This window comes from Novosphingobium sp. JCM 18896, from assembly GCF_025938095.1.
In the GTDB taxonomy this organism is placed as follows: domain Bacteria; phylum Pseudomonadota; class Alphaproteobacteria; order Sphingomonadales; family Sphingomonadaceae; genus Novosphingobium.
Window position 1 is genome coordinate 1 of the sequence record NZ_JAPCZF010000014.1, and the last position, 57,671, is coordinate 57,671.

At 60.8% G+C, this 57,671-nt stretch carries 48 protein-coding genes and 5 pseudogenes (1 of these 53 running past the window's edge); 17 read left to right on the forward strand and 36 right to left on the reverse strand.

The window, feature by feature from the left end; translation table 11 throughout:
* A partial coding sequence (locus OLX23_RS25100; RefSeq protein WP_264448101.1) for an IS3 family transposase occupies positions 1-577 on the forward strand: 577 nt, incomplete at its 5' end.
* Here OLX23_RS25100 and OLX23_RS25105 read toward each other — a convergent pair.
* Genes OLX23_RS25105 through OLX23_RS25120 form a run of 4 tightly spaced genes read right to left on the reverse strand, consistent with a single transcriptional unit; the run spans position 541 to position 5,824 of the window.
* Positions 541-1,965: a hypothetical protein gene (locus tag OLX23_RS25105; RefSeq protein ID WP_264448102.1), complete on the reverse strand. Its 1,425-nt coding sequence runs from the start codon at positions 1,963-1,965 to the stop codon at positions 541-543. The two genes, OLX23_RS25100 and OLX23_RS25105, sit on opposite strands and share 37 nt — an antisense overlap.
* Entirely contained in the window at positions 1,917-2,804 is an 888-nt protein-coding gene (locus OLX23_RS25110) for a TniB family NTP-binding protein (RefSeq protein WP_264448103.1), read from the reverse strand. Before OLX23_RS25110 ends, OLX23_RS25105 begins: the two co-directional genes overlap by 49 nt.
* Before the next feature lie 10 nt (positions 2,805-2,814).
* A complete protein-coding gene (locus OLX23_RS25115) occupies positions 2,815-5,010 on the reverse strand; it encodes a transposase family protein (protein WP_264448104.1) in 2,196 nt (731 codons plus the stop codon).
* Complete coding sequence (locus tag OLX23_RS25120; RefSeq protein WP_264448105.1) at positions 5,003-5,824, reverse strand: hypothetical protein; 822 nt, start codon at positions 5,822-5,824, stop codon at positions 5,003-5,005. The genes OLX23_RS25115 and OLX23_RS25120 overlap by 8 nt, the downstream gene beginning before the upstream one ends.
* 315 nt (positions 5,825-6,139) lie before the next feature.
* On the opposite strand from OLX23_RS25120, the gene OLX23_RS25125 reads away from it, so the two are divergent.
* Positions 6,140-7,363 carry a hypothetical protein gene (locus tag OLX23_RS25125; RefSeq protein ID WP_264448106.1) on the forward strand — a complete coding sequence of 408 codons (1,224 nt, stop codon included), beginning with the start codon at positions 6,140-6,142 and terminating at the stop codon, positions 7,361-7,363.
* On the opposite strand, the gene OLX23_RS25130 is transcribed toward OLX23_RS25125, so the two are convergent.
* Positions 7,360-7,731, reverse strand: coding sequence for a hypothetical protein (locus OLX23_RS25130; RefSeq protein ID WP_264448107.1), 372 nt, complete (start codon positions 7,729-7,731; stop codon positions 7,360-7,362). The genes OLX23_RS25125 and OLX23_RS25130 overlap by 4 nt on opposite strands.
* Positions 7,732-8,037: 306 nt before the next feature.
* Here OLX23_RS25130 and OLX23_RS25135 point away from each other — a divergent pair, with 306 nt between their 5' ends.
* Positions 8,038-8,265 carry a hypothetical protein gene (locus OLX23_RS25135; RefSeq protein WP_264448108.1) on the forward strand — a complete coding sequence of 76 codons (228 nt, stop codon included), beginning with the start codon at positions 8,038-8,040 and terminating at the stop codon, positions 8,263-8,265.
* Positions 8,266-8,335: 70 nt separating this feature from the next.
* On the forward strand, positions 8,336-12,601 hold the full coding sequence (locus OLX23_RS25140; protein ID WP_264448109.1) for an RHS repeat-associated core domain-containing protein: 4,266 nt from the start codon (positions 8,336-8,338) through the stop codon (positions 12,599-12,601).
* A 441-nt stretch (positions 12,602-13,042) separates the two neighbouring features.
* On the opposite strand, the gene OLX23_RS25145 is transcribed toward OLX23_RS25140, so the two are convergent.
* Positions 13,043-13,609, reverse strand: a complete 567-nt coding sequence (locus OLX23_RS25145) for a hypothetical protein (protein ID WP_264448110.1) — start codon at positions 13,607-13,609, stop codon at positions 13,043-13,045.
* 145 nt (positions 13,610-13,754) lie between these two features.
* Between OLX23_RS25145 and OLX23_RS25150 the strand changes: the two genes are divergently transcribed.
* Positions 13,755-14,204 carry a hypothetical protein gene (locus OLX23_RS25150; protein WP_264448111.1) on the forward strand — a complete coding sequence of 150 codons (450 nt, stop codon included), beginning with the start codon at positions 13,755-13,757 and terminating at the stop codon, positions 14,202-14,204.
* A 426-nt stretch (positions 14,205-14,630) separates the two neighbouring features.
* Here OLX23_RS25150 and OLX23_RS25155 read toward each other — a convergent pair.
* Positions 14,631-15,539, reverse strand: a pseudogene (locus OLX23_RS25155) (IS3 family transposase); the annotation flags it as partial.
* Positions 15,540-15,611: 72 nt separating this feature from the next.
* Here OLX23_RS25155 and OLX23_RS25160 point away from each other — a divergent pair.
* A complete protein-coding gene (locus OLX23_RS25160) occupies positions 15,612-16,640 on the forward strand; it encodes an IS110 family transposase (protein WP_264448112.1) in 1,029 nt (342 codons plus the stop codon).
* 237 nt (positions 16,641-16,877) lie between these two features.
* Here OLX23_RS25160 and OLX23_RS25165 read toward each other — a convergent pair.
* A pseudogene (locus OLX23_RS25165) lies at positions 16,878-17,141 on the reverse strand (transposase); the annotation flags it as partial.
* Positions 17,142-17,407: 266 nt separating this feature from the next.
* Between OLX23_RS25165 and OLX23_RS25895 the strand changes: the two are divergent.
* The 3 genes and pseudogenes from OLX23_RS25895 (at position 17,408) to OLX23_RS25175 (ending at position 19,265) form a co-directional block, all read left to right on the forward strand.
* On the forward strand, positions 17,408-17,881 hold the full coding sequence (locus tag OLX23_RS25895) for a helix-turn-helix domain-containing protein (RefSeq protein ID WP_413629941.1): 474 nt from the start codon (positions 17,408-17,410) through the stop codon (positions 17,879-17,881).
* Position 17,882: 1 nt separating this feature from the next.
* Positions 17,883-18,170, forward strand: a pseudogene (locus OLX23_RS25900) (DUF4019 domain-containing protein); the annotation flags it as partial.
* A 156-nt stretch (positions 18,171-18,326) separates the two neighbouring features.
* A complete protein-coding gene (locus OLX23_RS25175) occupies positions 18,327-19,265 on the forward strand; it encodes an SDR family NAD(P)-dependent oxidoreductase (protein ID WP_264448113.1) in 939 nt (312 codons plus the stop codon).
* A 916-nt stretch (positions 19,266-20,181) separates the two neighbouring features.
* On the opposite strand, the gene OLX23_RS25180 is transcribed toward OLX23_RS25175, so the two are convergent.
* Positions 20,182-20,415 (reverse strand): hypothetical protein, encoded by a 234-nt coding sequence (locus OLX23_RS25180; protein WP_264448114.1) that lies wholly within the window; start codon positions 20,413-20,415, stop codon positions 20,182-20,184.
* Between the two features lie 143 nt (positions 20,416-20,558).
* On the reverse strand, positions 20,559-20,993 hold the full coding sequence (locus OLX23_RS25185; protein ID WP_264448115.1) for a response regulator: 435 nt from the start codon (positions 20,991-20,993) through the stop codon (positions 20,559-20,561).
* A 146-nt stretch (positions 20,994-21,139) separates the two neighbouring features.
* On the opposite strand from OLX23_RS25185, the gene OLX23_RS25190 reads away from it, so the two are divergent.
* Positions 21,140-22,069, forward strand: a complete 930-nt coding sequence (locus OLX23_RS25190; protein ID WP_264448117.1) for a LysR family transcriptional regulator — start codon at positions 21,140-21,142, stop codon at positions 22,067-22,069.
* A gap of 479 nt (positions 22,070-22,548) precedes the next feature.
* On the opposite strand, the gene OLX23_RS25195 is transcribed toward OLX23_RS25190, so the two are convergent.
* Positions 22,549-23,517, reverse strand: coding sequence for a 5'/3'-nucleotidase SurE (locus tag OLX23_RS25195; RefSeq protein WP_264448118.1), 969 nt, complete (start codon positions 23,515-23,517; stop codon positions 22,549-22,551).
* 89 nt (positions 23,518-23,606) lie between these two features.
* Positions 23,607-26,282 (reverse strand): TonB-dependent receptor domain-containing protein, encoded by a 2,676-nt coding sequence (locus OLX23_RS25200; protein ID WP_264448119.1) that lies wholly within the window; start codon positions 26,280-26,282, stop codon positions 23,607-23,609.
* 363 nt (positions 26,283-26,645) lie between these two features.
* On the opposite strand from OLX23_RS25200, the gene OLX23_RS25205 reads away from it, so the two are divergent.
* Positions 26,646-27,614 carry a TauD/TfdA dioxygenase family protein gene (locus OLX23_RS25205; protein ID WP_264448120.1) on the forward strand — a complete coding sequence of 323 codons (969 nt, stop codon included), beginning with the start codon at positions 26,646-26,648 and terminating at the stop codon, positions 27,612-27,614.
* A gap of 282 nt (positions 27,615-27,896) precedes the next feature.
* On the opposite strand, the gene OLX23_RS25210 is transcribed toward OLX23_RS25205, so the two are convergent.
* A complete protein-coding gene (locus OLX23_RS25210; protein WP_264448121.1) occupies positions 27,897-28,820 on the reverse strand; it encodes a hypothetical protein in 924 nt (307 codons plus the stop codon).
* Between the two features lie 310 nt (positions 28,821-29,130).
* Between OLX23_RS25210 and OLX23_RS25215 the strand changes: the two are divergent.
* Positions 29,131-29,457 (forward strand): annotated as a pseudogene (locus tag OLX23_RS25215) (phage baseplate assembly protein V); the annotation flags it as partial.
* A 2-nt stretch (positions 29,458-29,459) separates the two neighbouring features.
* Here OLX23_RS25215 and OLX23_RS25220 read toward each other — a convergent pair.
* Positions 29,460-30,338, reverse strand: coding sequence for a hypothetical protein (locus OLX23_RS25220; RefSeq protein WP_264448122.1), 879 nt, complete (start codon positions 30,336-30,338; stop codon positions 29,460-29,462).
* Positions 30,339-30,634: 296 nt separating this feature from the next.
* Here OLX23_RS25220 and OLX23_RS25225 point away from each other — a divergent pair, with 296 nt between their 5' ends.
* On the forward strand, positions 30,635-31,408 hold the full coding sequence (locus tag OLX23_RS25225; RefSeq protein WP_264448123.1) for a methyltransferase domain-containing protein: 774 nt from the start codon (positions 30,635-30,637) through the stop codon (positions 31,406-31,408).
* A gap of 216 nt (positions 31,409-31,624) precedes the next feature.
* Here OLX23_RS25225 and OLX23_RS25230 read toward each other — a convergent pair whose 3' ends face one another.
* Genes OLX23_RS25230 through OLX23_RS25245 form a run of 4 tightly spaced genes read right to left on the reverse strand, consistent with a single transcriptional unit; the run spans position 31,625 to position 35,406 of the window.
* A complete protein-coding gene (locus tag OLX23_RS25230) occupies positions 31,625-32,842 on the reverse strand; it encodes a multidrug effflux MFS transporter (protein WP_264448124.1) in 1,218 nt (405 codons plus the stop codon).
* Positions 32,843-32,892: 50 nt separating this feature from the next.
* Complete coding sequence (locus tag OLX23_RS25235; protein WP_264448125.1) at positions 32,893-33,393, reverse strand: DUF1993 family protein; 501 nt, start codon at positions 33,391-33,393, stop codon at positions 32,893-32,895.
* A 16-nt stretch (positions 33,394-33,409) separates the two neighbouring features.
* Positions 33,410-34,390, reverse strand: coding sequence for an LLM class flavin-dependent oxidoreductase (locus tag OLX23_RS25240; protein ID WP_264448126.1), 981 nt, complete (start codon positions 34,388-34,390; stop codon positions 33,410-33,412).
* On the reverse strand, positions 34,387-35,406 hold the full coding sequence (locus OLX23_RS25245; protein ID WP_264448127.1) for a zinc-dependent alcohol dehydrogenase family protein: 1,020 nt from the start codon (positions 35,404-35,406) through the stop codon (positions 34,387-34,389). The genes OLX23_RS25240 and OLX23_RS25245 overlap by 4 nt, the downstream gene beginning before the upstream one ends.
* A gap of 170 nt (positions 35,407-35,576) precedes the next feature.
* Here OLX23_RS25245 and OLX23_RS25250 point away from each other — a divergent pair, with 170 nt between their 5' ends.
* On the forward strand, positions 35,577-35,951 hold the full coding sequence (locus tag OLX23_RS25250) for a winged helix-turn-helix transcriptional regulator (protein ID WP_264448128.1): 375 nt from the start codon (positions 35,577-35,579) through the stop codon (positions 35,949-35,951).
* Positions 35,952-36,173: 222 nt separating this feature from the next.
* On the opposite strand, the gene OLX23_RS25255 is transcribed toward OLX23_RS25250, so the two are convergent.
* Entirely contained in the window at positions 36,174-37,124 is a 951-nt protein-coding gene (locus tag OLX23_RS25255; RefSeq protein ID WP_264448129.1) for an SMP-30/gluconolactonase/LRE family protein, read from the reverse strand.
* Between the two features lie 331 nt (positions 37,125-37,455).
* Here OLX23_RS25255 and OLX23_RS25260 point away from each other — a divergent pair, with 331 nt between their 5' ends.
* Positions 37,456-38,088 carry a tyrosine-type recombinase/integrase gene (locus OLX23_RS25260; RefSeq protein WP_264448130.1) on the forward strand — a complete coding sequence of 211 codons (633 nt, stop codon included), beginning with the start codon at positions 37,456-37,458 and terminating at the stop codon, positions 38,086-38,088.
* Positions 38,089-38,848: 760 nt separating this feature from the next.
* On the opposite strand, the pseudogene OLX23_RS25265 reads toward OLX23_RS25260, so the two are convergent.
* Positions 38,849-39,731: pseudogene (locus OLX23_RS25265) on the reverse strand (bestrophin family protein).
* Between the two features lie 107 nt (positions 39,732-39,838).
* Positions 39,839-40,267, reverse strand: a complete 429-nt coding sequence (gene fliE / locus OLX23_RS25270; protein WP_264448131.1) for a flagellar hook-basal body complex protein FliE — start codon at positions 40,265-40,267, stop codon at positions 39,839-39,841.
* A gap of 458 nt (positions 40,268-40,725) precedes the next feature.
* Between fliE and OLX23_RS25275 the strand changes: the two genes are divergently transcribed.
* Positions 40,726-40,947 carry a hypothetical protein gene (locus OLX23_RS25275; protein WP_264448132.1) on the forward strand — a complete coding sequence of 74 codons (222 nt, stop codon included), beginning with the start codon at positions 40,726-40,728 and terminating at the stop codon, positions 40,945-40,947.
* Between the two features lie 180 nt (positions 40,948-41,127).
* Here the strand turns inward: OLX23_RS25275 and OLX23_RS25280 are convergent, their stop codons facing one another.
* The 12 genes from OLX23_RS25280 to OLX23_RS25335 all read right to left on the reverse strand — a co-directional run bounded on the left by OLX23_RS25280 (position 41,128) and on the right by OLX23_RS25335 (position 54,508).
* Positions 41,128-41,571: a hypothetical protein gene (locus tag OLX23_RS25280; RefSeq protein ID WP_264448133.1), complete on the reverse strand. Its 444-nt coding sequence runs from the start codon at positions 41,569-41,571 to the stop codon at positions 41,128-41,130.
* Positions 41,572-41,633: 62 nt separating this feature from the next.
* Positions 41,634-42,953 (reverse strand): NRAMP family divalent metal transporter, encoded by a 1,320-nt coding sequence (locus tag OLX23_RS25285; protein ID WP_264448134.1) that lies wholly within the window; start codon positions 42,951-42,953, stop codon positions 41,634-41,636.
* A complete protein-coding gene (locus OLX23_RS25290) occupies positions 42,950-43,747 on the reverse strand; it encodes an HAD-IIB family hydrolase (RefSeq protein ID WP_264448135.1) in 798 nt (265 codons plus the stop codon). Before OLX23_RS25290 ends, OLX23_RS25285 begins: the two co-directional genes overlap by 4 nt.
* On the reverse strand, positions 43,744-46,293 hold the full coding sequence (locus tag OLX23_RS25295) for a heavy metal translocating P-type ATPase (protein WP_264448136.1): 2,550 nt from the start codon (positions 46,291-46,293) through the stop codon (positions 43,744-43,746). The genes OLX23_RS25290 and OLX23_RS25295 overlap by 4 nt, the downstream gene beginning before the upstream one ends.
* Positions 46,290-46,898, reverse strand: a complete 609-nt coding sequence (locus OLX23_RS25300; RefSeq protein WP_264448137.1) for a cation transporter — start codon at positions 46,896-46,898, stop codon at positions 46,290-46,292. Before OLX23_RS25300 ends, OLX23_RS25295 begins: the two co-directional genes overlap by 4 nt.
* On the reverse strand, positions 46,891-47,325 hold the full coding sequence (locus OLX23_RS25305; RefSeq protein ID WP_264448138.1) for a hypothetical protein: 435 nt from the start codon (positions 47,323-47,325) through the stop codon (positions 46,891-46,893). Before OLX23_RS25305 ends, OLX23_RS25300 begins: the two co-directional genes overlap by 8 nt.
* Positions 47,326-47,432: 107 nt before the next feature.
* Complete coding sequence (locus OLX23_RS25310) at positions 47,433-47,744, reverse strand: zf-TFIIB domain-containing protein (protein ID WP_264448139.1); 312 nt, start codon at positions 47,742-47,744, stop codon at positions 47,433-47,435.
* A 95-nt stretch (positions 47,745-47,839) separates the two neighbouring features.
* On the reverse strand, positions 47,840-48,298 hold the full coding sequence (locus tag OLX23_RS25315; protein ID WP_264448140.1) for an SRPBCC family protein: 459 nt from the start codon (positions 48,296-48,298) through the stop codon (positions 47,840-47,842).
* A gap of 70 nt (positions 48,299-48,368) precedes the next feature.
* Positions 48,369-51,611 (reverse strand): efflux RND transporter permease subunit, encoded by a 3,243-nt coding sequence (locus OLX23_RS25320; protein WP_264448141.1) that lies wholly within the window; start codon positions 51,609-51,611, stop codon positions 48,369-48,371.
* Between the two features lie 3 nt (positions 51,612-51,614).
* Positions 51,615-52,778, reverse strand: coding sequence for an efflux RND transporter periplasmic adaptor subunit (locus tag OLX23_RS25325; protein ID WP_264448142.1), 1,164 nt, complete (start codon positions 52,776-52,778; stop codon positions 51,615-51,617).
* 3 nt (positions 52,779-52,781) lie between these two features.
* On the reverse strand, positions 52,782-54,083 hold the full coding sequence (locus tag OLX23_RS25330; RefSeq protein ID WP_264448143.1) for a TolC family protein: 1,302 nt from the start codon (positions 54,081-54,083) through the stop codon (positions 52,782-52,784).
* 65 nt (positions 54,084-54,148) lie between these two features.
* Entirely contained in the window at positions 54,149-54,508 is a 360-nt protein-coding gene (locus OLX23_RS25335) for a hypothetical protein (protein ID WP_264448144.1), read from the reverse strand.
* A gap of 224 nt (positions 54,509-54,732) precedes the next feature.
* On the opposite strand from OLX23_RS25335, the gene OLX23_RS25340 reads away from it, so the two are divergent.
* On the forward strand, positions 54,733-55,131 hold the full coding sequence (locus OLX23_RS25340) for a MerR family transcriptional regulator (RefSeq protein ID WP_264448145.1): 399 nt from the start codon (positions 54,733-54,735) through the stop codon (positions 55,129-55,131).
* Here the strand turns inward: OLX23_RS25340 and OLX23_RS25345 are convergent.
* The 3 genes in view from OLX23_RS25345 to OLX23_RS25355 are tightly spaced (each overlapping or abutting the next) and all read right to left on the reverse strand, a layout consistent with a single transcriptional unit that may run on beyond the window.
* Positions 55,128-55,262: a copper resistance protein B gene (locus tag OLX23_RS25345; protein ID WP_413629942.1), complete on the reverse strand. Its 135-nt coding sequence runs from the start codon at positions 55,260-55,262 to the stop codon at positions 55,128-55,130. The two genes, OLX23_RS25340 and OLX23_RS25345, sit on opposite strands and share 4 nt — an antisense overlap.
* The gene (locus tag OLX23_RS25800) at positions 55,198-56,103 is read right to left on the reverse strand and encodes a copper resistance protein B (protein ID WP_413629939.1); all 906 of its coding nucleotides are present in this window, start codon (positions 56,101-56,103) and stop codon (positions 55,198-55,200) included. Before OLX23_RS25800 ends, OLX23_RS25345 begins: the two co-directional genes overlap by 65 nt.
* A protein-coding gene (locus OLX23_RS25355) for a copper resistance system multicopper oxidase (RefSeq protein WP_264448147.1) crosses the window boundary here: on the reverse strand, positions 56,100-57,671 show its 3' portion. It continues 228 nt past the right edge of the window; only the last 1,572 of its 1,800 coding nucleotides appear in the window; the start codon falls outside the window, past its right edge; it ends in the stop codon at positions 56,100-56,102. The genes OLX23_RS25800 and OLX23_RS25355 overlap by 4 nt, the downstream gene beginning before the upstream one ends.

The following is a 57,671-nucleotide window of genomic DNA, read 5'->3' on the forward strand; positions in this document are numbered from 1 at the left end:
CGACAAAGCCGCGCCTTGCCCGCTCGACCAGGTGAACCGGCAGTTTCATGCGCCGGCGCCGAACATGCTTTGGGTCTCGGACTTCACCTACGTCGCGACGTGGGCTGGGTTTGTCTACGTGGCCTTCGTGATCGACGTCTATGCCCGCTATATCGTGGGCTGGCGGGTGAGCAGGACGGCGCATGCCAGCTTCGTGCTGGATGCCCTCGAGCAGGCCATCCATGATCGGCGGCCTGTCCATCGCGGCGGCCTTATCCACCACAGCGACCGCGGCAGCCAATACGTCTCGATCAAGTATACTGAGCGCCTTGCCGAAGCTGGGATCGAGCCATCGGTGGGCAGCGTAGGCGACAGCTACGACAACGCTTTGGCCGAGACGATCAACGGCCTCTACAAGGCCGAGGTGATCCACAGGCGAGGCCCCTGGCGATCCTTCGAGGCCGTTGAATATGCCACGCTCGAATGGGTGGACTGGTTCAACAACCGCCGGCTCCTCGCTCCCATTGGCAATATACCACCCGCCGAAGCGGAGGAGCGCTACTACGCCATGCTGGACGATACCCCCATCGCCGCATAATTTAAGCCGAATGGCCTCCGGCAAGCCCGGGGCGGTTCAGACCGTAGGTTCCGGATAAAATCTTCGGCTTTCGATCTGCGTAGAACAACACTCCCGTAGAGCGCATCGATCGCCGAGTTTTGGCGGCGCTCCAGGTGCCCACCGTCGATCAGTTCATCAACTGCGTGAAGCGAAAGCCCCGTGATGTGCATGAACTCCTGGACTGGCATGCGATCGGCCAGATCCATGCGCGTCTGCTCGCACGAGCTCATGGTCAGCAGCGCGCGGGACGTCCGACCGCGTGTGACAGACTCCGCCTGGACGATGCCGGCTCGGCGCAGAACAATGACTTCGCTAGGTGCAAGCCCCAGGTGCTCGCCTGCTTGGCGAACCGAAAGCCCGTTGATTCTACGTAGATCTGCCTTCAGTTCCGCCTTCGTGCCAAGAGCGCATCCCCGGTCCCTGGCAAGATCATGGAGAAGCAGAGACCTGACAGCAGGCAGGGTAGTGCCCTGCTGCGCAAAGCGGCGCAGGCGACTGGAAAGAGTTGGGCCAATCCCGTTGCTGCGCGCGTTGTCGGCCTCGAGTTCGGCGATCACACTGCCCGGCCAGCCCATTATCACCTCTACCGCCGGGCCGATCGCCTCGATACGGCTCATGCCTGGATTGAGCGCATCCGCGAGGCCGAGGACAAGTTCAAAGACCTCGCCCTGGCTGAGAACCTGCAGTTTTTCCGGCAATCGGCTCGCGGCTTCCACCTGTCGTTCCGCTAGCGGATGCACGAGCCCCGTCCAGAACGTCAGCGCCTCGTGGAGGTGCTCTGGTATCCTGGCCGTTTCGTAGTGTCGTTGGTCCGCGCCGCAGTGGTGGCAGTGGGAAACGTGATCGAGATTTGGCCAAGTCAGAGGCTTGCCGCAAGCAAGGCAGCGATCTGTGAGCGCAGTCCACGTTTCCGGGCAGAAGCCGATGGCCTCGACCAAGGCAAGCGCGCGAACGTGGTTGCTGTTGCGCATCGCGGCCGGGGATAAACGCCGCCGGCTGGCCAGAAGGTGAGATCGTCGCAGCGTCACCTCATTGAAGGAAACGAATTTCAGCCGTCGCGGCGAGGCATGCACGCGTTGATAGGTCAACGCCGCGAAATCCTCAGACGGCTGCGACAGGAGGTGGGCAAGCCGATCGCTGTCATGCCTTTCGACAAACGGTACCCGCTCAAGACTGGGCGGGCACCCTGCGAGCTCAAGCAACCCCGCCGGGTGGGCGCAGTACTGGCTTGCACACTCACTGACGTAGCCCATCAAAGCCTCGTCCGGCAGCGGGCCGCGAAATTGCATGGGGAGTTGGGCTAACACGGCCGCCTCCATCAGGGCGCGAGGGGGTTGGTTTTCACAAACCCCATCGGTATTGCCCAACGCGCGATCGCTTCCGAAATGTGCTCGGCCCCGATTTTCGCGGCACTCTGCGACAGCGCAATGCGCAGCGCTTCGCGAATGATGTTGCAGGCCGTGCCAAGGACCCCGCCACTAGCTGCGCACAGCGCCGCTGGCAGAACACCCTTGTCCAGGTTCGCCTTTTTTTCGACAACGCCATTGGCGACCATTATCTTGTCCAGCTGCCCGAAGAACACGGCTGCATATCCAAGGTCAATTGGATTGGCCGGATCCAGCTTGGGAAGCGTCGCAGGGCACAGCATTCGGTTTCGAAGCTGAGCGTTCGAGAACAGGGCTGCCGCACTCTCATCTCCGGCAAAGACGATTGGCGCCACACCTTCATTCAGCATTCGCTTGAACGCTTCTGACACGCGCCACGCAACGTTCTGAGTATTGTACTTCAGGATATGTGCGGTCTCATCGATGATGATGAGCTCCACGCCCCGCTCTTGGAGAATGCCGCACATACGCCGAAACCGCTGCCCTTCATCCTTGACCCGCGCCAGGGGATCTCCCAGCTCGAAGCGCATTTGGTCGTACATCTGGTTGGGCGTGGTCGCCGTAGCCAGCTCCATGTAAAATACAGGTACTTTGCCGGCGCCGACCGCCGCGTTGGCCTTGTCGGCGTACATCTTGAGAACCGTAGATTTTCCGGAGTAGCTCGGGGCCAGGAGCTGTAATCCACGTTGCGGCTGCCCGGCCGTGAGCCGGCCGATATTGCGCATGTTGTCGAGGACGCCATGAATGGCCGCCTCTCGGGGGTTTGGCACGTGCAGGAGCTCAAACTGAGCGACCTTGCTTTCGACGACGCTGCTTTCCATGGCCGCCTCCTCAGTTTGCCGCCCAGGATGACGCGGCGGCGGCCAGCATGTCCTCACTCATCGCCACCAGTGGCGTGCGCGTAGAGCTTTGCTTTCGCGCGACAGGAGGGCGTCGACGTGCATTCGCTTTGCGCGCCGTCTTGCCGCGCTGCGGAGAATGCTGGGGTACGCCACGATCGGCACGTTCCGTGGCAGCTGGTGCAACCTCGATCTCGATGACCCTGAGATCGTCATCCACATCGGCTGCAATCATCGGGCTCTCCGAGGATCTGTCTGCGAGGAAGGCATCTTCGAGCCGCTTTTGATGCCGCTTCGCTTTCAGCGTGATTTCCGGGCACGCCTCTTCGATGCTCTGCGCGAGGGCCAGCCTCATGCCGCGTCGGCTCTCTGTCGAGCAGAAGCTGTTTCCGCGCGCCACAGCGAATTTGCGGATCTCTTTGTGCTGCCAGAGCGACGTCCCATCGGCATAAGAGGGATCGGTGCATTTCAGCTCGTAATACTGCTTGTCGTGCTGATTGAAGACGTAGATCGAACCGATGTTCTCAGGGTTCACCTTGATCTTCACCTCGCACGTTACAGAACCTTTGCGCTTGCCGCGCTTGGTACGCTCCTGGGCGGCCATAGCGTCAAGAAGGATAGGCACGTTCTTCTCACAGCAATACTGGAGATTAAAAAGTCGCACTCCACTCCGATCGAGCGTGCGCATGAACACCATGCCCGCCATGTGATCGAGCACGGAGGGGTCTGCGAGAGTACGAACGCGGCTGCCTTGGTCGATCCAGAACTGGATCGGCGAAATCCCGAGCGAACTGTGGATTTGGTAGTGGTAGACGTTGATGGCTTCCTCAAGCAGCATCTCGAGCTCTTCGATGGTCAGGACGGCTGTGTCCGCAGGGTCATACCCCATCTCGCGCATCAGAGAGGCCGGCAGCGGCACGCTCCCAGGGAGGCGATGGAACAATAGCTTATTGATCGTCCTGAACAGGCGTTCGATTATCCCTTTCGCCTGTGGTTCGCCTGCACCCGCATAGACGACCTCGACGCCCAAATCGGCCAGGGCATCTCGGTGACTGACACCGATCGTCTCGATCGCACGGTCATAAACCAGGGTCGATACGAGCCCATAAATCGCGGCCCCGTCGGGCCGGTCAGGAAACCTTTTGCGGAGATGGTATTTCGGACGAACTGCCCGTTTTAGCAGCTGGGAAGCGGTGTGGAGCGACGGCTTCTCGAAAGTGATGTAATGGGCAAGGATGCAGCGTGAGGCGACATCCACCATGATCGCCAGGATGGGCCGGCCAAGCAGGGCTCGATGCTTCGCGCTGAGGACGACCATATTGTCCACGACCGTATGATCGACGATACCGGTATCTAGAATTTGGGTGGCATTCAATCGTCGATCGAAGGGCGTGCGGTACTTCGTCCGGAAGGCCTTGTCGCCAAACTTCTGCTTGTAAAGTTCAGCCGTTTCCGACTTGCGGATTCGCTGGCGAATGGTCTCGGCAGAAGGTCTTTTGAGCTGGTCGTCAGCCCGCGCAGCCCGGTTGTGGCCATCGACAAAGTCTTGAACTTCATCGATCACCTGCCCCTCCGTCATGTCCCGGTTCAGCCAAAAGCGGTCACGAGACTCCGAGAGCTTTGCTTCTGTACGCGGATCGAACGAGCGCCTCCGCGGCACACGGCCTGACATGTTGACCATCACTGCCAGTGGGCGATCACCGGCAGTACCACGGCCTGCCAGCCACCGCCTTATCGTCGACGGATGCGGCACCTTTTCGAGACCCGCGGCGAGGAGTTCGCTGCAAAGCTCCTCTCCGAACGCCCTCAAGGCGGAGTCCGATTTCTTCACGGGGTTCTCGTCATACCGACGCAGGATGAGCTGACGCGCCACGGCCTCTCTATCGAGGCGCTGGATCTCGGCTAGATCCACATCGACAGGCCTGCTCACGGGCTTGCGGCCCTGATCCATGAAAATCGGCTTCATACGCCCAGTGGAAAGCAGGAATTCGAGATCGCGCGGCAGCGGTAGACGCTGCTCTCCCGTTTCAGGATCGGTGAACAGGTATGGCGTACCCAGGTTGGAGTCCATGAAGTTATAGGCACCGCTTCCCGGCATAACCGAGTAAAATGCGTGCATTTGCTCATCCAAGATGACGGGTGCGCTCGTGGTGAAGTCCATCTGCGTGAAGAATTCGGCCTTAGTCATTAGGCTTCTCCCAGAAATTGAGGATCTTCATTCCGGCGGCTCGCGGTGCCACCAGATAGACGGGAGAAACTGGACTGATCCGTCTCTTCATATTGAAGCGCACGAGCCGGCGGACGGCCATCGCTAGGATCATGGATTCGGCAGTTTCGGCAGGAATATTCACGGCCCGAGACAAGCGCTCAATGAGCGAGCAGAGCAGCATCACGTTGCCGCCCTCCGTCAGGGCGTCTCGAACGATGATCTCGTGAACATGATCGAACCGGACGAACTGGTTTCGAAATAGCGACTGCTGATTGATCAACTCCTCGGCGTTGCTGGTCATCATGCTTGTCGTTTTCAGCTGAAATTGCCAGCCCAATGCCCGATAAATCTCAAGCGGAATCACATTCTTCTGCTCGTGAGACCGATCATATACGTTGGGGTGGATATGCTTACCCTCGTAGATCCAGATTTGATGATCGATTTCAGCAATGGCGTCAGGAAAACGGACCTGCGGCTTTCCATTCTCGCGCCATCGGATCGCGCAAGGCTGCACCAAGAAACCCTGACAGTTAAACTGGTAGTCAAGGTGACGGACGAGCGCGCGCTCGCCGACCGACGACCACGGCATGCCGCGTCCCATCTTCACGCTCGGATGCACTCCCGAGACAATCCTGCCACCGTGGGTGATGACATGCCGCACAGGCAGGCCGTCAGGATGAAACTCTACATCGACGCGACCCACACACGGGTGCTGGATGCTTATCTTCTGTTGCAGGATTGGATCCGACGCTGAGCCTCCTGCCTGGAATGCCGAGTTGGGAATATACTTCATTTGAGTACCTCGCTGCGTGTGGCGGCGGCGCTAAATGGAGAAATTTTTCGACATGGCAATGGGTGTTAATCGAAAATAATCGGAATTTGATCTAAAAATTTCGGACGTTAACTAATTATAAACCATCTAACTCGATGGCGATGCTGTGTTTTCGTGGAAAGTGCAGGCGTCGGATCTTTTTTTCGCTTGGCACCTTTTTTCGAGATGATTTGCAGATTTCGGACACTATATGGAGCGCGCTCGACCGCTCTTGCCCTTGTGAGATCCCTCACGAGGAGGCGATTCGACAGGTTATGACTCATAGGTGTGGGAACGATGGCGGCACTTGCCAGCCTCGAAGAGATTTGGCCCGGGCAGTTGCCGGAGGCGGAGCGACTGATATTTGTCCAACTGACCGAAGAGCGTCAGATTCTGGCGCTCGAACGGCTCCGAGCGGTTATGGATGTGGAAAACGGCTGCGAGGCGGCGGCCGACTTGATGGCGCGCCTCTCACTGGGCCGATCACAAGTCTACAAGCTGTTGCAGGATTGGAGGAGCAGTCGCAGCCTCGCGTCTTTGGTGCCTCATGCGGGTCCTTCAAAGATTCGGGCTTCGCGCCTCAACGAGCGCGTCATTCAACTGGTACGCCAAGTCGTACGAGAGCACGTGGGGAGGCAGTCGCCTGAATCGGAAACGACGGTAATACGCGATGTGCAAGCACGAGCAGCGCAAGAAGACCTGCCGGTGCCCGCGGACGCGACGCTCCGCCGTTTGATCGCGATCTGGACCCTGAATGATCCCAAACTTTCGCTGTCCCCGTTATCCCGAGGACAAAAGGGTGCGTTGCGCCCCTCGGAGGCGACGACTGAGGACGATGAAACAAAGGAACTGTTGTTCCCTGACGTTTTTGGCGGCCGCCTGCTTGTCGACCACACGACGCCCGATTTGATCGTGGCGACCAATGCCCCCTTCAAGCCAACTGCAAGTTTCGTTGTTGACGATGCCAGCCGCCTCATCCTCGCCCACCGCCTCATCGATCGCATTCCCGAACCCGAGGATTTTCTGACCATTCTTGCGTTCGCGTCCGATGGATATCGACGGCTCCGCTCCAAGGGCATTCTGGCAGTACACGGGCTGCACCCCGTGTTGACGATGCGCAACGGCCTCTCCGCCCAGTGGAATCAGCTTCGCGCAGTAGCGCAACGCTCCCGCTTCAAGTTCGATATCCGCCGAGCCCCGCAGCCCGTGTTCGGTCACGTCCTGCGACGCAGCATGATAAGGGAGATCGGCGGAATTGCGCTTTTACCTGGCCTCACCAAAGAGGAGCCGGTCTGTCGGCTGCGTAACAACGACGTAAGAACGCCTCGCGTCAGTTGGCCCGACGCAATGCTGATGCTGGACAACGCCGTCATGGAGCACAACCGCCAGCGTTTGCGGGTGGTTTCGATGGAGGCCCTGTCGGGGACGGCGCGGAACTCGAACCTTCGTCTCAATACCGAGCGTCGCGACTGGCTCGAATTTGGATTAGCGGAATTTCGGGACGCCTGGGCCAGCCACTAACTTGGCGCAACGGCATACCAACGACGCCGAACGCTTTTGGCCGTGCCGCTTGCACGGCTACGATGAAGAGCGCCCCTGACGGTCTGAGCCACTATCGGTTGTTTCTTCGATAGGATGTGTACGATCTCCTCGACGGTCGTGCCATTCTCACCTGAGATCTGCAGCAGTCGCCTAACCTCCCGTGCCACGGGTATCCGTTTTGCTCCGCTCGAGAGCGGCTCGATTTGCGCGCTTGACCGGAAAACGGCGCTAGCGACGGCATGATCGTTCAGCGTAATCATTTGGTCTATCGTATTCGAAAGTTCCGTTATCTTCGCCTTGATTTCAGCCAGCGACAATGCATTCAGTTTACAAAGTCCAATGTCCATTGAATTTTCCTTTCAATTCAAACATATGATTCATTCCGTTCCGGCTTTTCGATCCCCACCCTTTGGAACAGCGTTGACACGCTGACGCTGGGCCGGCGCATGCGACCACCTCCCCGACAGTGGAGATTTTTTTGTTCAGCGAGCGAGCGGGCAAAGCCGATGACAGTACGCGCTTCTCTTGCATCCAATGTCGAACGAACGGTGCTTGCCAACCTCGGTGCAAGAGGCTCACGCTGCGATCGTCGTCATAGGCGAGGCAACCAATGGCGCTGACTTGAAGCCCTTTTGGCCATTGAAAGGGAAATCATGCTGACAATGAACCCTAAATTGCTCTTGCTTGCCGTCGGCGGCGCGGCCCTAGCGCCGGTTCACGCCGCGCACGCCACTGAAACCATCACGTACACCTATGACGTGCATGGACGTGTAGTCGGCGTTGTGCATTCGGGGACGGTGAACAACGGCGTAAATGTGTCTTACAGCTACGACGCCGCAGATAACCGGACAGCTGTGGTCACCTCAGGGTCCGCGAACTGACCGAGGCAATACGCCACCAACTGACGCCGGCGTAAATCTAGCACTGACAGGGGTTTTTATGGCTTCCCGAATGAAGCGCGCTTCGTCGCGCCTGTTGTACATGGCCAGCGCCCTGGCCTCTGCGTCTGCCCAGGCTCAGACCGGCAATCCCCCCAGTCTCCCTGAGCGCTCAGATATCGACGAGCGCGGGGTGAACCTGCTGAACGGCAATGTCTCGATCTCGGATCCCCAGGTCTCCATTGGCACCGCGGACAATGGCCTCGAATACGTCCGACATTGGTCCGGCCAGTATATCTGGCGTCATAATCTGATGATCTCCCTCAAGCCGGATCTAGAAAATCATTTGACCATCGACTTGGGCAACAAAAGCGTCGGGTTCACCTATTCGTCGGGACCTGGTTACACACCTGACCTGGCAAATGGAGCGACCTTACAAGAGGAGGAAATGAGTTATAGGTTCACCGACTCCGACGGAACGGTGATTGTATTCGAGAAGGATTCTGCCACAGGTTCGATCGCGTACTATGGTGTCGCCAGCGCATTGGCGACCAGCATCGCGAGGCCGAACGGCTACAAGGTCAACCTCTACTACAAAAAGCTTCAGATTCCGGGATCCTTCACAAGGATCGCGCGACTTCAGTCCGCGAGGTCCGCGACCGGATTCCAGCTCAAATACACCTATGCCACCGATACGCTGACCTCGGCAAACTTCGCTGATTGGCGCAGGATCACCAACGTGCGCGCGATCAACGGTGGCACGGATTACTGCGACCCGACCGCGGACACCTGTTCGGGTTTCACGCAGCCCTGGCCAAACCTGTCTTATGGGCTGTCGATCTCGGGCTCTGATACGATCGAATCCGTTACTGATCCTGAAGGCCGGGTCAGGCGCTACATCACCGACGTCAATGGCAGGCTGACGGGCGTTCGGCGGCCATCGTCGCCGACAAGCAACAGCGTGACCTACGGTTACGACGGTAACGCCCGCGTCTCAAGCGTGGCCGTGGCTGGTGTCGGGACTTGGACATACAACTTTGCCGCGGCCGGTAACACGATGACGGCGTCCGTTACGACCCCAACCATCCCGACACCCAGAGTCGTCGTGTCGGACATGCAAATCCAACGGCCGACCAGCATCTCGAACGAAAACGGCCAGACCACTTCGTTCGAGTATTATCCCAACGGGCTCCTAAAGAAAGCCACTCTGCCCGAGGGCAACTACACGTCGTATACCTATGACGACCGTGCGAATGTCACCTCGACGATCCGAACCGCAAAGGGTGGATCCGGGCTTGGCGCGCTCACGACCAGCGCGACCTATCCGGGGACGTGTGGCAATCCTGCGACCTGCAACAGGCCTGCGACGATGACGGACACCGCTGGTAACGTCACGAACTACTACTACAATGCAAACGGGACGATCGATTATCTTCAGTTGCCCGCGCCCGCTCCCGGCGCGCCGCGTCCGGAGACCCACTACACCTACTGGACCGGGCAGGCCTGGTTCAAGGTCAACTCAAACACGGTCACTCTGGCGCCGGACGCCGTTACCCTGCTTTGGAAGGTCACGTCCTGCATCACCGCGTCGTGGCCCTGCGCGACCTCGGATCAGGTCGAGACCGATCTGGGTTACGCGGGCGGCCCATCTGCAACCAACATGCTTTTGACCTCGAACACGGTGCGGCGCGGCGACAATTCGCTCAGCGCAACGACCAGTTATGGCAACGACCTGATCGGCAATGTCGTAAGTGTGACTAAGCCATTGGGCCAGCAGACGCTGATGGCCTATGCGGCAGACCGGCAACTCATAGGGGTTCGTTCGCCGGCGCCCAGTGGCTCGCCTACCGGACAACGTCGCGCGCTGGTGCTGCATTATAACGGTGACGGTCAGGTCGACTCTCGTGGTATCGGCCCTGTCAACTGGGACGGCTCGGGCTTCTCGCCGATCCAGTACACCTTTCCTGCCTACGACATCGCCGGGCGGCTGACATCGGAGTTCGTCACCGATGGGACCGCGACGACGACGTTCTCACTGAAGCAGTGGAGCTATAACGGCGCTGGACGACTCGACTGCCAGACGGTGCGAATGAATCCGGCGAGTTTCTCGTCCTCCCCCGGCGCATGCTCGCTAGGCTCGGCCGGCAGCTTCGGACCGGATCGCATTACAAAGTACATTTGGGAATATGCGGGGGCGTTGGACCGCGCGATAACGGGCTTCGGCACCGCTTCGCAACGCGACGAGGTTGCCTACACCCGCAGTCTCAACGACCAGATACGCACAATGACCGACGGCAAGGGTAACGTGACGCGCTATGCCTACGATGGGCACGATCGTCTGCTAAGGGAATGCTACGCCACCACGGCCACGGCTTGCGACAATGGGACGGCGGCCGATCTGGTGCAATTGACCTACGACGGCGTGGGACGGCTCACCAACCGCAGCCTCCGTGGACATTCGCTAGCGATCACAATCGGCTATGCCTACGATAACCTGTGGCGCGTAAAGTCGGTCGATTATCCCGGATCGAGCATATATGATTCCGATGTGACCTACAGCTACGACAATTTGGGCCGGTTGCTGTCGGCGGTCGATACGAACACGCACGCCGCGACCTTCGGTTACGACGCGCTCGGCCGTGTGACGAGCCAGGGTGACAGCATTTCGACGCGCACAATGCTGTACGACGCCAACGGCCGGCGTACGCGGCTGACTTGGCCTGACGGCCGCTACGTTACGTACCAGTATAATGACACAGACGAGATGACCGCCATTCTCGAAAACGGTTCGACCACACTAGCCTCATTTGGCTATGATGCCATCGGGCGGCGCTCGAGTCTGACACGCGGGAACGGCGTCGTGACGACTTACGACTACGACGCGGCCTCACGCCTCACCTGCCTTCGGCAAGATCTCTCGGGCGGCGGAACGCTTGCGTGCTCTTCGGGATCGGTTACGGCCTCAGGATACGACCAGGCAACGAACTTCGCTTACAATCCGGCAAGTCAGATCATCAGCCGGACCGCCGCCAACGACGTCTATGCCTGGACCGCGCATTCGAACTTCAACCACACGTACAGTGCAAATGCGCTCAACCAGTATACGACGGCGGGACCGGTGGTGCCGACCTATGACGTGAAGGGCAACCTGGCAAGCGCGGGCGGGACGGCGAGTTACAACCACTCCACGAAGAACGAGCTGGTCTATCGCAACGATACAAACGTGGGTTTCTATCCCGATCCGCTGGGCCAGATCGACGTCGTTTTGAACGCGCCAGGCGGCGAATATGGCTTCCAATATGTTGATGGGCAAATATCGACAGAGTTCAGCACCGGAAGTGGAACGCCGATCCTACGGCGCTATGTGTTTGGTCCGAATGTCGACGAGCCGATCGTGCAGTACGAAGGCTCCGATTTCTCAAACAAACGTTACTTCGTCGCGGACGAGCGTGGATCGGTGGTTTCGATAACCAACGGTGGTGGAGCGCCGATGACGACAAATAGCTACGACGAGTTCGGCATCCCCGGAGCTGCCAATAGCGGCCGCTTTCAGTTCACCGGCCAAGCGTGGCTCGCGGAACTTGGGATGTATACCTACAAGGCGCGCATCTATCTGCCTAAGCTTGGGCGCTTCCTTGAAACCGATCCGGCAGGCTATCCAGACGGACCCAACTGGTACAATTATGTCAATGCCGATCCAGTCAATCGAACGGATCCGATGGGACTCTGCGTTACAGTGGGTGACTACCCTCCTCTAAACTGCCCGTCAGGCGGCGGCACAAGTCGTGGTGCGGGCGGATGGTCGGGAGGGGGCGGCCTGAGCTTTCCTATCAACCCTAATATAATAGACGAGTATGCACTTTCTGTCGCAGCGACTGCAAGCATAGTGCCAAAGAGGGAGCAATCGCCTTGTGAGCAGGCGTTGGCTCAGCCTGGAAAGATTCAATATTTTGGCAATACAGGAAGTTTGGTTCTACTTGGAGGATTGGCCGTAAGTTGGGGGCAATGGCGAAATCTAAAAACTGGTTCACATGGTAACTACAGAACAGTAGGAGGTGGGCTTGGGCTGGGCCTCGGTGTCACACGTGACCTTGGCTATGCCCGGTCGCTAGCGGACTTCGTGGGCTATGGCGAAACGGCCGGGGTTGGCGGTTCACTAGGACCAGTGGGTGGCAGCTACTCCTGGACACAGAGTGCCGCAGGTGAGGTGGTCGCGGAGGGCGGCTCGGTGGGATACTCCCCTCCCGGCCCCACGATAGGCCAAGGAAACCTGGGCGTTTCGGCGACCGCTACCGCCGGCGAGACTACAATTAGCAGGTGCTATTTCCATGGTCAGTAGGCGACTAAAAAAGCTTCTTCTCGCGTCATCCCTCATGGTGAGCGCGTGTTCGAATTTTGAAGACCCTCAAGAACTAAAGGTTGATACATATGTCGGATGCTATGGGGATGGCAATTATTCAATAACCATTGAACCGACCATCCTTAAAATTGACACCAATTCTTTTGATTTCAAAATTGAACGAAAAAAAATCGGCGTAGGCCTGAGTTCCCCATTTATTCTAATTCGGGATGGCAATAAACTATTTGCAAGACAGTCAGATACTCATTTCTATAGATTCATTTCCGATGAGGGAGGGCGCACGCTAATTATAACAGATCAAAATAGTTATGTTTATAATTTCAAGCAGAATTACTGCCACTAAATTGACACTCTCCTCGCCCACTCGCCTTACTCTAGGTCAGATGAAAGGAGCGAGCGGGAAGAAAAACTTGAGATTTATTAAGGCGAGATTTTTGGCGGCAAGACATCGATTTGATGGACGTTGCCCCAGTTGAACGCCGGACGGCCGCGATGCACGTCTGTGTCGAATACACCCTCCTGGAAGAACCAACCCTCCAACGGAACGACAGGGTCTGCCGAGATCCTGGGGCGAAAGCGAATACCGAGTTCTAACCTGCTGGGGTTTTCAATCGGCATTGCGATTGTCTCGTGCCAGATACAGTCCTGACCATATTCTTCGAAGATGGTAGAGGCGAAACAGGCTAGGTTGATCATCACTTCACGCAGATCCAATGGGCCCTGCCGGATGTTCGTCATCGCCCTTCGGCGACCCGGGTGATCTAGAGCGACGATACGAAGATGGCGGAAATCCCTCGGCACCGTGAGGCCGATCAAGGAATTTAGCATCTCGCCCCTGCTCAGATGGCCGAGACCGCAGAGGCGACGGACGAATTGATCCACTTCGGCTTGATCCCAAGGCCCCGCGATCGCTGCGCCTTTGGCGAGTAATTGGCCCGGGTAGCTGATGAGGCTGGCGCGGTCTGGCAAGGTCACATGCTCATTCATAAGTTTTTCCGTTGCTTAGAATCTGACAGCGTTAGGTCAGTCCATTCCAATCCAGATCGCAGGCCGAGGCGCGCCTGCCGACGCTGACGTCAACCTCTCGTTGACAGACCTCTTGCTAGGTGACTTCGAAAGGGGATTCATCACCATGCAATTCGGACAACCGATCGCCGTTCACGTCTATCAAGGCGCAGTCTTGCCACCGCATAGTACTCTGCTGGCAGAGTATTTGTGTGACGGGTCAAGTTGCCCAAATCCGGGAGTGACGAAGCTGGTTCTGCATGATGAGGCGCGGTTCATTGAGCTTGACCAACGTGATGGCACCAATCATCGCGCCATCTACAGCGCCGTTTCAGAGGCTCTCAAAGACGCCAGCAAAAGGAACGCCACCGACGTCCATATCTCCCTTGTATCTAGATTCGTCTGGGGCCAGATCACCGGTAATCAAGGGGTCAAAAAGCTTGAGAGCGAGTTGGTCAAAGTGGTGCGGCTAGCGAGCCGCTTTCGCAGCGTGACTTGGCATCTGGTCGAACCGCCGTTCACGGTTTCGACCGGCACGGTAGCCACGCTGCGCGCGCTGAGGCGAATCGCTCCTTGATACGTTGAGCGCGCTCAATCTCGCGGCGCGGCAACGGGGGCTGAACAGCGATCACCAATCGGTTACGATCGGCATCCTACACCATGCCGCACGGAAGCCTCGTAAAAATCGTAAACGAGCTCGGACGTGAAGCACCGTCGCTCATGGAAAGATTTCTTGGTAGAAGATCGAGGAGGTCACGATCTCGAGCGACGCGAAGAGGGCGTTCCGCTTCCGCAACTCGCAATTGGAAATATGGCCGCGGCACAGCTGCTCAGCGTCGGATGCGCGGTCGCATTCTTTCTCCTGCTGGCGTTGTGCCGGATTGTATGAGAGCCGTTGGCCCCGCAGGATATGATTATCACGCTTCGCAGGGTGTCATAAATCGACGTGACAGGCTCACTCTTACGTCGATGTTCTCTGGTCTGAGCCCCGACGTTCCTCCACCTATGAGTAGAGCCGGAGGCCCGATTGATGCCCATGCGTGGGCGTGATGACAACCGGGTTGGGGGTTAACCCCCAACCCGGTTTGCCGATTGATTGGGCGGCCATCTCAGCCGGGGTCATGTTCCCCAGGCTCGAGTGGGGCCGGTGATGGTTGTAGTCGTGTCGCCAGGCGGCGAGCACCGACCGGGCCTGGGCCAGGCTGGTGAAGATGGTCTCGTTCAAGCATTCGTCTCGCAGGCGCGCATTGAAGCTCTCGATGAACCCGTTCTGCTGTGGCTTGCCCGGCGCGATATAATGCCACTCGACATCGCGCTCCTTCGACCAGCGCAGGATCGCCATGCTGGTAAACTCGGTGCCGTTGTCGCTGACGATCATCGCCGGGCGCGATCGTTCGGCCATCGACCAGTCCAGCTCCCGCGCCACGCGCACGCCCGAGATCGAGGTGTCGGCGATGAGCCGGACGCACTCGCGGGTGAAGTCGTCGACCACCGCGAAGATCCGGAACCGCCGACCGCAGGCGAACGCATCAGATACGAAGTCCAGCGACCAGCGCTGGTTGCGGCCCTGCGGGATCGTCATTGGCGCACGCGTGCCCAGCGCCCGTTTGCGGCCGCCGCGGCGACGCACCTGCAGTCGCTCCTCGCGATACAGCCGCCGGAACTTCTTGTGGTTGATCCTCACGCCCTCCCGGCCCAGCAACCAGTGGAGGCGGCGATAGCCGAACCTGCGACGCTCGGCCGCCAGGCCGCGCATCCGCTCCCGGATCGCCCCGTCATCGCCTCGCCGGCTGCGATACCGAACCATCGTCCGGTCCACGCCCAGCACATCGCACGCCCGCCGCTGGCTCACCTCAAACATCTGCTCAAGGTGAGCCACCGCTTCCCGCCGAACAGCGGGCGTCACCATTTGTGGGATGGTCCGCCCCCTTACGGAGCGACGCGGTCAGGAGCATCCTGTCCGTCTCATCAAGGAGGAGCAGTTATGGCAGACGTTGCAGTGATCGGCATCGACATCGGCAAAACCACCTTCCACCTGGTTGCCGTCGACGCCTCCGGCGCGATCCAATGGAAGAAGAAACATAGCCGAGCTCAGCTGATGCGACAGATGGAGGGAATGCCGGGATGCCTTGTCGGCATGGAAGCCTGCTGCGGCGCCCATCATCTTGCGCGCGAGCTAGTCGAGCTGGGGCACGACGTGCGCCTGATGGCGCCCCAGTTCGTAAAGCCGTTCCTCAAGTCCAACAAGAACGACTACCTCGATGCAGAGGCAATCGCTGAGGCCGTGCAGCGCCCAACGATGCGCTTCGTGCCGGCAAAGTCGGTCGATCAGCTCGATCTGCAAGCGCTACACCGCGTGCGCGAACGCCTGGTGAGCCGTCGAACGGCGGTCATCAACCAGATCCGCGCCTTCCTGCTAGAGCGCGGTATCGTGTTCCGTGCCGGCCGCCGACACATGGCGCGCGAGATGCCGCTTCTGTTCACCGACGAGCGATCCACTCTGTCGCCGCGGATGCGGATGATCCTGCAGCAGCTCTGGGGCGAGTGGCGCGGCCTCGAAGCCGACATCGTCACCGTGACCAAGGAGATCGCGATGATCGCCGCCGCTGACGAGGGCTGCCAGCGGCTACTCGCCATCCCTGGCGTCGGACCGTTAGTTGCCACGGCGCTGGTCGCGGCGGTCGCCGACGGCACCGGCTTCAAGCGAGGCCGCGATCTTGCTGCATGGCTTGGCCTTGTGCCCCGGCAGCATTCCACCGGCGGCAAATCGACGCTGCTCGGTATGTCGAAGCGCGGCAATAGCCACCTGCGACGACTGTTCATCCACGGCGCACGGTCGGCCAGCCTGCACATGAACCGCGAGTGCGGCCACGGCCCCTGGCTCGACCGGCTCGAGATGCGAGTTCACAAGAATGTCGCAGTGGTCGCGCTGGCGAACAAGATCGTGAGGATCAGTTGGGCGGTGCTTGCCCGGCAGGAGGAGTATCGGCCACCCGTGCCGATCGCCGCCTGACCGGCAAGCACCGCGCGGAGAAGTCTGCAAGACGAGGAGTGATGGCAAGCAGTCGATGGTGTCACGACCGAAGCCTGGTTCAAAAATGCAGCCCTCGAAGGCTGGACCAATTGTTAGGCCGGACGTGCGCGTATCCCATCATGGCCAGGGATCGAGATGTCCCACACATAGGCCGGATACATTTACGCAGACTGTGCCGCCAACCGCATCTCACGCTTGCCAGACGGGGGCGGACCATACATTTTTTGCAGTGATCTCCTTGAGCATCGCATTGTCCAGCATCGCCTCGGCCAGCAGCTTCTTCAGCTTCGTGTTCTCGTCTTCCAGCTGCCGCAGGCGCTTCGCCTCCGACACCTCAAGGCCGCCGAACTTGGCCTTCCACTTGTAAAAGGTCGCGCTGCTCACTCCGTGCCGGCGACATACGTCCGCCGTCGGCAACCCGGCCTCCTGCTCCTTCAAGATCGCGATAATCTGCTCTTCGCTGAACCTGCTGCGCTTCATTCCGTCCGACTCCTTCCATGGGCCGGACTCTACTCAAATCTGGAGGAAATCGCGGGGCTCAGACCACTCGCCCGGAAAGTCGGCACCTTTGGCGTCACCGCCCGAGCTCTCGCCGCTGCCGCCATTCATTGCAGCCGTAGCGGACCCAAATAGCGTACCTTCAGAGCAGACCTTCGTTCATACGTTGGAAAAGGTCCCCCGCGCATCGCGGGAGGGTCGGCTGTTGGCCGCGCAAGGCGAGATGCATCAGGGAGATGTCGAGCTTGATGCTCACAGAAAGAGACAAGGAAACTCTCCGCCTATTGCTGCGCGGACACGATGCGAAATCCATCGCGCAGATTCAGGAGCTGTCCGTCCACACCGTAAATGAGAGGCTGCGCGATGCGCGGAAAAAACTCGGAGTTTCGAGCAGCCGCGAAGCTGCGCGCCTCTTGGCAGCATCAGAGGACATCGCCCCCAATATCGTAGGGGGCCAAGAAATCGAGGTGATGCGGGCAGCCACGATCAGGCAAGGCGGCGCGCAGCGGGAGCGCAGTGATAACCATCGTTTCCTTTGGATATCGGGAGGAATGCTGGATCATGTCGATACTTATAGCCGCTGGTGCACTCGCGTTGATCGGGCCGAAGAACGAGAATGCCCGGCCGGATCTCCATGCAGTCGCTTATGCCCCGGAGCCATCGCACGATCAGTCCTATTCAGAGAGCCTGAAGGCTGCGCAGGATTAGGCGAACCTTCTTGATCGAGGAGCTTGGCAGGAAAGCTGGCGCACCGCGGCCAGCATTTTCAACACTCAGCTATCTGCGGTGCAGTGGGCAGGCGTGATAGAGCCGATCCGTCGTCCCCTTGGCAGGATGATTACCCGTAAATACATATCGGCCACGAGAGCGAGCTCGCTGCCAGGTGCACCGCCGGGCGACTATGTGATCGCACAGTTTGAAACGAAATTCTTGAGCCGAACTGGCATAGAGACGATAACGCTCGCCAGGCAAGGTCGATCCTGGAAGGTGGCGGGTTACTTCCTTCGATAGGCGGTAAACATCTTGGCGACTGTTCGTTCCTTCCGACATCGCCGCCGTCCGAGGAACTAACTGCTTTTCCGAAAGGCAGCCATAGTTTCCGGAGATCAGACGAACAGGGGTGGCGGAATTTAGTCGCCGCGGCCCAGGAGTGCGGAACGGTCGGGGATGAACAAGAGCGTTTCAGATCACAAGATCAGGCTCGATGAGCAGGTCATCCTCGTGACCGGTGCCGGGCGGGGCCTCGGTCGAGCATATGCTCTCGAGCTAGCCGCGCGAGGTGCGCACGTCATCGTTGCGGACAACGGGGTCGGAATGGAAGGTGAAATTCCGGATCAAGGTCCGGCCGGTTCGGTCGCAGCTGAGATCGCCGCGGCAGGCGGAGCAGCGATCGCATGTACCGTCGATTTGGCGGACGAACGAAAATCCGCGCAGGCAGTAGAGGTTGCACGCGACGCCTTCGGTCGCATCGACGGTATTCTGCACAACGCCAGCACGGTGCCGGAGCTTACGCCGGTGGATGCGCTCTCGACCCTGGCTCTCGAGCGTGTTCTCGACATTAATGTGAAGGCGGGGCTCTGGCTCGCTCGCGCCGCCTGGCCCCATTTTGCTGCGCAAGGCTATGGGCGCATGCTCTATACGACCTCCGCGGCGATTTTCGGTGCTGCGGGCAATGCTTCGTACGCTGCTGCCAAAGGCGCTGTCTTAGGGATGGTGCGTTGTCTGGCGGTTGATGGGAAATCGCACGGGATCTGCGTCAACGCTCTCGCGCCTTCCGCCCGGACGCGCATGACGGAGACCTTCCTGTCCTCGGACTATGGCGAGTGGCTGCGCCGTACCATGCCACCGGAGAAGGTCACTGGTGCCGCTGCATTCCTGATGAGCGATGCCTGCTCGCTAACTGGCGAGATACTTGCTGTGGGCGGGGGACGCGTGGCGCGCATCGCGCTGACCGAAAACGAAGGCGTCATTTTGCCGGATCCGAGCGCGGAGGCCGTCTGCGAAGCCCTTCCTGAATTCATGACGGATGCTGCGAAGTTCCATTCGGCGACACTGGAAGAGCGGTCTGCAACGGTCGCGGCGTTGCTCGGGTATCCCGAAGACTAATGCTGGCGCAGATCGCCCAACATGCCGTCGTTCGGGTGTTCCTTTGAGCTCCCTGAAAGCGGCCGTGTTTATGTGGGATGAGGGGCTGCTGGGTTGTGGGGGCCGGAAATTCCGCTTGCAGCGGAAGGAGGGATAGCGTCCGTTGATTTGAGGTTCGGCGCAGGTCGAAGGCCTCAGTTGTGAATCTCCCGCCGGGGGGGGCATCCTTCGTTCAATGCCACGTTGGCTCGCATCCGGTTGGTTCTCGCCTCGCCAATCTTGACACTCGCATTTTCGATTGCCCAAGGGCCGGCGGATGCTACATTAATTGAGGAAATCGATCGCGACTGTGGGTTGAAAGACGGGGCTTTGGCGCTTGTCGGCAACGAAACTCGACTACAGCCACCTCCCGATGACAACTTCGACAGCCTCGAATGTGCTCTTGATCGCCCCACAAAATTAACGGGATTGAAGTTCGGTTTTGTTGGGAATGAGCTAGACCCAGATGTCGTATTAAGACAGCTGTTTCGTTACATTGCTGAAGGGACAGAATCGGACTCTCGGCTCTATCGAATGCTGCGTTGGCAGAGAAATGGTCTGTCATGATGCGTGCTTCAGATTCACATGAGCTTAAGTTTTTCCAAGTTTGAGGGCGGCCCTAGTATGACGAACGCTCAATCCGAATACCTCTTGGATCAAATTTGAAAAAAGGAATTTGGTGAAATCGTGTTTGGGCAGGCACCGCAGAAGCTCAGCGCGTCAGACTATGCTAGTGACTAGGATCTGCATCCTCAGCTAGTTGAATGAACGATCGCATAGTTCGCGATAGGATTGCATCGTTGCGCTGCCGGCGCCCGCTATCGGGAGCGTCTCGAGAGCATTGCGACGGCACTGTTGGCCGTAGTCGATCCGATGCAGCCGAGATCATGGTGTCGGTTCACATGATCATAGACTGCAACTTGTATCTGACACCTGAAACCAGCAGGTCGAAAATCGCTTCCGACATCGCGGAGCGAGGCGGCGCGGGCGTTTCAGCGAGCAATTCCGCCACTTCGGCAAGAGCGAAACTGATTTGTTGACCTGTTGGCCCAGCCGAAGCGACTCGCTTCGCTAAAAGTCGCAACCTTTCCGCAACCGCTGTTGAATATTGGGCATCTGGATCGTGGCTCATTGAGATTAGGCTCTCTGGAAATCGGCACAATGCACGGGACAAGATTTTTTTCGCGGCTTTCAGCCGCCTTGGTCACGCATTTCGAACTCGCGGAATGATAGTCAACGCCGTCCATGGAGATGCGCTGCTTATACTGCCAGGCTCTATCCCAGTATGCCCACGACGAAGTCCCGCGCTGATCTCGTCGAGAACGGCTTAGGTATAAAGTGGAAGTTCGCCGGAACCTCCTCTCGAGTTAGTCCTCCCGACATCACGACGATTGGCAGAGCCGAATTCATTTTTGACGCTAACCTGGCCAATTCGATACCATCGGTTTTTCCCGGATAATGGACGTCTGTGATCATCATGTCGAAGTCATTTGCCGAAAGATCGAGGTGCTCCAGAACCTCATCAGCATTGATCGCCTCGGTCACCGCGAGTCCACTTTCTCGCAGCCGGGCCGATAAGTTTCTTCGGATGGCAGCTTCATCTTCAACGACCAAGACATGGCACGATCGTTTCGCGGAAAGAGCGTTCGGCCTGCCCAGGTCGCTCGCAGGGGTCGCCCCAGCCATTCTTTCTTCCTTGCCCAGTTTCACGGAACGCTTGATCCTATCCAGCCGGAGCTTACGATGGGACGCAAGCTATGTGACCGAATGATGACAGCGGATTTGGAGGCCAGCAACGCACCGTGAAGTGATGGCGGGTCATTACGGTGGAGTTATGGGTTGGAGGGGAGAATCATATGGCCGCCTTGCCGTTCACGCTGCGGCAACTCGACGTTTTCGAAAGCCTCGCCCACCATTGCAGCTTTCGCAACTGCGCTGAGGATCTGGGCATTTCGCAAGCATCTGTCAGCAATCAAATAAAAGCGCTCGAACAGCAGCTGGGGATTGAATTGGTAGGCCGGCACCCCGGACGACGCCCGTCGTTGACGCTCGAGGGTCAAGCGTTCCTCGTAGACTTGCGCAGTTTTCGTGTCGCTTGCGATGCTCTGAGCGATCATCGCCGGGTGCGGCCTGCGACGAACTCACTTCGAAAATTCCGCCTTCTGATCGGCCAACCCTACTTCGAACGCTACGTACGGCCACATCTCAACACGTTTCTGGCCAGCAATCCCTACATCGAACTCAATTTCGATTCAATTGCGCCCAGCAAACGCGTGCAAAAGGAAATAGAGGGTAATCGGTATGACTTTGCCATACTTCATACAAAAGAATGCTTTGCTACCGATCCCCGATTCCAAGAACTCGCGACCGTGCGAACCGGGATTATCGGGCACCAGCAGTTTTGCGAAGGGAAAAGACTGCCCCTAACCGCCCAAGACGTCAGCGAACTTCCATTTATTCTCTATCCGGCTGGGACTGACGTCTCGCGCGAGGCACTAGCGGCTTTTAAAAGATACGGCATTCGCCCTAAGATCGTTAGTGGCAGGACTTTTCACATAGACGTCATGATCAAGATGGTCGAGGAAGGCATTGGTGTCGCTTCTATCCCAGAGAATGTTCTAAACGGCCCCTTATCAACGGAGGTTCGCTTTCTTTTCATTCTCGATGACTGGAAGACAGTTCTGTTCCGAAAAGACCCTCAAAAAGACGCCGTTCGTGAGGTGGTCAACAATTTCCTTTGTACCTGCGTGGCGAGAGGTCAACAGGTTATCACTGATCATATCTGAGCGCACGCGTTTCGCAGGCCAGAACATTTGAAGCAGGCATCTCCACACAGTAAATCTTGGGGTCTCGGCCGATAAGGGCTGGACTAGCTTAGCGCCGCTATTCAAAGACGCATTTGTCGGCTCAAAAAACACTCGGAAATCTGAGTAGCGCGAGTATAGGCAGCATAGTCGGATTTGAAAGACAGCCGCTACTTCATCCGCGGCGGCTCGGACATCTGAGGCTTCTTCAAATGAATGACCGTTTTGTCGCGGCATACCTCCGAGCCCAGTCATGGACTGCCGGAAGGAATACGAGCTCTTCACGCCTGCTCGAAGGCCGGGTGTAAGCGCACCAAGAACAGTAAAACGAAGCGCGTGTCGCTAACCAGGAACTGGCGTCGTCGCCAATCAGGCTAGTGTGCGCCGACGGTCCAGAACGCCACCGCGCCTCGCTACGGGCGGTGACCCGCGCCGCGCCCCGTCCCGGCTGGTCACATCTATCATCTCGACAGCAAGCCGCTGAGGCGCTCCTCGATACCCTGCCGCGCCGCCCGGTCGTGATCGTAGCCCGTCTGCATGACGCTCACCGAGATGTCCTTGCGGTTGACGATTGACTCGTCGCCCGACTGATCGGGACGCGGCGCGTTCGCATTGCTGCCCACGACCAGACCGGGAACATGCTGCCCACCGAACCCGCGAGCGCGGCCTGCATCGGTGGCGCCCATGTCCTCGACGAATTCGACACGCAGGGCGTTGTAGGTGCCGATGCGGCTGGAGCGCCAGTTGGCACCCGCCAGTTCGTCGGGGAAGTTGACGTTGAGCGACACCCCGCGCGGCAGCAACGCCTCGCCGCGCGATCGGACATCCAGGGCCCGCACCATATCCACCGCTAAGGCCGCGACCTTGGCCGAGTTGGGGTTGGCGAGCCGCATATCGCCGACCGTATTGTGCCCGGCTGAGAGCGCGATCGCCGGGATACCGCGATCGGCCGCGTACTGGACGTTGCTGACCGTACCCGAGGTCACGACGATGCTCCCGATGTTCTGCCCTTCGTTGGGACCCGAGAGGACCAGATCGGGCGCCCTGCCCCAGCGCTTAGCCGCCGCGATGTCGATCCCGTAGAGCGTCGCCATCACGGGGGTACCGTCGACATAGAAAAAGTCCGACGTGAAACCTGGCCTCGTCATCGCGCCGACGCCGGGCTCGCCCGCCCTAGCCGCGTCGTTGAGACAAGGTTGAGCCAGCGGGGTCAGCGGCCGCATGAAGCGAATCGCGGCCCCCATGCCGCTCTGGTTCTGACAGGGCACCGATACGATCACATCATGGCCGGCCGCCCTGAGCGCTTCGTATAGCGCCTTCACGTTGCTGGTGAGGCCATCGTCGTTGCTGATGACGATATTGCGGGCAAGTGCTGGTACCGATTGCACGGCACAGGCCAGCGCGAGCCCCGTCAGGATCTTGCGATGCATTCCCTCTCTCCTTTTTTCCATCTTTTGCGCGAAAGCGTGGCGCCGGGACGAGCGCAGATCACGTCACGCAGGTCTCGGCGCGCCGTCCGTCAAAACTTCTTGCTGATCCCCAGACGAACCAGCCGCCCCAAGGTGAAGCTGTCCCACACGCCGAACCGCGATCCCGATGACCCGCGATAAAGCGGGGGATCCTGGTCGAAAAGGTTGTCGACGTTCAGCGACAGCACCAGGTCGCGGGCGATCCGGCTTTCGCCGGGGACCTTGTACTGCAGAAACAGGTTGAAGACGTTGTAGTCGCCGATCCGCTCCTGGTTCAGCGTCGCCGCGCTCGGGATGATCTTGAAGCCCTGGAGGTGGTTCCAGGTCAGCTGCGCGCGCAGGTTGCCGACATCGGCCCCGAGACTGGAACTGACGCGCAGCTTCGACATCCCGTTTTCCAGCACGTCGACCAGCGCCGCCGTCGGGTTCGACTGCCGGTCGAAGGTCAGGATCCGGCTGCCCGACAGGTCGAGGAAAACGCCGCCGAAACCGGTCTCGCGGTTGTAGCGCAGGTAGAAGTCGAGACCCGTGGTCTTGGCCCGCGCGAGGTTCTGCGTGCGGCTGTCGAGCACGCCGTAGACGCTGTCGAAATTGCCGCCGGGCAATTGCGCGATCGTCGCCGCGGCATTGGTCGCCCCCTCGGCCGTCAAGGCTTGGAAATAGGCCTGCATCGCCGCCGCGCCTTTGTCGTAGGTTACGTTCTTGTCGGCGAAATCGCGGTAGAACGAGGGATCGTAGATTGGCGGAAAGCCGATCACGCCCTTGAAGTCGATGCTGTAATAGGTCAGCCCGGCGGCAAGGCCCGCAAGTGCCGGCGGATTGACGTCGAAGCCCAGCGACCAGGTCCGCGCCTTCTGCGGCGACAGCGGCGTGATCGTGCCGCCCAGGGTGATCAGCGTCGTCCGGCCGTTGGCCGGGATCGCGGGGTTCGTATAAGGACGCTGCGCGAGCGCGAGGACCGTGAAGGTCGGCGCCCCGCCCAGCGCGATGTCGGATATGCCGGGCGCCTGGAAGGCCTTACCCCAATTGCCGCGCAGGTTGATCCATTCGATTGGCGCAAAGTTGACGCCGACCTTGGGATTGAAGGTTCCACCGAAGTCGCTGTACTTGTCGTAGCGTCCCGATCCGGTGATCGAGAGGCTGTGAAACGGCCCGAAGCCATCACCGAACACCGGGATATTGAGCTCGCCGAACAGCGAGGAAACCGAGCGCGAAGCCTTGCGGTCGAGCAGCGCCGCCACGGCTGTCGCGGTCAGCGAGCGCGAATTGTTGCCGGCGTATTTCTCGTGCAGATATTCGCCGCCGACCGCGATCCGCAGCGCCCCCGCGGGCAAGGACAGCAGGGCGCCATCGACCACGGCGCGGGCATTGATCATCTCATGCCGCGCACGACCGTATTGGAACCAGTCAATCGCCGTGTTCAGAGCCGTGGCATTGCTTGGCGCCGCGAGATTGAACGGATTGAAGGTACCCGCCGTGATTGCCGCGTTGATCGGCGAAGCGTTGAGCAACTGGCCGATGAATTCGGACTTGCCGACGCCGTAGTTCGCCAGCGCGTTGATCTGCCAGCCGCCGCCCGCGTCGATCTTCATCGACGGCGTGAAGCCGTAGGATTCCATGTCGGTCCGCTGCCGCGTGAAATTGCCGAGCACCGGCGAGAAATTGAACTGGTAGGAAGCGCTCGCCGGCGATCCCGGAATGGCCGCGAGGATCGGTGCGGCGAAAGGATTGGTATTGCGCACGGTGACGCCGCCGGCCACCGAAAGCGGGCCGCCGTCGGACAGGTTCTCGCGATTGACGTAGTAGCCCTTGAGCGTGAAGCTCACCGAACCACCTGTATCGACGGTCAGGCTGCCGAGCACCGAATGCTTGGTCTCGTGCGGGTAGATCGTCGTCAGCTCGGTGTTGTCGCAACGATTGCCCAGACCCGCGGTCAGGCCCGGCAAGGCATAGACGGAAGTGCCGACGCGAAGGTTGCCGACGTTGCAGTCGAGCGAAGACGGCACGCCGTTCACCCAGTCGAGGCTCTGCGACCAGTCGCGATCGGCGCCGTAGATCGCATCGTGCTTGGCGAAATCGTAAGCGACATAGGCCGAGACATCGTCCCAGACCTTCCCGACGATGAGGCCCGCGTTGTACTGCTGATAATCGTCGGCGAAACCGTAGTTGCCGCGCACCTCGAGACCGTCGAACGACTTGCGCGTGATGAAGTTCATGACGCCGCCAACCGCGTCCGAGCCGTAGGTGGCCGAGCCGCCGTCGGTGACGATGTCGACGCGCTCGATCGCGGTCGGCGAAATCGCGTCGAGATCGGCCGAGGATTGGGTGATGCCCATGCCCGGCAGGCGATGCCCGTCGAGCAGCAACAGCGTGCTGTTCGTACTCGCCGAGGTGCTGCCGAGATAGCGCAGCGAGGGGCGGTTCACCGACAGCGAGAAGTTCGAGCTGCCGCGCACGCCGACGAAGTCGAGAAAGTTGCCCGCTTGCGGGATCGAGGCAATGAGATCGGAGGTGTTGACCGCACCGACCGCTTCGATCTTTCCCTGCCCGACGACAATCGCTTGCGATCCCCCGGGCGCAATGCCGCGGATGAGAGTTCCGGTGACGACGATTTCTTCGGCGGGCGTCTCGCTTGGCTGCGCGTCTTGCGCGATCGCATTCTGACTGATCGCGGCGGCGGCCAGAATGACGGCAGCACCGAGCTTAAGGCGGTTCTTGTGCCTCATGTTATCATGATCCTCCCAATTGCCCGATCCGGGCTAAGAGGGAAGACGCACGCGAGTTCGATTTGCGAACCTCAAATTTTTAGAATCTCATCGCGTCGTTGGCTGCCGTGCCATGGCCCCAATTGTGGGGGTGTGACACGGCAGAAGAAGTTGCACTCAATCTAGCTCTGAACAAGCGGTATCAGCCCGCACAAATTTGCTTAGGCAAGCAAAATTCCGGCCATATCGCCACTGTAGTCGCAAAGACGCCGCCACGAGGAAAACTATCTATATAATCGGTAAAGAGCCTCCTTTTACCAGCCTTGGGAAACGAGGATTACGGTCCGACAGCCATGCTGAAGGGATGGCTGAAAGCAGCGATCAATGGGTAACATCGTCATGAGCGCTTCTCTATCGCGGCGGCCCGGCTGTGCGCGCAACGGTGGGCGCAGGTTGCTGCTTGACCAAAATCGTCATGCAGTGCAGCGCGCTGTACACTGGTTCAAACGGGAAATGGCGATGAAGACCATAGACATGAAATCGTTGGTCGGTACCGAGGTCGTGATCGACCGCGACGACTTCCTGAGCGGGAAATACTCTAAGGAAATTGAACATCTCCTGGTCGAGCGCTCAGCGCTGGTTTTCCGCGAGATGCATCTCACCAAAGAGGAGCAGCTCCAGTTTGCCGCGACGATCGGTAGCCCGATCGCTTTCGGCGATAGTGCCGTGTCAAACATTTCGCTCGATCCCGAAGTGTCGACCAGCGCCGAATATACCCGCGGTGCCTTTTACTGGCATATCGACGGCGCCAACGACGCCGTGCCGGCAAAGGCGACGATGCTGACCGCCAAGAAACTTTCCGATGAAGGCGGCGACACGCTGATCTGCAATACCTACGCCGCCTATGCTGACTTGCCTGAGGACGAGAAGGCCCGGCTCGACGGCTTGATGGTGCGCCACGCGCTCGAAGCGACGCAGCGCATGGTGCGGCCTGACTACAGTGCCAAGGACCTCGAGATCTGGCGCAGCCGCTCGTCGCAGACCCATCCGCTGGTCTGGCACCACAAGCACGGCGGAAGCTCGCTGTTGATCGGCGGGACCGCACTTTACGTCCACGACATGAGTTTTGAGGATAGTTCGATGTTGCTGGCGCGGCTAATGGACTATGCGACACAGGAAAAATACGTCTATCGCCACAAGTGGACAGTCGGTGACTTCCTGTTGTGGGACAACACCGGCACAATCCACCGTGCAGATTTCTATCCTCTCGACAGTGATCGTTTGATGCACCGCACGACGCTGCACGGAGAAGAACCGGTAACCGTTGGCAGGATGGCTGTCTCCAACGCCTGACCAATTCGGCCAGAAGTGAGCATGGTGCCTAACGTGGCATCGACGCGAGGCCCTTTTCGGGGCCGTGAGATCTGGATGTAGGGCATTCGCCTGCAATCAAAGCATCGGCTGACGGTCTTCGCCAACATTGCCGCCGTTCAAGCGCCTCTACGAGGTCGCTGAAAGCGGCCGATCGTTCATGAGGCGGGGGAAGGGCAGCTCGGTTGTGGTTCGCTCGGTTTTGTATCGCGCGCGCAAGCAGCATCTATCAGCAACTGGCCTCGCGCTGGTTTCGATCGTGCATTAGGTCATCCTGATTGTCTCAGCGCTACAGATGGCTCCTGTAAATTCTCCTCGTCCGGGCAACGTGTCATTGCTGAACCCGTCACCGATACCGCCCCTATCTGGAGCCGACCTCATAATCCGCCAATGTCTAACCGTTTCCAGAGATTCCCCCGTCGCTGGAGAGACATAAGCACAATAAACAATGAGCCAAAACCGCCAATCCCCCCACAATTCGTCCTGAACGATTCCTTTTACCTCATAATGGCGAGTGTCGTCCTTTTGAGGAATGATTGCGTCAATATAAGTCCAATCGGCCCTAGTTTGATCTGGCGGTGAAAAGTCGCCGGGATATGTATTTCGTGGCAGGAGGCTGCAAAAAATCTTCACATCAAGAGCTGGGACGTTACCAAGGTTCTCAAGGGTAAGGCTGAAGTTGATGTTGACCCGGTTGATTGGGTCGATTGGATTGCGGTGAGGGTCTCGTGCTGATCGAAACACCGTTCCCTTGATAAATTGCGCGCCATCCAAGGCGACCCACGGTCTTTGGCTGGTGTTGAGCGCTTGCGCAGCGATACGATTGGCTTCGCGCATTGCGTCCGTTGCGTAGCCAGTATCTTCGACGGCACGACGGGTGAGAACGATCTGCCAAAGCAGCAGGGCCGATCCGAGGATGCCTACTATGACTCCCCACCTTGTCCACGCCGCACCGTCTTCAGCGGCCTTGGCCGCGCGCCACTGAGCGCATAGATCGCTCTCCTCCTTGCTGCTCGGATTCTCGCAGGGAATGGAACCGCCGGGAGTGCCGGATTGCATGCCGCTCATTGCAGCCGTGGCGTGAGAATATGATGGAAACCGATCGGCACCGAGTTCGGGCACCCGAGCAATATACGCACCTAATCCGAAGGTGATCGTCAGGGCCGCCAATCCCGCCATGATCAGCAAGGGCCTGTTGCCTGGGGGCATATCGTTGTCACTCGTCTGAATTTGGGTTGCTGTTCCCCGAGAACCAGCCCCGAGGCTACTCGCGGAGTTATAGTTCAACGGGCACGCAGCGGAGCATGGCGATCTACCAGGATGGCGCTCGCTTCGTCCATCCCGATGACCTCTACCGCGGTGCCATGACGACGCATCTTAGGAAGCTCGCGAGCTTCTTCTGACAGCGGCGCGGCAATTTATCTGAGCGACTATAGTGCCATCGATCGGCACGAATTGCGCCCATGTCCGATGAGCCCGACACCGTAGCGAGGTTTCGCAGATCCTGCGCGAAGGGCGTGTCGTGTTCGTCGATCGCCCGGCCCGAACTTGCGTTGTGGCGATCGGCGATCCCGACAGCGACGAAGACGAGACCGCCGACGTGCCCTGGCTGGCCCTGCGCGCCGGCGAGACGATCGTGTGGACCCCGCCCAGCGAGGGCGAACAGGGCATGCTGCTCTGCCCCGGCGGCGACATCGCCCAGGGCGTTTTCGTCGCCCGGCTCTATTCCACCCAGTTGTCCGCGCCCGGTAACGTCCTGCGCGAATTCATCCGCTTCGGCGAAGCGAGCAGCGGCCTGAGCGGCGTCGAACAATGCGCCCGCTAGCCTCAATGCGGTTTCGCCAGCGCCTCGAGATCGACCTTGGCTGCCGTCGCGACTTCCATCAGCGATCCTAGGCAAGCATAGACCCCGGCCCGCCCGAGCTTTCCGTTCTCCTGGAATTCCGAAAGCTTCGAGGGGCGCGTGTCACCATCGAACAAGACCTGCGCCGACTGCCCCATCATCTTTTTGGCCAAAGCCGCATTTTGACAGACCTGGAGCGCTTTTTCGGCCTTGGCCTGAGCTTCGTCAGGCAACGCCTCGGGGATTTCCAGGTCTCCGACCTCCATGTAGCTTTGCTGGCAGGCGGTTTCAGTTTCCTTCGCTGCCGCGAAGCCGTCGTACACATCGGCGGAACCGGATTGGATGCCCTTCGCAACCTTCGAGATCTTGCCGCCCGCTTCATCACAGGGCGTCATCCTGTTCACGACGCCATTGTAGAAGCCCTGCATCGCAAGCGTGCGCTTTTCCGTGTCCACTTTAGCGACAGCCGCCTTGTCGGATGCCGCGCGAATCTCGGCTTTCTGTGCCTCCGCCGCTTCCGCGCTCGCGCGCGCGGCGGCTGCTTCTCGGCTCTTGGCGATCTGTTCGGGGCTTACGGATGCCCCCATGACTAAGCCAGCTGCCAGGAACAGGACTACTGCCACGACGGCACGCGGGATCCCTCTCAACGGCGATGCCTGCCACCGTTTGGCGATTGGCTGTATGGGCATGGCGACGGCAGCCGAAAGCAGCGAAAGCAGCGCGGCGGCAAATATCGGCTCGCTAAGATACCCCGCTGTCATAAGCAGGCAAATGCCCACCCAAATCCGTCCGACAATCATGCCGACAAGTGCTCGGCCTGACGGCCCCTTCTTGTCCTGGTAGAGCGCCCCTGAAACGTCCATACATCCCCCTGCTTCGCCGCATCAGCGGCAATCGCTCCCCTAGTCTGGCCATTCTTTGTCAGGATAGAAAACTGGCTCGGGATCGGATGTATCGACCACTCGCTGGGTGGGGAGCAGCGGCGCTTCGCCATCGAACGCAACACGGATCCACGCCAACTAAGCCGACGCTCGCCGGCTGCTTGAGGCTCGCCGAAAGCGGCCTACCGTTCATATGCGATCGCTGATCCCTTCGGCATCCCTCGATCTGTGGCCTTCAACGCTCTTGGAATACGCCACGCGATCGCTATCATGAGACAATGTTACATCTATCGCTGCAGTCCTCGCCCAATCCGGCGAACGCCCCCAGCGCCCGCTTCTTCGGCGGCATCGGAATAAGCCCGGGCGCCCAGGTGCTCGACGTCGGCTGCGGCAACGGCGATCTCAGCCGCTACGTGGCCGGTCTTGCCGGAAGGGACGGTGAGGTCGTTGCGATCGACAGGAGCGAGGAGGCGTTGGCGATGGCTCGCGCGGTCGAGGCGGCTCCAGGCGCAGCGCGGATCGACTACCGCGCGGTCGACCTTTCGGGCGATCTGCCGGACTTGGGAACGTTCGATGCTATCGTCGGCCGCCGCGTCCTTATGTATCTCCCCGATGCCGCCAGGACGCTCGAGCGGCTGGCGTCGCTAGCCAGCCGCGGTGCCATAGTGGCGTTCCAAGAGCATGCGCGGTCCGGCCTTCCAGCGGGGAATGGCGACCTCGAGCTCCACCGCCGGCTCTACGACTGGAACTGGCGGACGGTGGCTGCGGAGGGGGGTGACGTAGGACTGGGGCTCCGTCTCGCCGAGCTGATGCGGCGGGCAGGGCTGGCCGTCGAGGAGGAGCGCGGCGAGGCCATCCTGCTCCGTCCCGACCAGCCGTCGTTCCTGCCTGTTCTAGCCGAGGCGATGCTGCCGCGGATTGTGGAGCGTGGCGTGGCGACTGCCAATCAGGTCGATCTGCCCACGCTGCCGCGAAGGATCGACGAGGAGCGGCAAGCTGCGGGGGGCGTGATCGTCTGGGATCTTGCATTTCTCGTCGCGGGTCGCGCCTGACGCCACCTCGCTGTTCGGGCCACGAACGCCGACATAGCGGCCGTCCGACGGCTCAAGACAGCGCCCTAAAACCTGCCTTTCATTCATCGGGCTATTGCGATCACACCATAGACTGGCTTTGGGACGAAGCCGTCATTCCGAATTGGCTCGCTAAGCGGCGGTTTTCGACAAGAGCCGACGTTCGCACACTGGATCATTGGAAACCGGGGCAGCCGATCATCCGCGATCGTCGAGACGGAATTCAAGGGCAACGCGAGCCGCCGCAGCTGAGAGCAATGCGCAGGCGGTCATGGTTCCAAGCATTGGAAGCTCGGTGCCGTTTGCGGTTGCAGCCACCACGAAGCTTGCGAGTGCGCCGGCCGCGAAACCTGCCGTTCCAAGGATCGCGGACGCGGAGCCCGCGGCAGCGCCATGTGCGTGGAGGGCCATGACGGTGCCGACCGGCACGAGGATGCCCATTGAGAACAAGACCATGGCGACGCCGAGGATAAGCACTAGCGTGCCACTAAGGTCGAGAAGCCCTACGACAAGAAGCGCGGACGTCAGAATGGCATTTGCGCCAACGCAGTAGCCGAGCAGGCGCGCGGTTCCGAGCCGGTCCATGAGCGGACCGGCCAACTGTGCCGAACCGGACCACATGACGGCGGAAAAGCCAAAGACCATACTGAATTGCAACGGGGTCAGTTCATAGATCGTCATGAAGACGAACGGTGAGCCCGAAACATATGCGAAGAACGTTGCCTGGGCCAAGCCGATCATCAACGCAGCGCAGATGAAGCTTCGGTCCCGTAGAAGCAAGCCGTAGCCCCGCAGGGTCGCCATTCCCGCGACGCGGCTGGCCGCCGGTAGCGTTTCAGGAACCTGCGTGACGACGAGCGCTAGCGTGACCACACCTGCGGCGGTCAGGAACCAGAAGATCGATGTCCATCCGTAGACCTCGACAAGAGCCGTGCCTGCCAGAGGCGAAATCAAGGGCCCGATCGAGATGACGAGGACCATGAGCGAAATCATCCGCGCCGCGGTCGACCCGGTGTAGCGGTCCCTGATCAGCGCTCGCGGTACGGCCATGGCGGCGCAGGCCCCGATACCCTGCAGGAACCGCCATACGATCAACGGCTCAACGGCGACGGCCACGCTTGCCCCTATCGACGAGACGACGAAGAGCAGCAGTCCCGCATAGAGCGCTGGCTTTCTCCCGAACCTGTCGGAGACCGGGCCGAAGATGTTTTGTCCGACCGCAAGCGCCGCCAGATAGCTTGTCAGGCTGAGTTGGATTGTGGCGCTGGTCGTTCCCAGCGCTCTGGCCATCTCGGGGAAAGCGGGAACATACATGTTCATCGCGAGAGGGCCCGCAAGCGACACCAGTCCCAGTATCAGCGCCTCTTTCCTGAACGACCAGGGACTTTCGCCAAGTGAGTTGGCTCGGGAGGTCATCGCGGAAGCTTTCATAACGAATGGGAAGGGCGGCGACCGTGAGTGTTCGACTATCGTTGCAGGAACGGAAGCTGCCCGATGTAGTCCATCTTTCCGATGCGAACGCCTTTATGGCGCAGGATGTCGTAGGCCGTGACCATGTGAAAGTAGAAGTTCGGGACGCCGTGCTGGTAGAAGTAATCCTTTCCGAGAAAGGCGCCCGACCAGCCTGGAGGCGCCACGATCCGTTCTTCCCAGCCGGCGAAATCGCCTTCCTCGATCGATGCGACATACGCGACCGACTTTTCGATCAGAGCTTTGAGTTCCGGGACCGTCTTCTCGGTATCCTCGTAAACCGGGATCGGTTTGCCGCTCAGAACGGACGCCGCCAGCCTGGCCGTGTCACAGGCCATCTGAACCTGGCTCATCAACGGCCGCATATTGGGTGCCAGACGGGCGTTCAGCAGAGCGTCCGGCGCCAGGTTGTTCGCCGCGGCGTGCTGTTGCGCCTTATCCAGAAGCCGGCAAAGGGTGCGAAGCATTTTGGTGAATTGCGTAATCTGCGCGTACATCGTGAGGGCCTTTGATTTAGGTTGCCGCCTGAGCGGTGATCTCGAGCGAGCGCACGCGCTGGCTGAAGTCGAAGACATCGGTGACGATCATCAGCTCGTCGGCCTTTGTGTCGGCGACGAGCTGGTTGAGCCCTTTGCGGACCGTCTCGGCGCTGCCCACCACGCTGCAGCTCAGCATCTGCCCGGTTTGGGCTTTCTCCCGCGGCGTCCAGTAGGCCTCGATGTCGTCTATGGGCGGCTTGAGCAGGCTCGGCATGCCCCGAAACATGTCGGCAAAGGTCATCTGCTGGGAGGTTGCCAGCACGCGGGCCTCGGCGTCCGTTTCTGCGGCGATCACGTTCACGCCGATCATCGCATAGGGCTGCTGCAGGTGCTCCGAGGGCTGGAAATTGGCCCGATAGGCCTCCAGCGCCTGACGCAATGCCTGCGGAGAAAACTGCGATCCGAAGGCATAGGGAAGGCCGAGCGCGCCGGCGAGATGCGCCCCGAATAGGCTCGATCCCAATATCCACAACGGCACGTTGGTCCCCGAGCCCGGCACCGCCTCGATCCGCTGCTCTTCGCGCTTGGGGGCGAGAAACGCCTGCAGCTCCTGGACGTCCTGGGGGAAGTTGTCCGCGTTGCCGGGATCCCGCCGCAGCGCCCGCAAGGTCATCTGGTCGGTTCCGGGCGCGCGGCCGAGTCCCAGGTCGATACGGCCGGGAAAGAGGGTTTCCAGCGTGCCGAACTGTTCCGCGATGACGTACGGGGCGTGGTTGGGCAGCATGACGCCCCCAGCGCCGACGCGGATCGTCGTCGTACCGGCCGCTATATGCGCCACCACGACCGACGTCGCCGCCGTGGTGACCGCCGGCGAGTTGTGATGCTCGGCCACCCAGATACGTTGAAAACCAAGCCGCTCGGCATGCTGGGCGAGCGCCCGGGCGTCATCCAGCGCCGTGCGGCGATCGGATCCCTGATGCACGCGCCCCAGTTCCAGAACGGACAGAGGTATCATCGTGCGGAGGGCCCCTCGATGACGACTTTGCCGACGTGGTTGCCGCTCTTGAGGCGCTGATAGGCAGCCTCGTAGTCCTCAAACGGGAAAACCTGATCGAGGACGGGATGCACATCATGCAGAGCCATGGCGCGCAGCAGCGCCTCGAAGCTCCCCCGCGGCCCGATCGACGTGCCGGCGACGTGGAGCGACTTGGCAAGGATGTCGATCGGCGGCAGCCCGCCCCCAAAGCCGCTGGTGAACCCGACCAGTGAGATGTCGCCCCCGTTTCGGGTTGCAGCGGCCGACTGCACGATCGTCTTCTCGCCCGCAATGTCGATGGTCTTGTCGACGCCGCGTCCGTCCGTGAGCGTCAGGATCTCCTTATCCCACGCCGGATGGGACCGGTAGTTGACGACCGCAGCGGCGCCAAGCGCCTTGAGCCGTTCCCCCTTCTCGTCCGACGAGGTGATCGCCAGAACCTTCGCGCCGAACATTTTGGCAATCTGCAGCGAGAACAGCGCTACGCCACCGGTGCCCTGCACCAGCACCGTCTCGCCCGCCTGCAAAGGCGACGACAGGTTCAGACCCGTCCAGGCCGTGACGGCCGCACAAGGCAGGGACGCCGCCTCCGCGTAGGAGATGTAGTCCGGCAGGTGCACGATGGCGTTCTCGTGCAAGAGAATCGTTTCGGCCAGCCACCCGTCGGTCGTCATGCCCAGACTGTCGTCGTGATACTCCGCGCGGTTGGGGCCGCCGATCCAGTGCTGGCAGCAGGACGCCGACACGCGGTCACCGACCTTCGCGCGCTTGACGTTTCGACCAACCGCGATCACCTCGCCGGCCCCGTCAGACAAAGGCACGCCATTAGGCTTGGTTGGGCCGCCATACGCGCCGTCAAGGATCGCCTGGTCGCGAAAGTTCAAGGACGCCGCGTGAACCCTGACCACGACTTCGTGCGGGCCGGGGTTCGGCATCGCCTCGTCGTGCAACTTAAGGCCTGGCTTGTCCCCAGACGTCCAACGCACAGTTTTCATCGTCTTAGTCTTCCTTTCGATCGGCATGGCGGTGTCGTTCCTGGGACCTACGGGCTGGTTGGCCGAAGGCACGTGTCACCCAAAATTTGCTTGATACCTAAATTAGCGGTAGCTACCGACCAGCGCAAGAACACACCATTAGGTATGGTACGAACCAAAAGGTAAGTTAGATGAAACGAGATTGGCGAAACGGGGATCCTGAACAGCAACTGTTCTGGGCGACGGCGACCTGCGAAACCCTGCGGGTGCTGGAAGGGAAGTGGAAGATTGTCATCATCGTCCAGCTCTTCGCGGCCAAGGCGCCGGTCCGCTTCTCGGAGCTTGAGAAGCGGGTCGTGGGGGTAAACCAGAAGATGCTGATCCAGCAGCTCAAGGAGCTGGAGAAGGACGGGATCGTCGCGCGGACGGTTTACCCGCAGGTCCCGCCGAAGGTGGAATATGCGCTGACCGAGCTTGGTCGCGCACTCGGTCCCTCTATCGAGTCACTGATCAATTGGGCCTTCCTCAAGTGCGAGATGAGCGGAGGAACGCCGCAGCAGGTTTGATGCCATCGCGGCAGTGCATCAACCATCACCTTGAACTGAACGTTCGAACCCTGGCTCAGATGAGAACCGGGTCAATCGGCGAGCTGGCTTGGGGGGGTACCCCAAACCAGCTCTTGCCGCCCTGCCAGTCGTAGGCATCGAACCGAGCTCAGTCTCTCCTCGTAGGCGGACAAAAGTCGGCGCTAGGACGAGGCGTGATCGCAGCTCATTGATCGCGCGCGATCAAGGCGCGGTTCCGAGGACCTTTCCGTCGATCGCATCGGCGCGGTAAATCGCGGCCGTGCCCCCTTTGTCATCGTTAGTCGTGATGAAGAGTTCACCGGTGTCGGGATGGATCGCAAGACTGGTGGTCCCGAGAAACCCTCCCTGCTCCCGTTCCGGGATCAATACCTGCGCGATCGGGACGCCTCGCCAATCGAAAACCAGCACCCGCCCTTCGGTATAAAGCGCGACATAGACATTGCCATCCGGATCCGTGCGCAGCGAGTCCACCTTCGCACCTATGAACCTGTACGCGATCGTCAGTCCATAGTCGGCGATTGTCGTTGGCCCGGCGAGTTCGATCCGGTGCAGCAACCCTCTGCCGGTCTCGGTGGCCCACAGGATCTTCTCATCCGGGCTGAGACCGATCCCGTTGGGCAGAGACAGGTTCGGAAGGATCGATGTAATCGTCTTCAAGTCCGGGGCGACATAGTAAACCCCGCCCGTGGGGTTGGCATTGTTGCCCTGCATATCGGTGAAGTAGAAGCCACCGTTCTTGTCGTAGACAAGGTCATCGGGAACGTGGCCGAGATGCGGATCGACGATGATCTGCTTGTCCGAGCCGTCCGGCTTGATCGCGAACACCGTCCCGCCGCTGTGAATGGATGTGAAACCGGCGACAACAATACGGCCATCCCCGTCGAAATCGAGGCCCGCAGCTCCGGCGGTGTTCTCGGTCAGAACGGCGGTCAATTTACGGTCTGGAGAAAGCCGCAAGACACGGCCGGTCATGCAATCGACGAAAATCAGGTCGCCCTGCTTATCAAACCTCGGCCCTTCGAGAATAACCCGATCTTTGATCCCTCCGAGGGGTGGCAAATCCTTCGTGATCGTGAACCATGTTTCGGCGACGATCGTTGGCAGGCTTTTCTCCCATATCGGTATGTTAGGCCCGCGACCTGTACTCATCATTACCCTATCTCCGCTGGTTGCTTAGCTGGCCTCCAAATTAGCGGTTGCTATACGACTCAGCAAGAACCCACCTTTTAGTTATATACCCACCAAAAGGTAAGTCATAGGGAAGACTGCTCTTCGGAAATTTCCACCAAAGCTTTCCCGGACGGCGGCGACGAGGGTGAGTATCCGCTTCCAAACGTCCATCGGCAGCTTCTATTGGGAGCAGACGTTTGCAGTGGCTGATCTGAGCAACCGGCCCTGGTCGGCACAAGCCCCGAGGCCATTCGTTCGTGACCTCGCCCGCAAACGTTCTTCATGTGGCCAATGTGGCCATAGGAGAACGACCATGGAGATGCCTGAAACCGAACTCACCGCCACCAAGCGCCCGGTCTGGAATGGTGGAAGGACCGTTGGTGCAAAGCGGGCTCTGAAACCAAAGCAGATCTGGGAAATCCGGTTTTACCTCAATCAGCGCCGCCGCCTGCGGGATCGGGCGCTGTTCGATCTGGCCATCGATAGCAAGCTTCGGGGTTGCGATCTTGTGCAGATGAAGATCGGCGACATTGTCAGCGGCGGACAGATCCGGACCCGGGCAATCGTGATGCAGCAGAAAACGGGACGGCCCGTTCAGTTCGAGTTGCTGCCGGACGCTCGGGCGAGCCTGCTGGCTTGGCTGGATCGGCGCGGCGGCACGGTGGACGATTATGTCTTTCCCAGTAGGGTTGATCATAAGGGGCATCTCAGCACCCGCCAGTACTCGCGGCTTGTCGACGAGTGGGTAACAGGTGTCGGCCTGCTGCGAAGCGAGTATGGCACACATTCTCTGCGCAGAACGAAGGCGTCGATCATCTACCGAGCCACCGGCAACCTTCGCGCCGTTCAGATCCTGCTCGGCCATAGCAAGATCGAGAATACGGTCCGCTATCTCGGAATCGATGTGGAGGATGCTCTTGCCCTCGCCGAGAATACGGAAATCTAAGCCCGATGGCGCCCGTTTTCGGTGGAGAGCCGGACACGGGCGCTTGGGACAAAGCCGTCGTCCGTTTCCGCCGGCGGTTAAGGCAGCTTTCGCCGGGAGCAGCCATTGTTCACGATTTCGAAACACCCCCTTGTAATGACCGAGACGTCGTAGAAACGCGTCTTCGACAGCCCCATCGACCTTTCGGTCTTCGCGACCAACGGCACCAACGAGGTCTATGAAGTATCGAACGGCGGCGGCTACATCTCGTCCGGAATAGGAGACAAGCTCTACGGCGCGCAGCGCATGTATGGTCTTCGCCTTCGTTACAATTTCGGGCGTTAGGACAATTAAGGTCCGGGTCTAATCTCCGCAGGTGGCCCCGGACCGCCTCACCGTGCCGCCGTGCGCGGTTGCCTGCGACAACGGGCACAAGAAGGCTTCTGAGCTCCATCAGGCGGCCCGTGCCGGGAGGGAGTAATTTTCGTCGAGCAACCATCACTCGTCGCACACGTTGAGCGAAGCGAAGGAGCTCGTTCATGGCCAGTGCGCCCCCAGATCCCCATCCCGACTCTCCGCCGGCCGGGCCCGAGGAGACACCGGATCAGCTTCCGGAAAAGCCCGATTATGACGGCCGCGAAAGCGTAGAGGATTTGCCGGCAAGCGAATGAAGTGTCCGGCCACAGGGCCGTTACACTCGACTTTGACCGAAGGTTTATGCTCGATTGCCTGAAGGTAGATGCGACACGCGCCGGGTGGACCGACTGCCTGCTGATCCTACCTACCACATAACGCCCTGGATCGGTTTCATAGGCTCAGGCGCTGAGCGCCCGAGCGCCTGCAGCAGATCGATCTCGATCGTGCGGCACATCGCGCTGAGCGGCACGTCGTGCACCGTGTTGGCAAACGGATTTGTCAAATCCTCGCCTATGCTCAGGGCCGCAAGGAATATCAGACCTATTAGCGTCGAGCCAAACGGAGTGGCGAGCCCAAGCGTCTCGATCAGCGCGATTGGCAGTAGCACGCAGAATATTCGCACGAACAGGTTGGGGAAGAAGCGGAAGCCGTTGGGGAGCGGGGTGTTCTTGATCCGCTCCATGCCCCCTTCCGCGTTGGCGACGTCGGTGAGGATTTGCTCGACGAGCAGCTGTTGAACTTGTCCCATTCGGCCCGCAGCAAGAGCGGCTGCAAAAAGTCCCGAAATCTGTTCCAGCAACGCATTGGCTTGATTGCGGCGCTCTCCGACCTCCGCGGCAACTGTGTCACCAGCAATTCTCACGATCTCATCACGCGGCGCTTGCTCTCTGAGCTGACAGCGCATCGCGTGAGCAAATGCGATCTGACGCAGCAGAACGCCCTCGCGCAATTTGGCGCTCGTCTCATCGCCGGAGTTAGTCAGACTCACAGTCACCCTGGCCAAGCTCCGCGACGCGTTGATCAGGGCTCCCCAAAGCGTCCGGGCTTCCCACCAGCGTGCGTATGCCGCATTGGTCCGGAAACCGAGAAACAGAGCGAGGGCCGTGCCAAAGAGCGCGAGCGGCAACGGCGGCTCATTAAACGAGGTCTGGAAATGGAAGGCCGTAACCGCCACGTCCCAGAACCGTCAACGGCTTCCAGACCTCGACGACGATCTGGCGCAATCGCGGCGAATTCCCAATGATCACGGCAGCTCCTCTCGGTGACGCCGCAATATCGGGGCGGCGCCACCGGATGTGCAACCGCAAATGGTACCCACGCCCTGCCCAAACAGTTCGGCAAGGCGTGGGGCCGACTAGACCTGCATGCGCATGATCTCGCCATAAGCCGACAGCAGCTTGTTGCGGACTTGCAGGGTCGCCTCGAAGGAAACTGAGGCCTCCTGCTCCGCGAGAGCCACGGATGCGACGTCGGTGATTTCGCCGCGCTGATAACTTTCGGTCACGACGTCCTCGCGCACTTGGGTAGCGTTGACGCGGCCAAGCAGCGAAGAGAGCGTCGACACCAAACCCGCAGCAGGCACACCGGCGTCGGGTGCGACGACCGGCGGTGTCAGCGAGGTCGTGGATTGCAGCGCGGTCGCACTGGCCAGCGCACTTGCAAAAGCGCCCGGTTCGGGCTTCTGCAGGCCGCCTGGGACTGGGGGTTGCGTCAGTCCGCGTAGCGCTTCCGCGCGCTGAAGAACCACTTCGCGCGCGCCGGCGATGTTTCGAATATCGGTCATGAACTTTATCCGTTCGATAGATGGTGCGTGGGGATCACGAGGGGTGATCCCGTCGCCTCGATGCGGAATGCGAGCGGCCCCTTCGCTGCTGTCACCAGAGAGGCAGTGCTGCTGCGTGTAAAAGTCGACGGCTATGGCCAGCGGATGTTTTCGCCTGCTCTCTAGACGGCCTCTGGGGGCGCGAGGATTTCGTCCGCCTCGTATTCACGAGGCTGCAGAAGTCCCTTACTCGCTAGAAATAGAGGTCAGGCGATTGGAGGCCGGAGTTCGGGCGCGCCGCGGCTGCGCGCCTGATCCGAGCGTGTCAGCGCTGCAAATGGTTGGGAGGTCAATGCAAAGTGGAGGGGCTCAAAGCGGGCGCTGCCCGCCGGAAATGGGCCCGACGCGTGACACGATGGATGATGATGAGGAGCGTTACGGTCGGAATCTGACTTCGTATCATCGGCGTCGTCCGTGCCGTGAAGCTGGCCCGCGCAATCCAGGATCAGGTCTGGCGCCTGCTCGAAGGCGTGAACGGCCGGCTTGGCGACAAGCGCCGCAAACGCAAGACACAGACAGAGCAGGCCGGCTCTCAACATGCGCATAAATTACGCGAATCTGCCTCCAGTGTCACGAAGGTTCACAAGTCAGTCGGCGCGCACACTTACATCTTCACGGACGCTCGAAGCGCATTCGGCTAAAGCCCCGTGGCGATGATGCGAGCGTAGAACGCAGCGCCTGCTACAGCGGCGGCGAAAACCGCGATCGCCAGGATCGCGAGGGGCGGCAGACGTTTCACGGCCGCGCCAATGCCGGAGGATGGCCACGAGCGGATCGGTATTTTGTCCGAGCCACAGCGCGACGACGGCGTCCACTCCCCGTCACGCGAACATCACCGGCAGAAAAGAAACTAGAATCGCCAACATGACCACCCCTGCGAACAGCAAACGCTCGCGACGAGGATCCGATACGTTTTGGATTCGGCGAACAACTTGCCAGGATGGCCGGCAAGGGAATTTCCAAGAGCCACCAACGATGCGGTCGAGCTCCCGATCACTTAGTTCGAAATATTCCCGCAGCTCCTGCACCGTCGATTTCGCGAGCCCGTCGACGCGAAAGATGGGATCGCGCCAGGCTATCTCAAGGGGAGTGTCTTCGATGCTCACATCGTCGAAACCTAGGCGCGAGTGAATCCATTTCGGCGGGAGCAGCTGAAAGATTTCGTCGGGTTCACGCGCCAGCAGCTCTGCCCACCGGGCAAGTCGCTCATCGCGCGTGAGCAAGCGCGGCCTTTTGACGAGGTCGAGGGGAGGCCCGAAGGTCATCAGACCCCCGCTCGCACACCCGAAGCGCGCGAGGAGTGGCGAAATTCTCGCACCAAGCTTCGTCACAGAAAAGCCATTACGACTGTTGCAAAGACGCACAGGCCGAGCGTTACAGTCGCCATCCATCCCAGGACAAACAGGGTCCTGCCGATCGGCCAGTCACCCATGATGTCCTGGCGTCTCGCCATCAGCATCATCGCTGCCATGACGGGCACGGAAACAAACCCGTTGATGACCGCGCTCCAGAAAAGCGCCTGGATCGGGTTGATCGGCGTGAAGTTCATAGCCATCCCGACGAGCGTCGCCGCGACGATCGAACCATAGAAGGCTTTTGCCTCCAATGGCCTGCGATTGAGGCCGGTCGGCCAGCGGCGCGCTTCACCCACAGCGTAGGCGGCTGATCCCGCAAGCACCGGCACAGCCAGCAAACCCGTACCAATGATGCCGAGAGCAAACAGGGCGAAGGCGAACGGTCCCGCGATGGGGCGTAGCGCCTCGGCGGCCTGTGCCGAGGATTCGATCGAGGTTGAGCCCGATTGCGAAAAGAAGGCCGCGCCCGCTGTGATCATGATCGCCATGGCAACGAGATTTGAGAGCGCCATTCCAATTAGCGTATCCGCACCAATACGCGCGATGGCAGCCTTGCCCTGATCTGGCGCTTCGGTGAGCGGTTTGCGCGTGGGCTTTTCGTCGATGTCCTCGACTTCCTGACTAGCCTGCCAGAAGAACAGGTAGGGGCTGATCGTCGTCCCGAAGATCGCAACGACCATGGTCAGGTACGAGGCGGAAAAGTCGACCGACGGCAGAAGCAATCGAGTCCCGACTTCTCGCCATGGTACCTCGACGAAAAACAGCGTCGCGACGTAAGCGAGAAGCGCCAGCGCAAGCCATTTGAGGATCCCGACATAGCGCTTGTACTGCAGGAGAAGCTGCATCAGGACGCAAATCGCAGCAAATATGGCGACGTAAAGTGCATGCGGGCCCTTCACCAGCAGAGCGAAAGCATCTGCCATTGCGCCAAGATCCGCCCCGATGTTGATCGTGTTCGCCACGACCAACAGCCAGACGATCCCCTGAAGCATCGCATTCGGGTAGTGGCGCCTCAGATTGCCCGCAATGCCGCGCCCGGTCGTGCGCCCAATCCGTGCGCTGATCGTCTGCACCGCGACCATCAATGGATAGGTGAAGAGGAGCGACCAAAGCAGACTGCAACCGAAACTCGCTCCCGCCTGACTGTAGGTGGCGATGCCGCTAGGGTCATCGTCGGAGGCGCCCGTTACAAGCCCAGGCCCGAGGATCTTGAGCAAGCGCGGTTTGGTGGGTTCGACGACCGCGCTCGGCGGTACGTCGCGCTCGCCTCCAACATCATCAAGAGCACTCATGCATCCCCATCCGCAATTGCGGCATTTCCAATGCTGTCTGGTTGGTCCGGGGCAAGGCAGGCAGTGATGGCACCGACCACTGACTTGGTCTCGACCACGTCACGGACGCGAACCACGTCGAGGCCCAGTTCGGCCGCCGGATAGTCGTTTCCGCCCGGAAAGATCGCATCTCCAATGAACAGCATTTCGCCCAAAGAGATCCCGCTTATTTCGCTAAGGCGCTGTAAGCCGTAAGCCTTGTCGACGCCCCCCCGTGTGACGTCGATCGAGGTCGTGCCCCCGATGTTGACCGAGAAGCCTGCTAGCCGTGCGCGCAGCACACGCTGGAGAGCCTTGCGCTTGGTGTGGTCAGGATCCCAAGCCATCTTTTGTTCGAGCGAAGCCTTCTGGCCGAGACCCGAAAAGGTGATCTGACTTTCCCGGTCCTCGATGCGATCGCCCCAGATCGCTCCCTCCATGAGCCCGGTTTCGCGGAAAGCCTCGTCGAATGCCGTCAGTATCTTCGCCTGTTCTTCGTCAGAGAACACTTCGGCATAGATTCTGCGCCATTCGTTTTCGACGAAGCGATAGAGCTTCGTGCCGGTGGTCGGCATCAGCCAGAGGCGCTCGCGCCGTGTTTCAGCGGGCAATCGCAAGGCTACCTGCTTGCCGAACTGCGGCCAGTCGCCCCCCGAAATCACTGCCACTTGTGCGACATTGAGCAGCGCCGCCAGGGCAGAAGCCATGTCAGCCCCGAGTGGCTGCTTGCTTTCAGCAAGGGTACCGTCGAGATCAAAGGCGATCAGCCGCTTCACGCCGCCTTCCCCGCTGGGTCGCGATAGGCGAGCAATCTCAATGCGTTGACGACGACGAGCAGCGTCGAACCCTCGTGCAGGGCGACAGCCGGACCTATACCAAGACCCAGAATTGTTGCGGGCACGAGGAAGGCGACGACCCCAAGGCTGACGAAGACGTTCTGCCGGATGATGCCCCTGGTATGTCGGCTGAGACCGACTGCGAAGGGCAGGTGCGCGAGATCGTCGGCCATCAGCGCGACATCCGCAGTCTCGAGGGCCACATCGGAGCCGGCCGCGCCCATGGCGATGCCGACCGTAGCATTGGCCATGGCCGGCGCATCGTTGACGCCGTCGCCCACCATCGCGACCTTGTCCTCGCCGGCGAGCTTGCGGATTGCAGCCACCTTGTCCTCTGGCATCAGATCGCCCCAGGCCTCGTCGAGGCCAACGTCCGCGGCGATCGCTTCGGCCACCTTCTGGTGATCGCCCGAGATCATGATCATCCGCGCGATACCGAGGTCATGCAGCCGCTTGAGCGCTTCGCGCGCCGCCGCGCGCGGGGTGTCCATCAGGCCGATGGCACCAAGATCGCGGTCGCGCTTGCGTACCACCATCGTGGTCCGTCCATTTTCACGCAGGTTGGCGATCGCCTCGGTCGCCGCGGCCCCCAGCCTCGGAGCGCCGTCCACTCCGAACATCTCGGCTTTGCCGATCCAAACGGTTTCGCCATCAACGGTCGCTGTGACGCCGCGCCCCGTCAGGCTCTTGAGATCCGAGGCGGCGGGCACGGTTGACGCCCCGAGCCGCTCGCGACCGTCCTTGACGATCGCCTGGGCCAGCGGATGATCGCTCAAAGCTTCGACCGCTACGGCTATCGAGAGCAGCTCCTCTTCGTTAGCACCGTCAACCGCGACCACATCGGTGATGCGCGGACGACCCTCGGTAAGAGTACCGGTCTTGTCGAATGCAATCGCCTTGAGAGAACCAAGGTTCTCGAGCGGTGCGCCGCCCTTCACGAGGACGCCGCCGCGCGCTGCGCGGGCAACGCCTGACAGCACAGCGCTGGGCGTCGCGATCGCAAGCGCGCAAGGGCTGGCCGCCACGAGCACGGCCATCGCGCGGTAGAAGGTATCGCGAAACGGCTCGTCGATCACGAAACCCGCAAAGAGCAGCAGCACCACCAGGATCAGGACCGAGGGCACGAACACACGTTCGAAGCGATCGGTGAAGCGCTGCGTCGGCGACTTTTGGGTTTCAGCCTCGCTGACCATCTGAACGACTTTGGCGAGCGCGCTCTCACCCGATCGCCGCGTTACCTCGATCTCAATGGCCGCGCCGCCGTTGATCGTGCCCGCAAAGACCCGTGAGGACGATGCGACGGCATCGGGTTTTGCCCGCGCCACGGCGAGGTCTTCGACGGGCACCTTGTCGACGGGGATGGACTCGCCGGTGACGGGCGCCTGGTCGATCGCGCTCGTACCGCTCGTCACGAAGCCGTCAGCTGGCAAGCGTTCGTTCGGACGGACGATGACGGTATCACCGACAACGAGCTCCTCGACGGGAATCTCGCTGGTCTCTCCATCGCGACGCACGGTTGCCGTCTCGGGCGCGAGTTCGGCAAGCGCTTCGATAGCCCGCTTCGCCCGGCCCATCGCGTAATGCTCGAGCGCATGGCCAAGACTGAACAGGAAAAGCAGCAAAGCGCCTTCCGCAAAAGCACCGAGCGCCGCAGCGCCGGCCGCCGCGACAAGCATTAGCGTGTCGATCTCGAATTTCTTGAGCCGCAGGTTGTCGATCGCCTCGCGCAAGGTAAACCAACCGCCGAAGATATAGGCCGCGACGTACGCCGCAGTTGGCAACCATTCGGGCGATCCCGCCGCGAACTTCTCGATCAGATAACCGAGCCCGAGCAGACCGCCGCAGGCGAGAGCAAAGATGAGCTCGGTATTGGGACCGAGAAAATCGGCATGCGAGTGATCGTGTCCGTCGCCGGGACCATGCGCAGCCTTTGTCGGCCCATCTGCAGCGCTGTCGTGACCGCTCCCGCTATGTCCGCCAGGACCATGATCGTGGCCAGCATGGGCGTCACGAACGGGCTTGGCGCTCAGAGATCGTTTCGGCACCTTTACCGATACGCCAAGCTTTCCCAGAGCGTCCGTGATCTTTGTGTCGTCGATCTGCTGGCGGTCGTATTCAACGCGGAGCACGCCCGACGGGCTCGCATCGGCCTCAAGCACTCCGGGCAATGCCTCAACCGTCTCGGAAACCGTACGGGCACGACGCTGATGGCCAATGCCCGAAACCTGCCAGAGCAAATGCCCGTAGCGCTCGGTGACGTCGGCACCCGCGCCGCGCACGATCTCGCGAAGCCGCGAGAGCGAAAGCTGTGCCGGGTCGAAATGGACGCAAAGTTTGGGTGCGGCCTCCTGCGTCGTGTCGACATGGGCGGTCTCGACACCCTGGTGGCTTTTGACGAGCTCGACGAGCCGCGTCACACAGGCGTCCGCGGTATCGGCGACGTCCGGGAGCAGAAGGGGAATGTCGAGCTTCAATTTCTGAGTCATGAGCGCTGCTCCCGGTTAGCTTTGGTTTCCCGGCGGGCATCCTTCAGGATTTCGATGCCGCCCTTGATCGCGATGGCTGCCGTGGCAAAACCCACGACGAGATCCGGCCAATTGGTTTGGAGCCAGACGACGAGGGCACCCGCGATCAGGATGCCGCCGTTGGAGATGAAATCGTTGAAGCTGAACGTCGTGGCAGCGCGCAGGTTCACGTCGGGCTCTTCGAGCCGCTGGAGGAGCTTTAGGCACGCGTAGTTCACGACGGCCGCGATCGCAGACATAATCATCATGTCTGCGCCAATCGGCTCACTGCCGTAGACATATCGCCGCCCAACATCGGCGAGGATGCCAACCGCGAAAACGAGAAGCATGACGCCCGACACGCTGGCAGCCCGGGTTTTCCATTGCTGTCCGTGCGACAGCGCAACCAGGCTAAGCGAATAGACGGCCGCATCGGAAAGATTGTCGAGGCCATTGGCGATGAGCGCGCTCGAATCGCCAGCCAGCCCCACGACGAAAAAAGCGGCCGAAATGGCGAGGTTGAGCGCCAGGACGATCCAAAGCGTGCGCCGCTCGGCGCGATCGCCGCGTGCCTGCGCGTCAGACATGGCGGGCGCTCCCATCGAACCGAAAGATCCCCATCCGCGAGGTCTCGGAGCGGCGGCCGTCGAGCTGGCGGCACCGCAATGGCGTCGCGCCTTGACGCGCGATGGTCATTCGGTCGCCATCTGCGATCGTAAGCGTCATGCCCTGGCCAACGAAGGGCTCCCCCGTAGCGGGAGCGGTCAGGCGCTGACGCATTCCATCCGGAGCGTCAGAGAACTCCAGCGTCAGGCCGTCTTTCAGAAAATCGACATCGTACCGCGAGCCATCCTCACAGGCGTAGCTGTGCTCGCCTATGATGGTGGGTACAGTCAGTTCGTCGTGTTCGGGCGCTTGCTCTGATGAGCACGCCGACAGCGCCGCGAATGCCAGACAGCCAATCAGCGGCCGCACCCGTCTGAGACGTATCGTCAGGTTGCTATCCAAGTTCAATTTGTCTCTCCTTTTGTCGCGGGGCGCCGGGCGACGACGCCCCGCGACGCGGCCTTCTCACGCACGAACTGGAGCCAAACACCGTGCGCGGGGCCGATCCCATTCGTTCAGTCGAAGAGCTCGCTCCAGAAGCTCTTGCGGCGATGCCCGCTGCGGGAATGCCCGTGGCCGCGATCGTCATGACCGCCGTGGCTTGCCTCACCGCGGGATGTTGAATCCGCGCGGGAGAAGGGGCTGCGTTGCTGCTCAAATTGCGCGGCACTGCGTTCGATGATCTTGTCTAGTTCGCCCCGATCGAGCCAAACGCCGCGACATCGGGGGCAATGGTCGATCTCGACGCCTTGCCTTTCACTCATGACAAGATCGATCCGGCAGACCGGACATGGAAGTCCCTGATTTTCTGAGGATACCGAGCTCATGATCTTCTCCGTTATTCGGCGGATCGATGCCGGGTCGTCGACCCGGCGGTAGGAGCGCTTTGCGAGAGCGAGGGCGCGAAGTTCGTCACCGCTTTTCAACGACGGCCCGGCGACTTGGGCAGGCCGGGTTTGCGGCCCATTACCTTGAGACGATCCGCAAGTGCTGCGTCCTGCTCGGCCATGTGGGCGCGAACCTCTTCACGCATGACGCGGTCGAAAATTCGTCCGACGAGACCACGCGAAACGAAGCGGTGCCGAATTGCGGCGCCGTTTGTGAGCGGTGTAATCTCGTAGCGTTCTTCAAAGCGAAGGAGGCCCGGGCGTCCGGCCCACCAGGTCCATAGGCCGGGTTTTTCCGCTCCCTCCAGGTAGAAGGGCATCCGCACGTGGAAATCACTCGTGAAGTTCCAAGTGACGATGCCATCACCTTTGCGCATCCGCGGGAAAGTGAAGCGGTAATGCGGGTGCCAGAGAGCATATCCCGCAACGTCAGCGAGCAGGCTCCACACTTTCAGCGGCGAAGAGTGGACGGTGAAATTGGTTTCCTCTGCCATTGGCGATTCCTGGTCGTGGCAAGTGGCAATCAGCGTGAGACCGGCCGCGGCCAGCCTCACGCCTTGAGCCTCAGTGTTGCAGTTGTGGCTCGCCTTCTTCCTCGGACGGGTGCTGGGGCTCGCTCAGATCCTCATCCTGCTCGAGCTCCTTGTTGCCGTAGCGGGCGTAGAGCGTTGGCAGGACGAAGAGCGTCAGCAGCGTCGCCGAGATGAGTCCGCCGATGACGACTGTGGCGAGAGGCTTCTGCACCTCGGCGCCCGCACCCGTGCCAAGCGCCATGGGAACGAAGCCGAGGCTCGCCACCAGGGCAGTCATGACCACCGGTCGCAGGCGCTGGATCGCACCGCTGCGTGCCGCCTCGGCACGATCCATACCCTGTCGCATGAGATCGTGGATCGAAGAGACCATGACGAGGCCGTTCAGCACCGCGATGCCAGACAAGGCGATGAAACCCACCGCTGCCGAGATCGAGAAGTCCATGCCTCTCAGGAACAACGCCAGCACGCCGCCGACGAGCGCCATTGGAACGCCCGTGAAGACGATGGCGGCATCACGTACGGATCCAAGAGCCCCGTAGAGCAGCAGCAGGATCAGGATGAAGCAGGCCGGGATCACCAGCTGCAGGCGCTCGCGCGCCGAAGCCAGGTTTTCGAACTGCCCACCCCATTCCAGGTAGCTGCCCGGTGGAAGTCGGACCTCCTTGGCGATGTTAGCTTCGGCCTCCTCAACGACGCCCGAGATGTCCCGCCCACGCACGTTGGCCTGAACCACCACGCGACGCTTGCCGTTCTCGCGGCTGATCTGGTTGGGTCCATCGATCACGCGGATGTCGGCAACGCTCGCGAGCGGAACGAACGATCCTCCCGCGACGGGCACTTGCACCTGCTGAAGCATCGAGAGGTCGGCGCGCTGAGCCTCGGACAAGCGTATCACCACCGGGAAGCGGCGATCCCCTTCGAAGATCATGCCCGCCTCGCGCCCACCGAGCGTAGCCGTCACAGTGTCCTGCACGTCCTGCGCGGTCACCCCCAAACGCGACATTGCGTCGCGGTTGATACGGATGTCTAGCATCGGCAGGCCTGTGGTCTGCTCGACCTTGACGTCGACCGCGCCCTGCGTTCGGCGCAGGACGCCGGCGATCTTCTCGGCCGTGGAATTCATGGCGTTGAAGTCGTCACCGAAGACCTTGACCGCGATGTCGCCGCGCACACCGGCGATTAGCTCGTTGAAGCGCATCTGGATGGGCTGCGTGATCTCGTAGGCATTGCCAGGATACTGGCCGAGCTTCTTTTCGAGACGTTCGACAAGTTCAGCCTTGGTCAGGCTCGGATCGGGCCACTCGTCGCGTGGCTTGAGGATGACGAACATGTCGGTGGCGTTTGGTGGCATGGGGTCCGAAGCGAGCTCAGCCGTGCCGGTCTTCGAGAAGACGAACTTCACTTCCTTCTGCTGCGACATCATTCGTTCAATCGGAACCTGCATTGCCTGGCTTTGCTGGACCGAAGTCGCGGGGATGCGCAGTGCCTGGATCAGGAGATCGCCTTCGTCGAGCTGGGGCAGGAAGACCTGTCCCAGGGTCATGAAGGCGACAGCAGCTACCGCAAATCCGGCGACACCTGCGCCGACCGTGACGGTCGGCTTGGCCATCGCCTTGTCGAGGCCTGGCTCATAGCGCTCCTTGAGCCAGGTCATGATCCGCCCCTCTTTCTCTTCCACTCGGTTGGAGAGCCAGATGGCGATCGCCGCAGGAACGGCGGTCAGAGAAAGGACAAAGGCGAAGGCTAGCGCGATGATGACGGTAAGAGCCATCGGCACGAAAGTCTTACCCTCAACCCCGGTCAGGGTGAGCAGCGGGACGTAAACGAGGATGATAATTCCCTGGCCGTAGACCGAGGGACGGATCATCTCTCGTGCCGCCGAGGCGACGGTAGCAAGACGTTCCTGCAGGGTCAGCACGCGCCCCTGGTAATGCTGCTCATGCGCCATGCGCCTGAGCGCGTTCTCCACAATGATGACCGCGCCATCGACGATGAGGCCGAAATCGAGCGCGCCAAGGCTCATAAGATTGGCCGATACCCCGGCTTGCAACATGCCGAAGCTCGTCAGGAGCATCGTCACCGGGATGACCATGGCCGCGATCAGCGCAGCACGGAAATTGCCGAGCAGCGCGAACAGGACAACGATCACGAGAAGCGCGCCCTCGGACAGGTTCTTGGCGACAGTCTTGATCGTCGAATTGACCAAGGCCGTACGATCTAGCACCGGCTGCACGATCACATCTGGCGGCAGCGAGGCATTGATCTCAGTCAGGCGGTCGGCGACCGCTGTCGCTACCGTCCGGCTGTTCTCGCCGATACGCATGATCGCCGTGCCCACGACGACTTCGGTGCCATTTTCCGAGGCTGAGCCCATGCGGATTGCCTGGCCGGTCTTGACCGTGGCGACCTGCGAGAGCGTGATCGGCACGCCTTCACGCGTAGCGACGACGATGCGCGACAATTCGTCGGCATTGCGCACCAGCGCGTCCGAACGCACCGCGAGACCCTCGCCGTTGCGGTTGACGAAGCCGCCACCGACGCTCGTGTTGTTGCGCTCGAGCGCCGTACCGAGATCGGTCAAGGTCAGGCCCAGCGAAGCGAGGCGCTGGACGTCCGGGACTACCAGGAACTGCTTGGCATAACCGCCGATCGAATCGATGCCGGCGAGGCCCTTGGTGTTCTTGAGCAGCGGGGCGACGATCCAGTCCTGCGCGGTGCGCAGGTAAGTTGCCTTGTCGATGTCGTTGGTCAGCCGATCGCCCTCTGGCGTCAGATAGCTGCCGTCAGGCTGCATGCCCGGTTCGCCGGGCAGATGCTTGTCATCCTTGCGGTGTTCGAGCCGGACGGTCCACATGTAGACCTCACCCAGGCCGGTGGCGATCGGCCCCATCTCGGGGTTCACGCCGTCTGGCAGGTTCTCTGCAACGCCCGCAAGACGTTCACCGACCTGTTGGCGAGCAAAGTAGATGTCGCTCGAGTCCTCGAAGACGGCGGTGACCTGGGCGAAGCCGTTGCGGCTCAGCGAGCGGGTATATTCAAGGCCGGGAATGCCCGCGAGCGCGGTCTCGATCGGGAACGAGACCTGCTTTTCGACCAGTTCGGGCGAGAGCGCAGGAGCGCGGACGTTGATCTGGACCTGGTTGTTGGTGATGTCGGGGACGGCGTCGATCGGAAGGCGATAGAGCGCGGCCGCGCCGATGACGGCGGCAATGGCGGTCAGAAGCAGGACGAGCCAGCGCTTGTGAACCGCCCAGTTGACGATGGGGGCGATCATGGCTCAGTCCTCGTGCGCAGCTTCGCCCTTGCCGAGTTCGGCCTTGAGCGTGAAGCTATTGGTCGTTGCGATCTGCTCGTTGCCCTTGAGGCCCGAACGTACGATCACGCTGCTGCCGGCGCTGTCCCCGATCGTGACTGGGGTTGCCTGAAAGCCCGACTTGGTACGGACGAAAACGACCGTCTTGCCCTCTACGGTCTGGACCGCTGTCGAGGGCACCCGAACGGCACCGTCTCCACCCTGGCCCGACAATTCGATCGAAGCACTGACGGGCTCGCCGACGCGCCAAAGACCGGCACGGTTGTCGAGCGTGGCGATCATCGGCACCTGGCGCGTCTGAGCATCGAGCGCCGGCGAAACGAAGGTCACACGCGCGGTTGCCTGACGGCCTGCCGCCGTCACCTGCACCGCATTCCCAGGGCGAACCCGCCCCGCATCTGCCGGTTGAAGATTGAGCGCCAGCGACACGCTGGACAGATTGGCGACCCGGAAAAGTTCGGCGTCCGCCGCGACGGTTTGCCCGAGGACGACGCTGCGGGCGATCACCTGGCCGGAGAGCGGTGCGGTAATCCCGAGGCGATTGAGACCGCCGCCACCACCGCCCGCGGCCGAGACCTGGCCCTGGGCCTGTTGGAATGCGATCCTTGCTTCGGTCGCCGCCGTGCGCGCCGCGATCAGATCCTGCTCGGGGGAGACGCGCTGTCGAAACAACCGCTCCTCGCGCGCGAGGTTAGACTGTGCGAGCGCGAGCCGTGCGCGCGAAGCTTCGACCTCGCCCTTGAGCTGGGCCGCCTCGCGGCTTTCAATCACGGCGAGCACTTGCCCACGTGCTACGCTCTGTCCCAGGTTCCGCGTCAACGACACCACGCGCCCGCCGATCGCGGCAGAGACGACCTGGGTGCCCTGCGGATCGCCTTCGATCGTGGCGGGGAGTTCGAGCGTGCCGGCGCCGCCGACGGTAGGACGCCCAAGTTGGATGCCGGCCGAAGCGATCTGTTCGCTCGTCAGCGTGATCTTCCCTTCGTCGGCGTGGGCGGCCGTGGCGCCTTCTTTTGCCTCGGCGCCTTCACCATCCTTGGCGGCGGGATCGTTCCCCCCGCCGCAAGCGGCAAGGACAAGAGCGAAACTGAGTGGCAGCGCGGTCATGGCTGCGATCTTGCGGTTCATGGATCAATTCCCCTGTTCTGGCGCGGGAGCTGGGGCTGGAGTGGTCAGCCGCTCCAACCGCGCCTTGGCATTGTGATAAGTGGCAAGCGCATCGATTGCGGCGATGCGTGTGTCGGCGAGCGTGCGCTCGGCATCGAGCAGTTCGAGCTGGCCGAACTTGCCTTCACGGTATCCGATACGTGCAATCCGCGCGGCTTCCTGAGCCGCGGCAAGTGCCGGACCATTCGCATTGCGCGCAGCTGTTGCGGCGTTATCCACCTCGGCTTGGGCGTCGGTAATGGCCTGCTCGATATCGAGCGCAGTCACCCGCCGCCTCGCTTCTGCCTGCGATCGCAGGGCCGAAGCCTGATCAACCGCCGCCCGGCCGGAATTGAATACCGGTATCGGGATAGAGAGCGTGAATAACGCAGCGGTGTCGCCAGTAGCCTCGAGACGGCGCAAGCCAGGTCCAAGCGTTACGTCGGGCACGCGCTGCGATTTCGCCAAGCGAACCCCGGCATCGGCATAGGCAAGGTCGGCATCGGCTGCAGCGAGGGCCAGAGTTCCACTGGCCTCGGCTGTGGTTGCGGGGCCGTAGCTGACCGCTGGGATCTTATCGAGCGCGTTCATGTCGAGAACGCCGACGATCGGTTGCCCCAGGCGCCGCTCGAGATTGATCCTTGCGGCGTCGGCAAGGCGCTGTGCCCGATCGACGCCTGCCTGGGCATTGAGCCGTGCGACATCGGCGCGTTGCTCCTCGATCGGCGAAGCACGGCCAGCTTGCACGCGCACGCGAGCGGCCGAGAATGCGTCGTTGGCGATGGAGAGTTGATCGCGCGCCGTGAAAGCCCGCCACTTGGTGGCCACGGCGTCGACATATAGCTGCGTCACCTGGAGCCGGACATCGGCCTGGGTGATCGCCGCTGTCAGCAGCGCACGACGGGTCTGCGCATCGGCGACGGCGATGCGGGCCGAGCGCTTGCCGCCCAGCTCAATTGGCACGGCAAAGCTGACCGTGGTCTCGGCAGAATTGAAGCCCTTGTAAGGACCGCTCCCAACCACGTTCTCGACCATCGTGTCGACGGTCGGATTGGGTCGAAGACCTGCTATCCGGCGGCCAGCTTGAGCGGCATGGATGCCCGCCTCGGCCGCCTCGACCGATGGCGCGCTACCGCCGGCTGCGCCGATGGCGTCTTCCAGCGCATATACGGCGATGGGGGTAGTCTGATCGGCTCTTGCCGGTGGCGCCGACGCCACCGGACTTTGCGCATGCGCCGCTGAGACGCATGACGTCGCGGCCAGAAGGGCCGCAATGATCCTGTGCATGTAGGAAACCTTGATGGATTGACTTGGGCCCGCTCACCCGAAGGCGCGCAGGCGATGGCAACCAATCAGGCGATAGGAGGCCTCAAGGCCGGGCCAGGTGACCAGCGGCCCATCACTTCCTCGTTTCCGAAGGACAAGTTTGGCGTCGGAAGAACTGCGGCGAGCGGAGCACCGTAAGCGCGCGGAAGGCAGGCTGCCGCGCCGCTGCAATGACCGTGATGCTGGATGGCCTTGTCCGAGCCTGTCTGCGACTGATCCGAGTCGCTAGGGGACTGATCAAGATCGCCTTCGCTATGAACATAGCCAGAGCATTCAAGGTCGCGTGCGCCCGAAAGCTCGCGTGCGTGGACCACCGTCGACGTGCCGATCGCCGCGATCATAAGCCAGAAAAGGAGAAGCCCCCGGCGAAACATGGTCAGGCGCATAGGTGATTTCCTTGCGCAAGTCACGGTCGTTTCGCCTCATTACGACCAGAGTGGAAGCTTTGGCCAGGCTTCGCAGGCATTGGCACGGCCACGCCTGCGAACGCCATACCGGCGATCGCTCTTGCAACAGTGTCCAATCTTGAGGCGAGACGAGCCAATCCGATTTCCGATTCGCAGAGACTATGGCGTGGACCTATGCACCCTGAAGCCACTATAGGGTCAAGATGAAAATTGGCGATCTTGCGAAACTGACCGACACGCGTGTCGAAACTATCCGTTTCTACGAAAAGGAGGGTCTGATTCCTCCGCCCGCGCGGACTTCGGGCAACTACCGCATCTACGAACAATCGCATCTAAACCGACTGTCCTTCATCCGGCGCTCGCGCGACCTTGGCTTCACACTCGATCAGGTCCGGCACCTGCTACGTCTGGCCGACGACCTCGATGCGCCCTGCGCAGAGATCGACGCCTTGGCCCAAGACAACCTGATCGTGATCGACCGCAAGATCGCCGACTTGTCGGCGCTCCGGCAGGAACTCGCCAAGCGATTGCATGGGTGCAAGACGGGAACGATTGCTCAATGCGGGATCGTCGAAGCGCTGTCTCCGCGTCCTTGCCCTTAGAACCACGCGCGAATGCCAGCGACGAAATTGACCCCGCCGGTTGAACCGCCATTTTGCCTCGCCAGGTCAGCTGTTTCGCCAAATTTCCGTTGCCACGAAACGCCAAGATAAGGCGCGAACTCTCGGCGGATCTCGTAGCGTAGGCGCAAGCCCGCCGCCATTTCGACGAGCCCGGACCCGATCCCGTTCGTTCGCCATCGTCTGCGCGGAGAACGTTGCTTCCGCTCTCGGCTGCAAGATCAGGCGCTGGGTGATCCGTTGATCGTAGTATCCTTCGGCGCGAGCGAGCAGATCACCTTTGTCCGACAGGAACAACGCGCCGTCGACCTCGAACCAGTATGGCGCGAGTCCTTCTAGGCCAAGGACCGCGAAACTGCGCTTCGGCCCAAAACCGAGATCCTGGCGCAGGCCCGCCTGCAGGTTGAAGTAGGGACCGATCGCACGGCTGTAGAGCGCCTGGACTTCGGCTTCCTCGACGTCACCGCCAAGCAGGCCTCCGCCCTCGGTCTTCACAGTGATGCGATCGACGTCGCCGCCGAACCAAGCTTCCGCGTCCCAGGCGTAACCGTCGCGCGCCTTGCCCGATCTGATTTCAAACTGGTCGACCATGACCTGCGAATAGGTCATTCCTCCATGCTCGCGCATCATGCGCTCACGTACCGGCTCCATCGCCTCCGCGCCCCAGATCCGGTCGGCGTAGTTGGCTTTCGGCGGAGCTGGCGCGGCTGTCGGACCAGCGAGCGCCGTCTCCTCGGGTATCGTTTCGACCAACGTGTGAGCGCCGTGATCGGAATGCGAGGTCTGTCGGAGAACGCAATGTCCCATCGCTGCATGCTCGGGCAGGCACGATCCCGCGGCGGGTGACGTGGGCGCCGGACTGGCGCCGTGCGTAGTGTGGTCCATCGACTGCGCCAAGACGGGCTCGCCCCAGAGGACCAGAATGAGCGCTGCAATGCGTACGGTTGCCCTCATGCAGGCTCGCCTTCGTCCGGTCGAACGGTGACGATCTGCATCATGCCAGCGTGCATGTGATAAAGCAGATGGCAATGGAACGCCCAGTCGCCAACGGCATCGGCGGTGAGGTCGAACGTCACGGTCCCGCCTGGCTGGACCTGAACCGTATGCTTGCGAGCGGCAAATTCCCCGTGCCCGGCAACGAGCTCGAAGAAATGTCCGTGCAGATGGATCGGATGCCCCATCATGGTGTCATTGACCAAGGTCACACGCACACGCTCGTTCTTGCGGAACGCGATCGGCGCCGTGACCTCGTTGAGCTTCACGCCGTCGAAGGCCCACATGTAGCGTTCCATGTTGCCAGTCAGGTGGATGCGAAGTGATCGGCCCGGTGCGCGAAGGTCGGGATTGCGCTCGACTGCGATCAGGTCTTGATAGACGAGGACCCTGTGCCCCACATTTTCGAGCCCCTGGCCAGGTTCGCCGGTTCGATCGACGGGCATCGGCGAAATGGTCTGAACGGTTGGCGTGTCCTTCACCTCTGGTGCGACCCGCATGTCGCGCATCGCATGGGCCATCTTGCCGGAGCCGTGATCGTGCGCCGCGCCCTCGCGCGCCGGCGCACAGTGCCCCATTGCTGCATGTTCGGGCGAGCAGGATGACGCCGGAGCCTTCGCCGTCGGCTCCATACTGCCTATGCCCATGTCCTTCATATCGGCCAATGGTCGAGCGCGGAGCGGCGGCACGGGCGCGATCATGCCCGCGCGCGGGGCCAAGGTTGCACGCGCCAGACCGGAGCGATCCACCGTCTCGCCGATGATCGTATAGGCCGTGCCTTCGGTCGGCTCGACGACGAGGTCGTAGGTTTCGGCGACCGCGATCTGCAGTTCGTCGACCGATACGGGCCGCACCGCCAACCCATCGGCCTGCACGACGGTAAGCGTCAGCCCTGGAATGCGGAAGTTGAACGTCGTCATCGCCGAAGCGTTGATGATGCGCAGACGGACCCGCTCGCCTGGCCGGAACAAGGCCGTCCAGTTGTCCTCTGGGCCGTGGCCGTTGACCAGATAGGTGTAGGCGACCCCAGTGACGTCGGAGATGTCAGTTGGCTCCATCCGCATCTTCGCCCAGGCCAACCGATCCCGCTCGGTCTGATCTCGACCGGCAAGCAGACCCGCGAGCGTCTGCTTCTGGTAATTGAAATAGCCGCCCTGCTGCTTGAGCTTCTTGAACAGGGTGTGCGGATGCGCCTGGCTATGGTCGGACAATACAATGACATGCTCTCGATCCGAGCGAATGGGATCCTCGCCCTTGGGATCGATCACGATCGGGCCGTAGAGGCCCAACTGCTCCTGCAGCCCCGAATGGCTGTGATACCAATAGGTACCGTATTGCCCGATCGGGAACTCGTATACGAACGTCGAGCGAGGCTTGATCCCAGGGAAGCTCACGCCGGGAACACCGTCCATGTGGAAGGGGAGGATGAGCCCGTGCCAATGTATGGAGCTATCCTCATCGAGCGCATTCTCCACATGGAGGCGCACGGTCTGTCCCTCGCGAAGACGGATAAGGGGCCCTGGCACCGT

Coding starts and splice junctions, on each gene's coding strand:
- OLX23_RS25110 (WP_264448103.1), bottom strand. CDS start 2,804: ATGGAAAGCAGCGTCGTCGAAAGCAAGGTCGCTCAGTTTGAGCTCCTG.
- OLX23_RS25115 (WP_264448104.1), bottom strand. CDS start 5,010: ATGACTAAGGCCGAATTCTTCACGCAGATGGACTTCACCACGAGCGCA.
- OLX23_RS25120 (WP_264448105.1), bottom strand. CDS start 5,824: ATGAAGTATATTCCCAACTCGGCATTCCAGGCAGGAGGCTCAGCGTCG.
- OLX23_RS25125 (WP_264448106.1), top strand. CDS start 6,140: ATGGCGGCACTTGCCAGCCTCGAAGAGATTTGGCCCGGGCAGTTGCCG.
- OLX23_RS25130 (WP_264448107.1), bottom strand. CDS start 7,731: ATGGACATTGGACTTTGTAAACTGAATGCATTGTCGCTGGCTGAAATC.
- OLX23_RS25135 (WP_264448108.1), top strand. CDS start 8,038: ATGCTGACAATGAACCCTAAATTGCTCTTGCTTGCCGTCGGCGGCGCG.
- OLX23_RS25140 (WP_264448109.1), top strand. CDS start 8,336: ATGAAGCGCGCTTCGTCGCGCCTGTTGTACATGGCCAGCGCCCTGGCC.
- OLX23_RS25145 (WP_264448110.1), bottom strand. CDS start 13,609: ATGAATGAGCATGTGACCTTGCCAGACCGCGCCAGCCTCATCAGCTAC.
- OLX23_RS25150 (WP_264448111.1), top strand. CDS start 13,755: ATGCAATTCGGACAACCGATCGCCGTTCACGTCTATCAAGGCGCAGTC.
- OLX23_RS25160 (WP_264448112.1), top strand. CDS start 15,612: ATGGCAGACGTTGCAGTGATCGGCATCGACATCGGCAAAACCACCTTC.
- OLX23_RS25895 (WP_413629941.1), top strand. CDS start 17,408: ATGCTCACAGAAAGAGACAAGGAAACTCTCCGCCTATTGCTGCGCGGA.
- OLX23_RS25175 (WP_264448113.1), top strand. CDS start 18,327: ATGAACAAGAGCGTTTCAGATCACAAGATCAGGCTCGATGAGCAGGTC.
- OLX23_RS25180 (WP_264448114.1), bottom strand. CDS start 20,415: ATGAGCCACGATCCAGATGCCCAATATTCAACAGCGGTTGCGGAAAGG.
- OLX23_RS25190 (WP_264448117.1), top strand. CDS start 21,140: ATGGCCGCCTTGCCGTTCACGCTGCGGCAACTCGACGTTTTCGAAAGC.
- OLX23_RS25195 (WP_264448118.1), bottom strand. CDS start 23,517: ATGCATCGCAAGATCCTGACGGGGCTCGCGCTGGCCTGTGCCGTGCAA.
- OLX23_RS25200 (WP_264448119.1), bottom strand. CDS start 26,282: ATGAGGCACAAGAACCGCCTTAAGCTCGGTGCTGCCGTCATTCTGGCC.
- OLX23_RS25205 (WP_264448120.1), top strand. CDS start 26,646: ATGGGTAACATCGTCATGAGCGCTTCTCTATCGCGGCGGCCCGGCTGT.
- OLX23_RS25220 (WP_264448122.1), bottom strand. CDS start 30,338: ATGGACGTTTCAGGGGCGCTCTACCAGGACAAGAAGGGGCCGTCAGGC.
- OLX23_RS25225 (WP_264448123.1), top strand. CDS start 30,635: ATGTTACATCTATCGCTGCAGTCCTCGCCCAATCCGGCGAACGCCCCC.
- OLX23_RS25230 (WP_264448124.1), bottom strand. CDS start 32,842: ATGACCTCCCGAGCCAACTCACTTGGCGAAAGTCCCTGGTCGTTCAGG.
- OLX23_RS25235 (WP_264448125.1), bottom strand. CDS start 33,393: ATGTACGCGCAGATTACGCAATTCACCAAAATGCTTCGCACCCTTTGC.
- OLX23_RS25240 (WP_264448126.1), bottom strand. CDS start 34,390: ATGATACCTCTGTCCGTTCTGGAACTGGGGCGCGTGCATCAGGGATCC.
- OLX23_RS25245 (WP_264448127.1), bottom strand. CDS start 35,406: ATGAAAACTGTGCGTTGGACGTCTGGGGACAAGCCAGGCCTTAAGTTG.
- OLX23_RS25250 (WP_264448128.1), top strand. CDS start 35,577: ATGAAACGAGATTGGCGAAACGGGGATCCTGAACAGCAACTGTTCTGG.
- OLX23_RS25255 (WP_264448129.1), bottom strand. CDS start 37,124: ATGATGAGTACAGGTCGCGGGCCTAACATACCGATATGGGAGAAAAGC.
- OLX23_RS25260 (WP_264448130.1), top strand. CDS start 37,456: ATGGAGATGCCTGAAACCGAACTCACCGCCACCAAGCGCCCGGTCTGG.
- fliE (WP_264448131.1), bottom strand. CDS start 40,267: ATGACCGATATTCGAAACATCGCCGGCGCGCGCGAAGTGGTTCTTCAG.
- OLX23_RS25280 (WP_264448133.1), bottom strand. CDS start 41,571: ATGACCTTCGGGCCTCCCCTCGACCTCGTCAAAAGGCCGCGCTTGCTC.
- OLX23_RS25285 (WP_264448134.1), bottom strand. CDS start 42,953: ATGAGTGCTCTTGATGATGTTGGAGGCGAGCGCGACGTACCGCCGAGC.
- OLX23_RS25295 (WP_264448136.1), bottom strand. CDS start 46,293: ATGACTCAGAAATTGAAGCTCGACATTCCCCTTCTGCTCCCGGACGTC.
- OLX23_RS25300 (WP_264448137.1), bottom strand. CDS start 46,898: ATGTCTGACGCGCAGGCACGCGGCGATCGCGCCGAGCGGCGCACGCTT.
- OLX23_RS25310 (WP_264448139.1), bottom strand. CDS start 47,744: ATGAGCTCGGTATCCTCAGAAAATCAGGGACTTCCATGTCCGGTCTGC.
- OLX23_RS25315 (WP_264448140.1), bottom strand. CDS start 48,298: ATGGCAGAGGAAACCAATTTCACCGTCCACTCTTCGCCGCTGAAAGTG.
- OLX23_RS25320 (WP_264448141.1), bottom strand. CDS start 51,611: ATGATCGCCCCCATCGTCAACTGGGCGGTTCACAAGCGCTGGCTCGTC.
- OLX23_RS25325 (WP_264448142.1), bottom strand. CDS start 52,778: ATGAACCGCAAGATCGCAGCCATGACCGCGCTGCCACTCAGTTTCGCT.
- OLX23_RS25330 (WP_264448143.1), bottom strand. CDS start 54,083: ATGCACAGGATCATTGCGGCCCTTCTGGCCGCGACGTCATGCGTCTCA.
- OLX23_RS25335 (WP_264448144.1), bottom strand. CDS start 54,508: ATGCGCCTGACCATGTTTCGCCGGGGGCTTCTCCTTTTCTGGCTTATG.
- OLX23_RS25340 (WP_264448145.1), top strand. CDS start 54,733: ATGAAAATTGGCGATCTTGCGAAACTGACCGACACGCGTGTCGAAACT.
- OLX23_RS25800 (WP_413629939.1), bottom strand. CDS start 56,103: ATGAGGGCAACCGTACGCATTGCAGCGCTCATTCTGGTCCTCTGGGGC.